The organism is Streptomyces sp. NPDC050448 (assembly GCF_040655295.1).
In the GTDB taxonomy this organism is placed as follows: Bacteria; Actinomycetota; Actinomycetes; order Streptomycetales; family Streptomycetaceae; genus Streptomyces.
This window is the reverse complement of the sequence record NZ_JBFAJR010000003.1, coordinates 1-57,671: the sequence shown is the minus strand read 5'-3', so window position 1 is coordinate 57,671 and position 57,671 is coordinate 1. Positions and strand designations below refer to the sequence as shown.

Sequence of the window (57,671 nt, the reverse complement as noted above, 5' to 3'; positions counted from 1 at the left end):
GAGTCCGAGCCGGCGGTCATGTCGACCACGACGTACTCGTCCGGGCCGTCGACCAGGTGGTTGAGGCAGAGCTCGACCGCCCCGACCTTGGAGTGGTAGCAGGCGACGCCGAGGTCCGACTCGGTGAACGGCCCGGTGGCCATCAGCCGTACGGGCTCCCCGTCGAGCAGGAGCGTGCGCGCGCAGGCCTCGTACACCGGGTTGTCCTCGGTGACCCGCAGCAGGCGCGATCCGGCGCCGGGCGGGGTGGTCTTGATCATCGTGTCGGCGGAGGCGATGCGCGGGTTGGAGCCCCGCAGGTACTCCTTGATCAGGGGCAGGTGCGCGCCCAGGGCGGGCAGCGCGGCGGCCTCGTCCTCGCCGAGTCCGAGCGCGGCGCCCAGATGCTGGTTGATGTCGGCGTCCACCGCGACGACAGGGGCTTCATTGGCTGCGAGGTGGCGGATGAAGAGGGAGGACAGGGTCGTCTTGCCGCTGCCGCCCTTTCCCACGAAAGCGATCTTCATGTTCACCAAGGGTAGCCGGTCGGTCGCTGTGTGTGGTGTCGCTGAGTGAAGAACACCACTCCAAGGAGGGGTCGGTGCCGAGGGCGTGCAGTGCGTAGGCTCCTTACTTATGAGTAGCGCTTCTGACCCGCTGGCCGCCCTGGGTTCGCTCCCGGGCGTCGCCGAATCCGTGGATTCCGTACGCAAGGCCGTGGACCGCGTCTACGGGCACCGGGTGATGCGACGGCGCAGCGCGGAGATCACCTCGGAGGCCGCGCTGCGCGGGGCCCGGGGGAGCGCGGCGCTGTCCGGGGCCGACTGGGCGCTGGAGGAGGTCCGCCGCCGGACCGACTTCGGGGCAGAGGCGGAGGCGCGCACGGTGGGCGCCGCGCTGCGCCTGACGGCCGAGGCCGGGCAGCTGCTGAGCATCTGGCGCCAGTCGCCGCTGCGGGTGCTGGCGCGCCTGCACCTAGTGGCGTCGGGGTCGACGGCCGACGGTGACGTGGTGGGCCGCCCGCGCCTGGCGGGCGAGTCGGTGGACGAACCCCTGATCACCCTTCCGCTCCCGAGCGCGGAGGAGGTGGCGGGCCGGCTGGACGGCCTGTCCCGGCTGATCATCGCGGGCGGCTCGGCCCCGGCGCTGGTCACGTCGGCGGTGGTGCACGGAGAACTGCTGGCGCTGCGTCCGTTCGGCTCGTACAACGGCCTGGTCGCGCGGACGGCGGAGCGGATCGTGCTGATCAACAGCGGTCTGGACCCGAAGGCGATCTGCCCGGCGGAGGTCGGCCACGCGGAACAGGGGCGGGACGCCTACCTGGCGGCTTTCGAGGGCTACGTCTCCGGGACCGCGGAGGGAATGGCGGCCTGGATCGCGCACTGCGGACGCGCGATCGAGCTCGGCGTCCGCGAGTCGACGGCGGTCTGCGAGGCCCTGCAGCGCGGCGCGGCCTGACCTGCCCGGACCTGGCCTGCCCGAACCTGACCCGCCCGGACACAGGGTTGCGGCGACACCGTCTTGCTCTGGTGTCGCCGCTGGCATTTACGCCCAGTTACCAAGCGTCCTCGATAGTTGCCCATCAGGCCGGGAACTTTGCCCGTCACCTGGTGCGGCTGGCCCGTAATCGACGGGTCGACGTCGCGTGGGTGCTCGGCGTTCATGCTTCGGTCCGTGGGCCTTACTGCGTTTTAAAGATGATCCTCTCGGATGTTCTTTGGTCTCGCGGGCCGTTGACTCCTTTGTACTCCGCTTCGGTGACAAGCGGAACCCCTACCCACGTTTTTTACTTTCCGGGACGCCTCGGGATGAACCGGACACCCCTCATTCGCGCAGCTCAGCAGGGTGAGCCGAATGGTCTGGACGCCCTGCCGGGAAACCCTGCGGGGTGGTTCCAGCCCGGCGGCACCGCCCGCCCGCGCCTGGCGGATCCGGCCGCGCCGACCGCCCGGAAACCGGGCGGCGGCGCCGAAACCCCGGTCAGGCAGACGCCGCAGCGGCCAGCGCGCTCGCCCGCCGCCGACTGGCGTACCAGACCAGCCCAGCGGTGGCCGCAGCCGCGCCCACGGCCGCCGCGGCGACCAGCGCCGGCCGCGCCGGCATCGACAGCCCGGGCAGCCGCTGCTTCAGCCGCACCGGCCGGTTGAACACCAGCACCGGCCACTCACGCGCCACCGCCTCGCGGCGCAGCGCCCGGTCGGGATTGACGGCGTGCGGGTGCCCGACCGCCTCCAGCATCGGGATGTCCGTCACCGAGTCGCTGTACGCGTAGCACCGCGAGAGGTCGTACCCCTCGGACTCGGCGAGTTCCCGCACGGCCTCGGCCTTGGTGGGCCCGTACGCGTAGTACTCGATCTCGCCGGTGAAGCAGCCGTCCTCGCCGATGACCATGCGCGTGGCGACGACCCGGTCCGCGCCGAGCATCTCGCCGATCGGCTCGACGACTTCCGCTCCGGAGGTCGACACGATCACCACGTCGCGGCCCGCGGTGTGGTGGGCCTCGATCAGGGAGGCGGCCTCGTCGTAGATCAGCGGGTCGATGAGGTCGTGCAGGGTTTCGGCGACGATCTCCCGCACCTGCTGGACGTTCCATCCCTTGCAGAGGGAGGACAGGTACTCGCGCATCCGCTCCATCTGATCGTGGTCGGCGCCGCCGGCCAGGTAGATGAACTGGGTATACGCAGTGCGCAGCACGGCTCGGCGGTTGATCAGGCCGCCCTGGTAGAAGGACTTGCTGAACGTCAGAGTGCTTGACTTCGCAATGACCGTCTTGTCCAGGTCGAAGAAGGCTGCGGTCCGGGGCGACGAGTGCGGCAAGGGCTGGATTTCCACGCCCCGAGCATATGCGCCCACCATTCGGCGTAAGGTGTGGCGCGTGGGTTTGCCTGAGAAGGCTCTCGGGTACACCATGGAAGTCACGGATCGTTCGCGACCGTGCTAACCCGGTCTGGCTCCTCCCCCCCCGAGTCGGACCGTGGGGACGACCCCCGCTCTCCCCCCCGGCGGGGGTCGTCGCATGTCCGGACGCGGTTCGCGTCCCTGCCTTCGGCCCCAAGTGACCATTCCTGCAGCCCTCCTCTCTCGGCGGGCCCTGCGTGGCGAAGGCCCTCACCTCTCCAGACTCGTAACGGTGCGTAGTTGTTCCGCCGCGCTCCGGAACTCACCGGTTGGGGTGATGGAGTTATTCACAGGGCGCCTGTTGTCCACAGTTTTCGAGCAAGATCCACTTCTTTTTCCGGATCGCTGCACCGTGATTCCAGCCGCGAAGTCCGCGGTGCTGGGATTTGCAGTGACAAGGGGGCGAAGAGCGTGGCTGGATCGAAGTCGTGTGAAGTGCCGGAGCGCGTGGAAGCAGGCGGAATCAGGCCATTGGGCGCTCCGGGAGGGGCCGTGCCCGCCGGTGGGCGGCCGCTGATCATCACCGAGGACCCGCTGCTGCTCGACGATCTGCTGCGGCTGTGCGCGGCCGCAGGCGCCGAGCCGCATGTGCACCATGCGGTGCCCGAGCAAAGCGGAGGCGATGGCGGCGGAAGCGGCGGGAGGGGTGAAAGCGGTTCCGGGGCCGCCGTGGAGGCGCGCGGGAGCGCCGGATGGGAGTCCGCGCCGCTCGTGCTCGTCGGGGACGATGCCGCGCGCCGGGTGCGCGGTGCTCCGCGCCGGGACGGGGTGCTGCTCGTCGGCAGGGACCTGGACGATCCCCTCGTTTATCCGGGCAGTGGTACAGCGTCTCGGTGTCGCACGGACCGTGTTTGGTCCGCTACGGTCCGGCACCCATGGAGGTCTTTTTCACGAAGCGGGATCTGCTCCAGGAGTCAGGCCCGGGTTCGGACTTAGTGGCGGTGTTGGACCGGGAGCCGGTACGAGAAGGGATGCCGTTCATCCTTGGGCCGGACGGCTCGTACGACGTGCATCTGAATCGGTTCTTCCGAGCCCTGCCCACGATGGGCTGCCGCTCGGCGAAGAGCTGGGAGGGGTACGCCCGCGACCTGGCGGTGTGGGGGCGGTTCCTGGGGGAGTTCCGGGGCCGGTCGGTATGGAACGCCGTCCGCGAGGACTTCGACGCGTTCTACGCGGCTCGGCGGCTGTCCTCGCCCCCCTTTCGGGTGACGGCGAAGACGTGGAACCGGTCGGCGGCGGCGCTCGACAAGTTCTACCGGTGGGCGATGGACGAGCGCCTGGTGGCGTTGGCGCCGTTCGGCTACCGGGCGGTAGCCGTTGCGGGGCAGCCGGCGGGGCGGCTGGTCGCCGAGGCGAAGGAGAGGGGGGCCGGGGGCGCCGCCGTGAAATTCCTGTCCCTGGAGCGCTACCGGTTCTTCCGGGACGTGGGGCTGCGGGGGCGGCGCCTGGACGGCTCGGAGAGGCCGGGCCGAGGGATTCGCTGCGGGGCGAGGAACGCGTCGTTCTCGGACCTGCTGGTGACCACGGGGGTGCGGCTGGAGGAGGGCGGCAGTCTGCTGGAGCCGGAGCTGGCCCGGCTGCGGCCGTTGCCGGAGGAGCGTTCTGCGCGGCTGGACCTGGCGGTGCTGACGACCAAGGGCGACCGCGGCCGGCCGGTCTGGGTGCCGGTGCGGGTGCTGCGGCGGGTGACGGAGTACGCCGAGGTGGAGCGGGCGGTGACGCTCGCTCGCGCCGCCGATCGGGGAGGTTGGCCGGGGCAGCGGTGGATCGAGGTCCGTGACGCGGGCCCGCTAGGCGGCTCGGTGCGGGCGACGTCCGGGCGGTGGATCTCGGTCCGATGGTCGGACCTGTCGCCGGATGAGCGGATGCGGCTGGTCGGGGTCGACGCGGGCGGCACCCGGCTGGGGCCATTGGCGTTGTGGTTGAGCGAGCGGGGCACCCCGATGGCGCTCAACTCGTGGGAGTACGCGTTCACCCGGGCCGGCGAGCGCACTGTGGCGGCCGGGATGCCGGTGGAGGCCTCGCCCCACACCTGCCGGCACACGTTCGCCGTTCACATGCTCACCCAGCTGGTACGTGAGCAGATCGCCGCCATGCGGTCGGGCTCCTCCGACCTGCGGATGGGCGCCTACGAGCGGGTCATGGGCGACCCCTTGCGGATCTTGCAGCGCTTGTTGGGGCACAGCCACATCAGCTCGACCTACATCTACCTGGACTCCCTGGCGGAGGCCCAGGAGCTCATCGACGAGGCGGTCGCGGAGATGGCGGGACGGATGACGGAGGACAGTATCGACGACCTGTCGGCCCTGGCGGGTGCTTGGTGAACGGGCTGAGGCGCCCGCGCCGGGCGAACTTCGCGCTGCCGATGGAGGAGGCCGCGCAGGCGGGCGAGGACATCTCTCCACTGGCCTTCCGGATTCTGCTTCCCGACCGGCCGTCCACCCTCGTGGACCTCACGGATGCCAAGTGCCTACTTCTCGCCCGTGAGTTGGCGGAGACGATCCGCTCGATGGCGCGGGTCGGCCGCCGGATCGCCTCGCCCGGAACTGTGCAGGCATACGTCCAAGTTGCCCGGCGCCTCGACGCGTTCTTTGCTGACCGGGTCGAAGACGCCGCGACCTGGACGACCGGGGAGATCACGCCGGCAGACCTCAATGACTTCGAGACGTGGCTCTACGAGTCGATGCCGACGCCTCGGACGGGTTACGCGATGCTGACGCAGGCGATGACGTTGCTGCGGGAGATCCGCGACGCCCGGCCGGAGTCCCTGAGCCCGGCTCTGCACGACCGGCTGATGTTCGTCGGGCTCCGGCCCCGGCCGCAGTTCGGGAACAAGGTGGACGCCTATAAACCGCAGGTCGCCGAGGCCCTGCGGGAAGCCTGCCGCAGCCATATCCGTGAAGCGGTACGGCGGCTGGCTACCGAGGCGGACGCCTCGGTAGCAGCGGGCGAGGACCCGCTGACCGGCGGCTGGGGCCGGTGGGAGAACCTGCTGTGGTACTTGGACCGCCACGGCCCCATCAGCGGCCGGGAGTTGATGACTCATCGCACTCGTCAGGTGAGGATGGGCCCCCAGCCCTGGGAGGGCAAGCAGCAGGAGTTGCATGCTGCGGTGTTCCCCTCCTCGGAGGACCTGGCATCCCTCTATCTGCTGCTGATCCTGTCCACCGGACTGGAGCCGGAGAGTGCGAGGGAACTCTCGGTGGACTGCCTGAAGAACCCGACCCGCGGCTATGTCGAGATCGAGTACATCAAGCGGCGCCGGCACGGCACAGAGGTCAACCGGATGCGGGTCCGTGACGGTGGTGCGGGGACACCGGGCGGTCTGATCCGCCTCGCCCTGCGACTGACCCGCCGGGCACGGGCCCACGCCTGGAACGAGTCGAAGACAGCGTTGTGGATCTACTGGCACCCCAACGCCGCCAAGATCCGCGGCGGAGTGCGGCACTTCCGGCCCAGGTCCGCGGCGATCGCGTTCTGCGAGCGATACGACCTGCGCGACGAGCACGGTGAACGGCTGACGGTCCACCTCAGAAGACTCCGCAAGACCTACAAGGCGGAGTTCTACCGGGTCACCAAGGGGCAGCTGCCGCTGTTGGCCCGCGGCCACTCGAAGGAGGTCGCGGCCGCCCATTACGCGGATATCCCGGCGCTTCGGCCACTGCACGAGGCCGCGGTCGCCGATGGTCTGTCGCACGCCCTTGAGGAGGCGGTCCAGCTGCGGGTGATCCCGCCGCAGCGGGAGGCCGAGCTGAAGCAGGACACCTCGGCCGCCGCGAAGGAGCTCGACGTCGATCCGGGTGACGCGAGGAAGCTGCTGGACGGCGAGATGGACCTGTGGCTGTCGTCCTGCCGGGACTTCTTCGACTCGCCCTTCGGCGCCACCGGGCAAGCCTGCCCGGTCCCCTTCTGGAGCTGCCTGGACTGCTCGAACGCGGTGATCACCTCGCGGAAACTGCCCGCCGTCCTGGCATACCTGGACCACCTCGAAGACCAGCGGCAGGCGATGCCCGCCGAGGCGTTCGCCCTCGTCCACGGCCGCACCCGGCAGCGGATCTTGACGCAGATCCTGCCCGCGTTCCCCGAACCGGTCCTCGCCGAGGCCCGCGCGATCGCCGAAGCCACCCACCCGCTGGAAAATCTGCCGCCCCTGCTGGGCGGGATCGGAAGCCGCCAATGACCGCCGACCTGACCACCGCCCTGGCCGCAGAGCCGCTGATCTCCGCACACGTGAGTGCGGAAACCCTGGTCCTGACCGGGCGCCCGCTGCGGGAAGAAGCCGGGCCAGGCCCGCGGTTCGGTGAAGACGTCTGGAACATGGCCGCGGCCTACCACCTGCCCAACCACCACCGGGGGCAGAGCACCATCATCTTCACCACGATCGAGGACCCGATCTGGCGGCTGACCGCGAAGGAGTACGCCTACAGCCGCCTGACCAAGATCACCGAGGGGTGCACGCGGCTGCCGTCGGTGGTCACCGTCTCCCGCGAGTTCCGAGAGCTCCGCAAGCTGTTCGTCTTCCTCGCCAGCCGCTACCCAGGGCTACGGCTGCGGGACTTGACCGATGACACCGTGCTGGACGCCTTCCTGGACCACCGAGTCGAGGGCGGGAGAATCAAGCCTGAGATCCAGGCACAGGAACGCGGGCGGGTGAAGTGGTTCCTGACCCTGCTCTTCCGGACCCGGGAGTCGATCACCTACGACCGGCTGGAGCGGCTGCCCTGGGACGGCCGGGCATCGAAGCACGTCGCGGGCCGCCGGCCGCAGGAGAACAGCACTCAGCGCATTCCGCCGCAGGTCCTGGCGCCCTATCTACGAGGCGCCCTGTTCTACATCCGCGTCGCCTCGAAGGACATCCTCGCCGCCCTGGCCGAACAGGAACGGATCAACGAGCCCGTCGGCGCCGCCAACAAGTCGTACAAGGGCGCCGGGCGTGCCCGGCTGGAGGAGTACATCGAACGGCGCCGGCGGGAAGGCCGCGGACTGCCCAAGAGGCCCTCGGACATCAATCTGCCGCACAAGTACAACAGGGCGAGCGACGGCGGGGTGAACCGCAAGCTCATCGCCCGGCTCGCGCGGATCGGCGAGAACACGGTGGATCACCCGGCCCTCGTCGAGCTGCTGCGGCAAGCCGTCGCAGAGCTCGGCCTGGAGGAGGGCGGCATGGACACCGAGATCAGCATCGACGAGGAGACCGGCCGCCCCTGGCGGCCGCGATTCCACTCGAAATCCCTGCTGATCGAGACTCGAATGCTGCTGGCCGCCTGCTACGTGATCACGGCCTACCTCTCGGGAATGCGGGACTCAGAGGCCCAGTCCCTCAAGCCCGGCTGCCACTTCACCGCAGCGTCCCAGGACGGCATCATCGAGCGGCACAAGGTTCGCGGCAAGGTCTTCAAGGGCCGCCAGCCCGTCGGCGACGAAGACACCTGGGTGGTCATCGAGCCGGTCGCCCAGGCCGTCGCCGTGATGGAGACCCTGACGGACTGCGACCGGCTCTTCTACCGCCACGGCTACCGCGGCACCAACGACGGCATCGGCAACACCATCAACCATCTGCTGAACGTCTTCGCCGACCGGCTCGCCGAGGTCCGCCCGCACGATCCCATCCCGGTGATCGACGAGAAGAAGTGGCGTTTCACCACACGGCAGTTCCGCCGAACCGTCGCCTGGCACATCGCCTTCCAGCCGTTCGGGGTCGTCGCGGGCAAGATTCAGTACAAGCACGTCAAGGTCGCGATGTTCGAGGGCTACGCGGGCAACTCGGCCTCCGGCTTCCCCAGCGAGGTCGAGAGTGAACAGCAGCTGGCCCGCACGGAGCACTTCCTCGACCAGTACGAGGACTTCAAGGCCGGAGTGCGAGTGCCACCCCGCCTCTTCGAGGAGTTCACCCGCGTCCGTGACGAGCTCGGCGACTTCCCCGGCCGGGTGGTCGACACCGCCCGGCTGCGGGCGATGCTGTCCAACCCGGCCCGCACCTACTACCCGGGCATCCTGAACGACTGCTACTTCGAGGCGTCCACCGCGCTCTGCCTCTCGCGTCGTCCGTCCGCCGAGGCGGAGGCGGCACCGGTGATGAATCACTGCCAGCCGGCGAAGTGCCCGAACTCCTGCGTGCTTCCCCAGCACCGCCCGGCGATCGACAACGTCATCGGCGAGGCCCGGGATCTGCTGACCATCCGCCCCCTGACCAGCCTCCAGAAGACCGCGCTGCATCAGCAGATTGAACAGATGCGGCGCATGCGCGACCAGGCCGAGGAGCCCGCCCGATGAGCGTCACACCCCAGGTTCACGCCGCTTTGATCGAGGCCATGGAGCGCCTCCTGGACGTCGATCCGCAGCACAGTGACGGTAGCCTCTCCGTCGCCTCCTTGGCCCGCGAGGCGGGCATCTCGCGGGCGACCGCCTACCGGGCCAACGACGTCCTGGAGCTCTTCCGGCAGCGCGTCTACGAACGCTCCAGCGGCCCCGACGTTCCGGCGACCCTGCGCGAGCGCATCCAGGAACTCCAGGGCCAGCTCCGCGAGGCCCGTCGTGCCCGACACGAGGAGATCACCGACCTTCGCCAGTCCGTCGACACACTCGCCCAACAGGTCCAAGCCCTCACCCTCGACAACGAACTGCTGCGGGCCGAACTCGTGCGGCAGGGCGCCCTTTCCGTCCTGCCGCCAACCAAGTCCCCGCAACCGAACTCGTGACCAAAGCGGCCTGAGAGCTATGCACGTTCGGGAGTACGCGGACAGCTCCGACTGACAGCGGCTACCGCAGCGGACGTTCAACGGCCTTGCGGTCACCCACAGGAACCGGCCGGCCGACGAGATCGCGGAACTGCTGACCGCTGCCGCCAAGCGTTGTCAACTGATCTTCACCGAGGAGGCCCTCAGCCAGCAGGCCCTCACCATTCGCGAGCGCAGGCCCGCTCGCTTCCGGGTAGATCCTGAACTCCTGACGCCGGAGGGATTCCCCGCTCCGGCCGAATCGGACCTCGCTCCGTCTCCTGGCGGCGCTGACACGTACGGGCACGCTCCGTGCCCTTGCGGATGCGTGAGCCCCTGGCGGAAGCCCGGTTGGCGCCGTTCCGATCCGGCATCAGGTAATTGGCTCCGCGGCACGGACATGGTGCTCTAGCCTCGCGGCCATGAGTGGACACCTGGAACCCCGCCCGACCGGTGAGATCGAGTCTGATCCGAGCGAAACAGCTCTCCAAGGGCTGGAGTCCTTCGAGACTTTGGTCCTCGACATCCTTGCGGATTCAGGACTCCCGACGGAGGGCATCCTGGTCGGTCTCCAAGAGCGACACGTGCTCATGAAGAGTACGAGCTTCGCGCTCACGCGGTTGCCTATTGAGAAGCGAGGGCAGGCCAGTTATATCTCCAAGATGATCATCGCTGGGTCTGTCGGCCTCTTCGACGCAGCCCTGAACTACCTCTGGGACGAGACCGTCCTTGAGCTTCGCAAGCGTGTCGTGAACTTCGACCTCCAGTATTTCTACGAGGTCGCCGAGAAGTCCGACAACAAGCGCAAGGAGCTCAACGACGAGAGCGACCTGCCCAAGCTCGACGATCAGAAGCTCCTCAGTGGCTGCCGCGAGATCGGTCTGATCAGCGACATCGGCTTCCAGGAACTCGACCTCATCCGCTACATGCGGAACTGGGCGAGTGCGGCTCATCCCAACCAGGCCGAGCTGGATGGTCTCCAGCTGGCTAGCTGGCTGGGGACCTGCATCAAGCACGCGATCACGCTGCCCTACGACAAGATCACTGCCCAGGTCAAGAAGCTCCTCGTGAAGGTCAAGGAGAAGCAGCTCGACGACAGCACGATCAAGGACATCACCTCCTTCTTCGTTAACCTCCCGCCCGTTCAAGCCGACCCCCTCGCCTCCGGGTTTTTCGGCCGCTACACCGCTCTCACCACCGGGCCGGAGACCCTGGACAACATCCGCCGCCTCTGGCCAGAACTTTGGAAGCAGGTCTCCGACGAAACGCGATACAACTTCGGATTCCGGCTGGGTAGGTTCCGCGCCAACGGTGATCAGGAACAGGCCGACCTTGCTCGTCAGCTCATCGATCTGGCCGAGGGTGCGACCTACCTGCCGTCCGAGGAGCGTGCCTGGGAGATCGACGGTGCCCTGGACGAGCTGATCGACGCGCACAACGGGTGGAGCAACTTCTACACCGAGCCGCCGATCGCCCGCCGGCTGCAGGAACTCGTCGGCCAGCATGGCGACATTCCGGAGGGCCTGAGCCGAAAGTACGTGCTTGGGGTAATCGAGGTCTTCCTGAGCAACGGCAACGGCATCGCCATCAACGCCGACCCGATCTATCGAGATCTGATCACCAGGTTCAATCCGCAGCAAGCCTCGCTCGCCCTGCGATCGTTCACGGACACCACGATCGCCAGCAAGCTGCAGCAGCAGTTGCCCCGCGAGCAGTGGAGCGAACTTCTCGGACTGATCGAGAAAAAGCTGACCGGCCGCAGCGATCGTGAACTCTTCGAAGCCGTGCGGGGCTTTGCCGGGAAGCCTCATCAGCTGGCGAAGCACCCCGAGATCAAGCTCCACCTCAAGCGCTTTGAGGGTTAAGCGGTGACCAACCGCCAGTCGAGTTGGCTTGCGTCACGGCCACCGTTGTGACGCAAATGCCTGGGTGATCAGATCGGTGAGGTCCGGAAATTCCTGCTCTGGCTCCAGGAGGCCCATAAGCCCGCTCGACGCCAGCGTCTGGGCGCCCTGCGGCCTGGGTCCGTGAACACCGTCACCGGGAAGCGATACGCGGGCAGGGTTTGCCTCTCTGAACTACGGATGCAGATGACATCGACAGGCACGGCAGCGGACGAGCCGGCGCGATCACGGCTTTAGGGCATGACTGATTGGTCCGGGCATTTACTGATGCCCCCGAAGAGATCATCAGCGTTGCAGCGAGGGAGGGCAGGGGGCATCAGCGGCTACCGGGATGCGCTCGGCGGTTGCACGCTGAGTTACCAAGCGCTCACATAATCACGCGAAGGTTTCCAAGTTGCCAGCCTTCTGCTACCTGCTAGCGTCATGATAAGACCTTTGCGCATGACGCTCCCCGGAGCGGGCATAAAGCCGAGATCGGCACGGTTCCACCTGCGCAAGGAGGTAATACGCATGGCTACCAAGCATGTGCCTGTCGAGCTGGATCGCTTCGGGCTCCCCAGCTCGAGCCTCCCTCATGATGATTTCCTGATCCAACAGGTCAAGGAGATCATCGAGCTGCTGCAGACGAAGCTGTACGACGACGGCGTCCGCCAGTGGATCACGGGTCCGAACTCAAGACTGAGTGGATCGACACCCCGGGATGTGCTCAGACACGACAAAGATGTCGATGCTGTGAGGGCAGCCGCCGAGGCTTTTGTGCAGGGGGACTACACCTAAGGCTATCCGAGCTGAGGTGAGACCGTGCCTGTCAGCATTCGTGGTGAGCTGGGCCCGGGACGGGACGTCGACGCGATCGTGGAGCTCCAGTCCCACAGCGGAATCTACTGGCGTTTCTGTGATTCGGCCTATCCCGTAGAGAGCGCACCCCCGAAGGCTCCTCGCGATGGGCGCTACCACCGGCAGGGAGACGACGGCCGTTGGTATGGGTCATCGTGCCCTATCGCCTCCTGGGCAGAACTGATGCGCGCTTCTCCCAACGTCAGCGTTAGCCAGTGGAAGGGCGACGCTTGGTCCTTTGGTTACATTCAGGTGCAGGATCTCTCGATCCTGGACCTGACGGATTTCAGCACTCTTGACCAACTCAATCTGACCTGGGAAGAGTTGCGCTCCAACCTCTGGGACCTGACACAAAGACTGGCAGGGATGGTGTGGGCGGAGGATGAGGTGGAGGGGATACTGGCGCCGGGCGCCCCTTTAGACGGTCACCTGATTCTGGTCCTCCGCCCTAACGTCATGACGGGCAGTCACTTCGTTGGCAAGCAAGAGATGGCAGGACAGTCGCCTCCTAGGTACTTGGAATTTCTGAGCGGGTCAATCAGGCGCGTTATAGCGAAGCCATGACCTGCAGGTGCCCGCTGTTGCTGGCACGTCTTTACGCCTTCTCGCAACCCCAGATAACCCCGTCTGATCCAGGGCCCGGGTCAGTGTTCGAGGCGCTCGGGATGCTGTCGTAGGCAGCGGCGAGCCGTTGGATCTCGGCGTGTGCTGCGGCGCACTTCTCCTCAAGTTCCCTGATGCGGAGTCGTAGTTCCGCCGTCTCGTCCCGGTGTTTGGCCCGTTCTTCGGACAGGCGTGCGCGAAGGACTGCGATCGGCGTGGGCTCATCATGGCCCGCGGGTTGCTGGGGGATCTTGTTCGTACTTGCGGATTGGGCTGCGCGAAGGAGCTTGATGCGGTCGGCCAGGTCGGGCTGGCGGTGGAGATAGTGCTGGGAGACTTTGGCGGCTCGTGCGACCGCGGCGAAGGTCACCGGCCCGCCGGACTTGATGACCCGTCTCAGGCCCTCCTCGGCGGCCTGTCGGGTTCGGCGGGCCTTGTCCGAAGCGGCCTTGCGAAGGGCAGCGGCCTGACGCTGGCGGCTCGGGTTCACCCATGCGCCTGTCGGGCGTCGTGCGGCTGGGTGCGGCTGGAGGCGTCGGCGGGGCAGACTATGCCGAGCGGCCCTGGGCGGCCCGGCGTCCGAGCGGCCAGCCTGGTCACCGTGTGGATGACCGGGCCGGAGTCCGCCGTGACACGCTGAACGGCCGCCACGACGTCCTCACGCCCTGCGGAAGGCGACGACGTTGTCCGCTGGGGTTGCATCGACCCGCGCTTGCCGGGCCAGGGCCCGCACCACCGTGGGAGCCGGCCGTTGCCCGACCACCACCTGCTCCATCAAGTCCGCCGCCCAGCCACCGGACAACGAGGAGAACAACGACGCTGACGGAACTTGCTCCATGCCCCGCTCAGCCATCACAGCCAGTAGCCGCGGCCGCTCGGGCTGCCACTCTGCCCAGCCCGGCTCTTGAACCTTCCATGTCACTCCGGTATTTGGGTCCCGCCGCGCGGACAACTGCTTGAACAACCCCTCAGCGCGACGCCGCTCTAGCAGTCCATTCGCCGAACCGTGCATGATCAGCGCGGCCAGCGACATCCGCCAGCGCTGCTTGAGCGGCATAAGCGTGCTCAGCGTGACCGCCTCTGGCCACTCCAGCGCCAGCATCCGGGACGGCAGCAGGAACTCGTTGGCGAAGCGGTTGGCCTCATCCTCCGCATCCCCCTCCGCGAGCCCTCGGTGCAGAACCAAATGCCCCAGCTCATGTGCCACCGACCAACGGGTGCGCTCCCAGGAGTTCACCGGGCGGGCCACTACCATCGGCTGTTCCTGGAACTCGCCGACCCAGACCGAGAAGGCGTCGTGCTTCGCATCCGGCATCCCCACATCCGCGACTACCACCGGGATCCCCCCGCGTTCCGCCGCGTGGATCACATGTGCAATCGGCTCGTCTTCCGGCAGATCCAATACCGCCCGGGTGAGCCGCGCCGCCTCCTCCGGCGTCGTATCCGGCCGCACGCGCGGAAGCCGAACCGGCGGCTGAGTCGCGTGCTTCCCCAAAGCCGCCAGCAGCTCATACGCCATCTCCGCGAACGCCGTCAGCGCTTCGACCTCCGCGACCTTGATGGTCTTCTTCGCCCGCAGCAGCAGCGAACCACGGTGGATCGGCAGCCCCGGCGCCGACTGGAAGAACTCGGCGGGGAACCGCAGCGCGGTAGCCAAGACGCGCAGTTGTAGCCGAGGCAGCTGCGTGGTCGTGGACCGCTCCAGCGCGGTCCACGATGAGGGAGCCAAACCGAGCGTCTGGGCCAGAGGTTTGATCGGACTCTGCCGGATCGTCCGCGCCTGTCTCACGCGGTGCCCGTAGACGGTGGTCGTGTCAGCCACGGTTGCGCATCTCCCTCATCCACTCACAGCCAGGGACTACGTACCCGAAATGGGACCCCCCAGTGCCTCGGCGTCGTCCTCCCGCGCCTTGCGCGGCTGGACCATACTGCCGAAGTCGTCTCCCGGTGCCGACGGCGCGGGCACGTTCGTGGTCAGGACCCCTTCCAGCAGGGGAATCTCCACCGAGGCGCAGACCGCCAACGGCTTCCTGCCCAACGACTTCTCCCCATCGAGAATCACGGCCCGGAACTCGCCCAGCAGGTCGTCCCTGTTGATCGACCACACCAACACCGGCAGCAGTCCCTGGGCGAGGAAGCCGCCAGGAGCCTCGAACATGCCGTCCTGGACCGGATAGGCACCCGTCGGCAGGTCGGTCATGACGACCTTCTCCGCCGGAGAGATCTTTCGGACGGCGATCTCCCGCCCTGTCGCCTTCTCGATCAGTCGCACCGCGCGATTCGCGCGGGGCTTCAACTCGAAGTTCCCTGACTCGAAAAGTGGGTTGTCGGCACTCAGCAAGATCAGATCGCGAACATTCGTTGCGACCACCGCCCCCTCGACCTTCCGGGGATGGGGGCGCCTCCTGCGCTCTGTCTCCATGGCCGTGGCGAGGCTCAGTTCGGCATAGCCACGCACCCGGGCGAGGTCCTTCAGGTTCCGCCGCACGAAGGCGTCGAGCCAGGACTGTGGGTTCATGCTTGAAATTTTCAAGCAAAACCCACATCCGTCAACCCGCTTTCAAGATTTAAGTCCCGTGTTCTCTAACGTTGTTGGCATTGTATCGACGTCCTGAACTGCGAGTTAGGCGCCTAAAGAATCTTGCTTCACTTAGCTCTACTCGTATGGCTCTTCGCAAGGTTGATGGCCTGGCCTCCGACCTCGATCGAGTGAATCTGTTCGCGGCTTCCGGGGCTCGGAAGCGCAGGTGAGACAGGGTTCTGCCCGGATAACGGTGTGTGGCAGCGGGCGGTGGAGATCGGCGCCGAGGAGGTGCTCCGGCTCCCCGACGCGGAGAGCCGGCTCGTCGACCGCATCGCCGATGTGGTGGAGGGGGCCGGGAAACCCGCCCTCGCCGTCGGGGTGATCGGCGGCAGCGGCGGCGCCGGAGCCTCCACCCTCGCGTGTGCACTCGCCCTCCGTGCCGCCCGCGCCGGGGAGCGGACCATCCTCGTCGACGGGGACCCCCTCGGCGGCGGCATGGATGTGCTGCTCGGCGGCGAAAGCGCCGAAGGGCTGCGATGGCCGGACTTCGCCGGCTCACGGGGCCGGGTGGGCGCCGGCGCGCTGGAGGAGTCCCTGCCGGAGCTGCATGCGCTCCGGGTGCTCAGCTGGGACCGCGGGGACCGGGTGGTGGTGCCGCCCGCGGCGATGCGCTCGGTGCTGGCGGCCGCGCGCCGCCGGGGCGGGGTCGTGGTGGTCGACCTGCCCCGGCGGGTGGACGAGGCCGTGGCCGAGGCGCTGGCGCAGCTGGACCTGGTGCTGATGGTGGTGCCCGGCGAGTTGCGGGCCGTGGCCGCCGCGGGCCGGGTCGCGGCCGGGGTGCGGATGGTGGCCCGGGACGTCCGCGTGGTCGTACGGGGCCGCTGCCCGGGCGGGCTGGACGCCGAGGCGGTGGCCGGGCTGCTGGGGATTCCGCTGGCCGGCGAAGTGCCGGTCGAGGTGGGGCTGCCGGGGCGGGTGGCCGAGGGGGAACCGCCGGGTGGGCAGGGGCGGGGCGCGCTGGCCCGGTTCTGCGACGGCTTCTGGCGGCGGGCGCTCGGCCCCTCCCAGGGGGTGGCGGCATGAGCGCCGTGCTCCTGGACGCGGTGCGGCAGCGGCTCGCCGAGAGCGGGGCGGAGCCGACCCCGGCCCGGGTGGCGGCGGCTCTGCGGGCTCAGGGCCGGCTGCTGGGGGATGCGGAAGTGCTGGGCGTGGCGGCCGAGTTGCGGTCCGAACTGGTCGGAGCCGGCCCGCTGGAAGCGCTGCTCGCCGATCCGGAGGTCACCGATGTCCTGGTGGCCGCCCCGGACCGGGTGTGGGTGGACCGCGGCGGCGGGCTGGAGCTGACCGGAGTGACCTTCGCCGACGCCGATGCCGTGCGCAGGCTCGCCCAGCGGCTGGCCGCCGTCGCGGGCCGGCGCCTGGACGACGCCCGGCCCTGGGTGGACGCCCGGATGCCGGACGGCACCCGGCTGCATGCCGTACTGCCGCCGGTGGCGGTCGGCTCGGCCTGCCTGTCGCTCCGGGTGGTGCGGCCGCGGGCGTTCACGCTGGAGGAGCTGGTGGAAGCGGGCACGCTGCCGCCCGGCGGTCAGCGGCTGCTCCAGGACATGGTCGAGGCCCGGCTGTCGTTCCTCGTCTCCGGTGGCACCGGCACCGGCAAGACCACCCTGCTCAGCGCCCTGTTGGGGCTGGTCGGCCCCGGCGAGCGGATCGTCCTGGCCGAGGATTCGGCCGAGCTGCGCCCCGACCATCCGCATGTGGTCCGGCTCGAGACCCGGCCGGCCAATCAGGAGGGGGCGGGCCTGGTCACCCTGGCGGATCTGGTCCGGCAGGCGCTGCGGATGAGGCCGGACCGGCTTGTCGTCGGCGAGGTCCGGGGCGCCGAAGTGGCCGATCTCCTGGCGGCTTTGAACACGGGCCACGAGGGCGCGCGACTGCGCAAACCGTACACGTATGCCTGGCTACGGAGAAGGCCCCGCCCATGCGCCACGGGGGACAGCGCACGGACGGAGCCGATTGGGGTTAGCGTCAGCGACGCTTCCGGCCGTCCGGCGCTTTGTCGTACTTGAGAAGCCCGGCAGCCTGCTCGGTGAGTCCGGCAGCGTCGCCTACCTCCCCCCAGGTAGCCCCCGCCCGGTGTGCTGCTCGCGCTGCCGCTCTCAGGTCCGTGTCTAACTGCTGCTCCGCCTCCCGCTTCATGCGGGCGACCGTGCGGACCCTCTGAAGTGCCGCCGGAATCGGGGGAAGGGCGGTCAAGGATCTCCGATCCATCTGCTCAGGCAAGCCCCGTCCGTGCCGCACGGGGGAGAGACGCACGGACGGGGCGGTACAGAGCTGGTCAGCCCCGCACGGGTACCGGGTTGGTGGGGGTGTCCAGCCAGACCGCCGCCTGACCGGCGGGGGTCACAGTCAGGCCAAACCGGTCGAACCCGGGACGGCCGTGCTGGTCCCACCAAAGCCACGCAGCGGCGATCTCGTCCCACAGTCGGCGGGGTCCGGACTGCACAACCTCGAAGTCAGTCCGATCGGGCTCCCAGTCGACGGTTGCCCACGACGTGATCGCCGTGTCATGGAGCCACAGCGTGTAGGACCCATCCGCGTAACGCTCGACCAGCGGGAACGCCTCGGGTACCTGCACGCCGATTGCGAACATGTCGAGCCATCCGCCGATCTCGTCCGGCGAAAGGTCGGTCGTGCCGCGCTCTCCATTGGCAGGCCACGGCCCGGACAGGTAGGTGAGGCTCTTCGGCCGGTCGATGCGCTGCTGGCGTAGTCGCATGAAGGCGGATGACCCCACGAACGGGCCACTCGCCGTGCCGTCCTCGCTGACCGTGAGCCGGACCAGAGCCTCTCCGCCGTACTCCGGCCCCCACGGTGCGAGGATCACCCCGCCGGGCCGGGTCTGTTCCACCCAGGTATGCGGAATCTCCCGGACGGAACACGTTGCGATAATCCGGTCATACGGCGCGCCCTTGGCGTAGCCCGCTGCGCCGTCGCCGACGATCGGCAGCGGAGAGTACCCAGCCCGTGCAAGACGTCGTTGCGCTTCTGCTGCGCTGCTCGCGTCCACTTCCACCGTGACGACGTTGCCCGACCCGAGCCGGTGAGACAGCAGAGCAGCGTTCCACCCGGTACCGGTGCCGACCTCCAACACCCTTTCCCCATCGCCGACTTCAAGCGATTTCAGCATGGAGAACACCATGGTTGGCATGGAGTTGGACGACGTGGGCACAGTGCCCCGGTTCACGCCCAGGTGGTCACCGTCGTCCCACTGTGTCGTCAGCGGGATATCCGAATAGACGGCGTTCCACCAGGCGTCCGGGTCAGTCTTCCGGCTGACCGCCTCACCTTGCCGCACCCCATCGGCCATGCCGGGCCAGATGGTGTCAGGCACGAACAGATGGCGCGGTACCGCGCTATACGCCTCCAGCCAGTCGGAGGATAGCGACTCGTTGTCGATGAGCGCGGAGGCCAGCCGCGTACGACCGGCCTCCGCTACGTGCTTGTCGCTCATCGGCTACTTGCCGTCCGCCGGGCCCTGGCCGTCGGAGGTGTTGCCGCCCTCCGAGCTGCCTCCGCCACCGTGCTTGTTGCCGCTGTTGCTGTCGTCCTGCTGGCCGCCACCCGTGCCGGAACCGGTGCCGCCGCCGTGCTTGCCGTCGTTGTAGAGAATCCACGCAGGCATGGTTCTGTCCCTCCGAATCGTCGTCGGCCCAGGGTGCTCCGTCGGACCGTCGTGCACTTGCAGGACCCGCCCCGACCGCTCGACCTGTCCGAGGGTGCGGACTGCCGGCGCGGGAGTCTGTAATGGCGCTGAGAGGTAGCTACCGCCGGGGGCGCGTGTTGGCAGTCCGCACGTCTCGCAGCAGCCTGGCGCGCCGGACGAACTGCTCCGGGTCCAGGGGGCCGGGCGCGTGCTCCTCGGGCGCCAGCGGGGCGTGTACGGCTTCCGGGCTCTCGTCATCCAACGCGCGCCGTGGGAGATCAGGAATCGGCCTGCTCATGCGCTCAACTCCCTTGGTACGACGTAGATTCCATCGCTCGGCAGGGCGGGCTTCAGGCCGAGATCAGCGAGCACGCTCGCCATCAGGATGTGAGACCTTCCGTCGATCAGTCGGCCGGTGAGCCGGGCGTACTCCGTGAGCACGTCGGCAAGAGCGCTGGCCGTACGGGCGTGGCAGCCGCCGAGCGAGACGTGAGGACCCTCGCGCATCCCGCGTCCGCTCACGACGGGCATAACGTCGATGCCAGACGGTAGCCCCGCGAGCTGCCAGGCGGTCTCCACGGCGTCGGCTGCCGCTTCCGCCTCAGCGCGGTACCGTCTCAATCGCTCCGTCTCGTGCTCCAACTCCGACACGGACGCTCCTTCCGCCGCCTGCTCCACCGATGCTGAAGACGTTACGGACGGCGAGGCGTCGGGCTCTACAAACTTGCATGAGCTTGCATGCCAATCGGCATGACCGGCAGCGGTATTGACGCTCTATCTGCTGTTCAGTGAAGCTTGTGCAAGCCCGAGCAAGCACCTAGACCAGGGAGCCAGCCATGGCCGTAGAGTTCGTTGGTATCGACCCCAACACCGACCGGGATCACTGCCCCACCGTGTGGGCGGACCCGGAGGCTCAGGAGATCTTGTTGCAGGGGTGGAAGCCGAGCCCCGAGACTCAGGCGGAGTGCGAGGGGAGCAGCCCCGCGAACGGTCCGGTACCCGACAGTGAAGCCATCGTCAGGATTCCGGCCCGGATGGTACCCATGATCAGGGAGGCATGTGATGCCATCGAGCGTGCCCAGCTTCGCTGAGCTGCTTGGGCGGTGCGAGCGGTCCGCCGTCCATCTGGAGTTGCGGGACTCTTACGCCCCGACAGAGCGGTTCGAGGCATGGCAGCGTGGTGAGCGGATCAACTGGGAGGACCGTGAGTCCTGGTGGCACCCCTATGACCAGTTGATCATGGACACTGTGGCTCGGGGTGTAGTGATCCGTCGAGGTCGGGTCGTCTCCGAGCCCGTGTCCGAGTACATCCGGTGGGAGCACTACGTCACCCACGCCAACGTCACAGCGGGTGAGGAGGTCCGCTGGCTGCCCCGGCGACGGGCCACGAGTATCCCCCTGCCGGGGAATGACTTCTGGTTGTTCGATGGTGCGCTGCTTCGGGTGCACCACTTTTCCGGTGACGGCGCGGTGGTTGAAGACGAGATCACGGAGGACCCGGAGACCGTAAAGCTGTGCTCTACTGCGTTCGAAGCGGTCTGGGAGCGAGCGATCCCGCACCACCTGTACGAAATCTGACGAAGGCCAGCTCCATGCCCGCGCATCCCTCTTCTAGCGTTCAGAAGGCCCGCGAAGTCCTTGCCGGTCGGCTGAGTGAGATCCGGAAGGACGCAGGGATCAGCGGGCGGGAGCTGGCCACCAGGTGCGGTTGGTCGGAGTCGAAGTCATCCCGGATCGAGAACGCCAAGACACCTCCCTCTGATCCAGACATCAGGGCGTGGTGCCGAGCCTGTGGCGCCGACGATCAAACCCCTGACTTGATCGCCGCTAACAGGCTGTCTGCCGACGCTCATGTGCAGTGGAGACGACTCCAGCGGAGTGGGCTCCGTCGCCTGCAAGAGTCCACGGGGGACCTGTACCGGCAGACCAAGGTGTTCCGGGTCTACGTCTCCGACGTGATCCCTGGGTTCCTCCAAACGCCTAGGTACGCCGCCGCCCTGCTGTCGTCCATCGCAGACTTCCGGGGAACCCCGAACGACGTGAGTGATGCCGTGGCGGCGCGTATCAGGCGCAACACGGTGCTGAGCAACGGCGCACGCCGGTTCTCGTTCGTACTGGAGGAGTCTGTGTTGCGGTACCGCGTGTGCAGCGCCGAGACCATGGCGGCACAGCTTGGCCACCTGCTCGGAGTTATGGATCTTCCAAATGTCGCCCTGGGCATCGTCCCGTTCGCGGCGCAACGGACCGTGTGGCCCATGCCAACCTTCACGATCTTCGACGACAGCAGGGTCCACGCGGACACGCTGGATGCCGCCTCCACGCTCACGCAGCCCAGTCAGGTCGATCTGTACGCCCGAGCCTTTGAACGGCTTTCACAGGGGGCAGTCCGGGGCGCAGCGGCGCGCTCACTTGTGGCGGGTGCCTTGGCATCCCTGGATTGATACCAGGGAACGCCGGAAGCCCCGCACCCATCCCAGCCGCTCAGGGCTAGGAAGGTACGGGGCGCGGGTCAGAAGTGGCACGGGCACAGCAGGCAGGCGTACAGGTCGGTCGGGAGCGGAGCACGGCCGATCTCCGCCGTGAACAGCGCCGCGAACAGGTCCCACAGGAGATGCGTCGGCGGGTCGGTATCGTCCGCCAATCGGCAAGCCATCGCGGCGAGTTCGGAACTCGCCGGGTGTTCAGCGGGCATCAGAAGTTCTCCGCGTCGTAGTCGGTGAGCGCCTGGCGGGCAAGGCGCTGCATCTGCTCAAGCGGGCTCACGTCGGTGTCGGGACCGGTGCCGTTCTCAAGGTCGCGCATCGCGGAGTGAAGTGCCGTGAAGTACCTGAGCGCCGGATGGGCGACGGGAAGCCCGCTCGCGCCGATGACCATGAAGCCGTCAGCGGCTATCTGGCGGATCAGCGCATCCCAGAGCGCCCGTACGTCGCCGAAGCGCTCGGGCGCGTTGTCAGAGGCGTTCAGGGGCTTCACGAGGGCAAGCCCGCCGCTCTGCGCCGTCGCCTTCCGGGCGCGTGAAGCGGCGACCCTGCACCGACTGTCGCAGTAGCGCTGCCGCGCGTCGGCATCCTTGCCGAACAGCTTTCCGCACGGCTTGTGTTGGCACGTGAGCACCTTCAAGAGGTGACCCCCTTTCTGAGGGTTGCGGATGACGAACAACGCCGGGCGGCCTGTTCGTTACGGACGAGATTTTTGAGCTGGGGCCGGGATCGCCAGCGGCCAACGCTGCGAACTTCTGTCGTGCCCTGCTCTGCCAGAGCGGCAGAGGATCAGAGACAGACGATCGCCGCAGGCTCAGCCGGTCTCGCAGACCGGGCTATCGCAGCGCCCTGGAGCACTGGCAGCCCATCGGCGCGGCCCGTCGTCAGCCAGCAGCCCCGGCAGGACGTGTGGACGTTGCTGCGGTCGCGCCTGCCGCCTTCGCGAACGGGCGTGATCCAGGCCAGTACCACCGCCTCAACCGGACCGTTTCCGTCGCAGCGCATGCACCGGACGCCGACGCCACGCCGTGCCATGGCCGCGAGCCGGTCGGCAGTCTCGACCAGCAGCGGTTCCCGCTCGGGCTTCCGACACGTCAGCCGGCCGAAGCGCACCCCCCACCTTCCGGCAGCCGGAAGACCCGAACCCGGCCCCCTACCCATCCGCGACCCCCCGCCATGTGATCGCTTCCACGCAGTCCCGGCACACGGGCACCAGGCCGGTATCCCTGACGTTCCGCTCGAACCGCACCCGGTAGGCCGAAGCGCGTTCAGCGAGGATCAGGGAGACTGCCGCCTTCTCGTGCATCACAGAGGCCACGTCGTCCGGGGTGGTGCTGCACCATCGCGCGAAGCACGGCCACCGCCCGGCGAAGCCTCGCGCGGCCGACCACTCGTCCAGGGCCGCTGTGGCGGTGGCTTCCCTCTGCTCGCGCTGCTGGCGGTCGTAGGTCCGGCACTCACCGCAGCGCCGGTCCGGGTGGCACAGGTGGGATGGCTGCCGGATCGGGGCCGTCATGAGCCGACCTTGAGAATCTGGACACGGCCAGCGTCGGCCAGCACTACCGAGGAAATCCGGCAGCGACCGGCGATGAAAACGCGGTCAACCTTGAAAGCCTCCGGTGCACTCTCCGTCTTGAGGATTTCAAGGTTCTTGCGGATTGCGACGGATACCGAAGACAGGTCCGCAATGATGACCGTCCCGGCCGGGATACCTACCGTGCCGTCGGCCAGATCAGGAATGCTGATTAGCTCGGGCAGGCTGCTCAGCTTGTTGCCATCCACCTGCTTGCGAATCGCGGCGATCTCGCCAGGGCGGGCAATGATTGCTTCGGCTGTTCCGCCGGAGTCCTCAACGCGCGCGACCCCGTCGGCCAACTGGTCGAACCCGATCGCGCCGACCGTAGTGGTCTTCCCGTCGGCAATCATGCCGGTTACCGTCACGTCCCCATCGGTACCGCCCTGAATCAGCACGTGATCGAGACGGGCTCCAATGGCGGCAGCAAGCGCCGTGTTCAGCGCGCTCTCGGTGGGCGGAATATCGGTCAGCGTGTCCTTGTCCACACTCACCAGGGCCGAGACCTTGACCGCTTCGAACAGCGGTGCCGTAACGGCGTTGGCCATGAAAGCGGCGGCCTCGTTGCGGGGCTGGAGAACTGCGGTCATCTTCGGGGCGATCGGGACGAACCCGCGCTGCCGGCCGAACGGGAAAGCAGTCACTCGCTGGATCAGCCGTGAGCCCTTTCCCGCAGCAGACAGGGTGACTGGCGCGTACTCGGAGGCCACCGCATCGAACCAGTCTCCGTCACGCGTCTGACTCAGCGCCGTACCGAAGACCTCAGCCGAGCCCCGATCGCGCTTAGCGTACTCATCCGTCGCGCGTGCCCAGAAAGCACCGCTGGCCTGCTGGGACTCCTGCGTCACGGCATCGTCGACAACCGCCCGCATCGTTCCATCGGCGCGCCTGATCTCGGCCAGGAGTTCCGCCTCACGGGCCTTGTCGGCAGTCGAGCGGACTCCCTTTGATGTGAGCTTTCCCAGCTCCTTGAGAGCCTTCTCCCGGTCAGCGAGAGACACAGACATTTCGTTAACGCGAAGAACCATGGATTCACCAGCTCCAGAACACAGAAGAGCCCGGACCCCTGTGCGCCGTGGCAGCGGCGATCGGACAGGAATCCGGGCTCAAGATCTGGGAAGGCTGCACTGCCATGCACCTAGTGAGAGGGGCCGTCCGGCGCCGGACGCTACTGCGACGCCGAACAGCTCTCTCATGGGCAACTAGAGCGCAACGACTTCCCACTCCCGCTGCCTCACCGTGGCGGTTTGGCGATTTGCGGGGCTGCTCGGTTTACCTCGTGACTTTCGGAGGGGGATTGAGATTTTGAAGCAAAACGCCAAAACACCATCTCAGCTGGGCAGAGCTCACCTCGCTGGACCGGTCACCAAGCCAGCAAGGGGGCGTGGCGCCTCCGTACGGGGCTGAGCGGGCACGAGAAAGCCCCGCCGGACCCTGGCAGGCTCGACGGGGCTACGGAGGCCGCTACAGGGCGGCTAGGGCCGTCTCGTTCATCCTAGAAATCCACTCTCCACGAGATCGATTGCTGTTAGCTCTGACTCTGCCGGGTCAACGTCACGCACCCACGCAGGGCCCTCGAAGCTAATCGACACTCGCGCCGGGTTGAATCGCTTAGGGCTCGACGGCGCAGGAGGAGAGATCACCACCCGAGCGCCCAGGTCGGCGAGCATGGCTCGTCGTTCCTCTTCGCCCCGCCGGTTCCACTCGTCCGCCACGCTGCCGCCAGCAGCAACCCAGCGCCCTTCGGCGTGATCAGCCTCGGCACGCAGCTCGGCTTCTCGGCGCTCAAGTGCGTTCAGTTGTGTGATGGCGATCCGTGCGGCCGCGCCGTTGGGGTCAAGGCGCATCAGGTTTCCGGCCAATCGCTCAATCTGGGTCGTCACCTCGGCGAGTTGAAGCACCGCGCTGCCATCGGGCTCGGCCCAGCGCATGAGGTTGAACCGGCCGAACCGCTTCAAGTACTCGTCAGTCACCATGGTTTCGACCGGCCCGGCCACGATGACGTTGGGCCTGTGGATGCCCTGCTTGCCGACACCAGCGCGGCACACGTACGTGCTGTAGTCCTTCCCAGCGACCTCGCGGCGCTGGCGGTACATCGGTCCATCACACTCTGAGCAGCGCGCAACGTGAAGCAAGAGCGCCTTACCGCTGCGCTCCGCACCACGTCCCTTGGCCTTGCCGTCGATGACCGCGCGCACGGCGGACCACGTCTCAGCGTCCAGGATTGCGGGCCCAGTTGACAGGGGGCGGCCTTCGGCGTCGAGAACTGGCTGATTCGTCAGGGCGCTCCGCTTGGTCCCTGGCACGGCCTGTACGAGCCAGCCGCGAACCGCAGGGGTGTACAGCGCGTCCCGCAGCGTTGTCGAATGCCAGCGACCGCCCCGCACCTTGCGGCCGTCTCGCTGCCGTGCGTGGTCTGCTGGGGGCAGTACTCCGCGTTCGTTCAGTTCGCGGGCAAGGCCAGTCAACGATGCCCCGTGGTTGATGAGTCGGTCGGCGCACTCGCGGGCGATGGCGGCAGCGGGCTCGTCGATGGCCCAACGCTTGTTGTTCACTGGTCCATCGACCGCGTACCCGTACGGTGCGAGACCGCCCAGGTGGTTGCCGCGAGCCCGGAAGTGATTCTTTGAGTCCTGGATACGGGACGTGATCATGTCTCGCTCGTACTCGGCGAACGCAGCGAGCACGTTGATGATGATCGAGGAGTTTTCTGGCGAAACCACACCATCAGCAGTGACGACGGTCGTTCGGGTGGACTCCGCTGCCTTCAGCAAGCGCTGAAACTCCAAGACGCTTCGGGCGTACCTGTCCAGTTTTGCCGCAAGCACGTAGTCAGCTCGCGGTAGCCAGGCAAGTATCTCGCGCATGCCGGGGCGGTCCTCCAGCTTCGTGGCACCGGAGATGTTGGTGTCACTGGCAACGTGGATCACTTCCCAACCACGCTGCGCCGCGTACGTCTTGCACGCGGTGATGCGGTGGTCAGGTGCCTCGTCAGCGAACAGCCGGGACAAGCGGTCGTAGATGATCACGGTTGGCATGGGGCCCCCTCTCTCGTTCCCCCTAGCGCGCATCGACTTCATGCACGGTTAGGGCGGTCACGCGGGAGGCTGTGGCACGGTCCATGCGAATGCCGCCGTGCATGTGCCCGCCCGGCTGGAGGCGCTCGGGACGGCCGCCGGGCTCGACCGGGCCGCCCTGCACAGCCAGTTGGCGGCCGCGCTGACCCTGGTGGTCCATCTGGTCCGGGACCGGACCGGGCGGCGCCGGGTGGCCGAGGTGCATGTACTGGAGCGGGACGCCGCCGGGCTGGTGGTCACCGTACCGGCGCTGCGCTGGTCCGCCCGGGGGTTCGCGCGGGAGCAGGGGTGGGAGCGGCTGCGTCCGCTGCTGCGGGGTGCGCGGTGAACGGCCTGGTCGCGGTGCCGCTGCCGCTGTTCGCCGGGGTGCTGTGCGCCGGGACGGCCGCCTGGGCCCTGGCCGGGGGAGGCCGGGTGTCCCGGCGGGCCCGGGTGGTACTGGCCGGGATCGGGCCCGTGGTGCCCCTTGGTCCGCTGCGCCGCGAGCGGTTGGTGATCGCGGTACGGGTGCGGGCCGCGCGGTGGCGGGAGTGGTCCTGCCTCGGGGCCGGGCTCGTGGTCGCACTGCTGGGCAGGTCGGTGATCCCGCTGGTGGTGGGCGCTGCGGCGGTGCCGCTGGTGCGGCGGTGGCTGCGGATCCGGCAGCGGGAGCGGGAGCGGAGTGCACGGGCCGCCGAGGTGATCGCGCTGTGCGGAGCGGCTGTGGGCGAGCTGCGGGCGGGGGCCCAGCCCGGGCAGGCGCTGACGGCGGCGATGCGGCGGACGGCCGCGGGCCCCGGCGGTCCGGGTGCGGCGGAGGCGGCGGTGCTGGCCGCGGCGGCGTTCGGCGGGGACGTTCCCGTGGCGTTGCGGCAGGCGGCACGGGAGCCCGGCGCGGAAGGGCTGGCCGGGATGGCCGCCTGCTGGCGGATCTCGGTGGACGGAGGCGCCGGACTCGCCGCCGGACTGGACCGGCTGGAGGGGGCGTTGCGTGCCGAGCGGGACCGGCAGGAGTCGCTGCGCGCCCAGTTGGCGGGGGCCAGATCGACGACGGCGGTGCTCGCCCTGCTGCCACTGGTCGGCCTGCTCATCGGCACCGGGCTCGGGGCGGATCCGCTCCGCGTGCTGCTGCACACCCCGGTCGGGTGGGGCTGCCTGCTGGCGGGAGGGGTGCTGGAGGCGCTGGGGCTGCTGTGGTGCCGGCGGATCGTACGGGCGGGGGAGCGGTGATGGGCGGGTTCGTGATCCACAGGCTGGGGACGGCGCTGTGCGTCGCGGTGGCGGTGCTGTGCACGGCTTCGGCGGTGGCGGCGCAGGTCCGGGTGCGAGCGGCCCGGCGCAGGGTCGCCGCGCTGCTGTCGGCGGAACCGGAGCGGCGGGCGCCGATGTTCGGGTCCGGGGTGCGGGCGGTGGTGGCCGCGTGGGCCGGCCCGGCCGGGGCGCTGTTGGCGGGCTGGGTGCTCGTCGGCGGGGTGCTGGGGGTGCTGGCCGGCTGCGGGGCGGCGATCGGGGTGTGGCGCTGGCTGCGGCGGGCGAGGCCGCCGGCCGGGATGGATCCGCAGGAGGCGGAGCGTCAGCTCCCGTTCGCGGCCGATCTGTTGGCCGCGTGCCTGGCGGCCGGTGCGGCGCCGGTGGAGGCCGCCGAGGTGGTGGGCGAGTCGCTGGGCGGCCCGGTGGGCGAGCGGCTGGCGCTGGCCGGAGCGGAGCTGCGGCTCGGCGGCGAACCGGGGGATGCGTGGGGGAGGTTGGCGGAGATACCGGGCGCCCGGGCGCTCGCGGAATGCCTGGAGCGGTCCGCCCGGACGGGGGCTCCGGCCGCGGAGCCGGTCTCCCGCCTGGCGACGGCCCTCCGGGAGAACCGGGCCCGGCAGGCCGGAGCCCGGGCGCAGCGGGCGGCAGTGCTCGTCACCGCTCCGGTGGGGCTGTGTTTCCTCCCCGCGTTTCTCGCGGTCGGAGTGGCCCCGGTGGTGATCGGAATGGCTTCCGGTCTCCTCGCGGGCACCTGAAGTCACGGCATGAACTCGGACCTCAAGTCCGGGCCTGAAATCACAACTGAGATCACGTCAAGAACGAAAATCAACGGGAGGTCGTCATGAGGATCATCTGGGTGCGCGTGCGGTCGGCGCTGAGCGGGCGTGCGAACGATGCGGGCATGTCCACTTCCGAATACGCCATGGGCACGATCGCGGCGTGTGCATTCGCGGCCGTTCTGTACAAGGTGGTGACGAGTGATGTGGTCTCCACGGCACTTCAGTCGACCATCGGGAAGGCACTCGATGTGCCGTTCTGAGGAAAAGCCCCGGCGAATGGGCGACCGGGGATATGTGACGGCGGAGGCCGCCCTGGTGATCCCCGCGCTGGTGCTGTTCGCGACGCTGCTGGTGTGGGCGCTGATGGCGGCGGCCGCGCAGATCCGGTGTGTGGACGCGGCCCGGGCCGGAGCCCGGGCGGCGGCCCGGTCGGAGCCGGCGGGCGTGGCGGTGGCGGCGGCCCGGGCGGCCGCCCCGCCGGGGGCGGAGGTGGCGGTGGAGCGCGAGGGGGACCTGTGGCGTGTCCGGGTGGCGGCGCCGGCGCCGGGCCCGGGCGGGTTGCCGGTGCGGCTCGGGGCGCAGGCGGTGGCTCTGGCCGAGGACAGTGTGGGGCCGCCGCCATGAGCCGGGACCGGGGTTCGGCGACGGTGTGGGCGGCGCTGGTGGCGACGGTGCTGGGGGCGGTGTTCGGCGGTGTGCTGCTGCTCGGCCAGGCCGTCGTCGCCCGCCACCGCGCGGCGGCGGCGGCCGACCTGGCGGCCCTCGCGGCGGCGGCGACCTGGACCCACGGCCCGGAGGCCGCCTGCACCGCGGCCCGCCGGGTCGCCCGGGCCCAGAGCGCGGCCGTGACCGCGTGCGCCGTCCAGGGCGAGGTGGCCGAGGTGGCGGCCCGCCCCGCAAGGGGCCCGTTCGCCCCGACGATCAGCGCCCGGGCGGGACCGCCCCTGCCCGCCGCCGACTGAGGACCGTCTCTCGTACCACCCCGGCGGCCCCCCGGGCCTGTCGTGGGAAGGGGCGCATGCAGGGCTGGCAGGGCTGCCGGAGCCCGGGGCCGCCGGGCCGGGGCCGCCGGGCCGGGGCCTGCGTACCCGGTCCGGTACGCCGGCCCGGGGGCCGGGCAGGAGGGCCGGGCCCAGGGGTACCGGAGCCCGGGTAGGCCGTACCGGGGCCACCGGAGCCCGGGTAGCCGTACCGGGACCACGGGAGCCGGGTAGCCGTAACGGGGCCACTGGAGCCCGGGTAGCCGTACAGGGGCCCGCATACCCGGTCCGGTGTGCCGGCCCCGGAGGCGGGCAGGAGGGCGGGCCCAGGGGTGCCGGAGCCCGGGGCCTGCGTACCTGTCGGCGTACCCGGTCCGGTACGCCGGCCGGGGCCGGACAGGAGGGCCGGTCCGGTACGCCGGACAGGGGGCCGGGCTGGGCAGGGAGGGTGGCCGGGGCCGGCGGGGTTCAGGCGGGCGGGGCCTGTGCGAGGAGGCGGGTGAGCAGCCGGATCGCGCCGCGTTTGTGGAGGGGGTCGTTGCCGTTGCCGCACTTGGGGGACTGGATGCAGGAGGGGCAGCCCGCCTCGCATTCGCAGGCGGCGATCGCGTCGCGGGTCGCCGTCAGCCAGGCGCGGGCCGTGTGGAAGGCGCGCTCCGCGAAGCCGGCGCCGCCGGGGTGGCCGTCGTAGACGAACACGGTCGGGAGGAGGGTGTCGGGATGCAGCGGGACGGAGACGCCGCCGATGTCCCAGCGGTCGCAGGTGGCGAACAGCGGCAGCAGGCCGATGGAGGCGTGCTCGGCGGCGTGCAGGGCGCCGCCGAGGATCTCCGGGTTGATCCGGGCCTCGTCCAGCTGGTCCTCGGTCACGGTCCACCACACGGCCCGGGTGCGCAGCGTGCGGGGCGGCAGGTCCAGCTTGGCCTCGCCGAGCACCTCGCCGGTGATCAGTTTGCGGCGCAGGTACGAGACGACCTGGTTGGTCACCTCGACCGAGCCGAAGCAGAGCCGGGCCGGGCCCCAGGGGATCTCGGTCTCGGTCTCCAGGACGGAGACGGAGGTGGTGTCCCGGGCGGTGGTCGAGAAGGGCGGGCTGGACTCCTCGACCAGCGCGACCGAATCCTCCAGGTCCAGCCGCTTCACCAGATACGTCCGGCCCTGGTGGAGGTGGACGGCCCCGTCGTGGACGGCGGTGTGGGCCGCCGACTCGTCGACCGTGCCCAGCAGGCGCCCGGTGGCCGCCTCGACGATCTGCACCGGGCGGCCGCCCCCGCCGCGGATGTCGGTCAGGTCCGAGGCCCGCTCCCGGCGGGTCCAGTGCCAGGCCGTGGCCCGCCGGCGCAGCAGCTTCGCCGCCTCCAGCTGCGGGATCAGCTCCCTGGCGGCCGGGCCGAACAGGGCGAGGTCCGCCTCCGTCAGCGGGAGCTCGGCGGCTGCCGCGCACAGGTGCGGGGCCAGGACGTACGGGTTGTCCGGGTCGAGGACCGTCGCCTCCACCGGTTGGCGGAACAGGGCCTCCGGATGGTGGACCAGATACGTGTCCAGAGGGTCGTCCCGGGCGATCAGCACGGCCAGGGCGCCCTGGCCCGAGCGCCCGGCCCGGCCCGCCTGCTGCCACAGGGAGGCCCGGGTGCCCGGGTACCCGGTGATCAGGACGGCGTCCAGGCCCGAGACGTCCACGCCCAGCTCCAGGGCCGTGGTGGCGGCCAGACCGAGCAGCTCGCCGGAGTGCAGGGCCCGCTCCAGGGCCCGGCGCTCCTCGGGCAGGTAGCCGCCCCGGTAGGCCGCGACCCGCCCGGGCAGGGACCGGTCCACCTCGGCGAGCCGCTCCTGGGCGATCACCGAGATCAGCTCCGCCCCGCGCCGGGAGCGGACGAAGGCGACCGTACGGACCCCCTGGACGACCAGGTCGGTCAGCAGGTCGGCCGTCTCGGCCGTGGCGGTGCGGCGTACCGGGGCGCCCTTCTCGCCCCGCAGATCGGTCAGCGGCGGCTCCCACAGGGCGAAGACCACCTCGCCGCGCGGGGAGGCGTCGTCGGCGACCTCGATGACCGGGACGCCGGTCAGCCGGGAGGCCGCGGCCGCCGGGTCGCTCGCGGTGGCGGAGGCCAGCAGGAAGACGGGATCGGCGCCGTAGCGGGCGCACAGCCGCCGCAGCCGGCGCAGCACCTGGGCCACGTGGGAGCCGAATACGCCCCGGTAGGTGTGGCACTCGTCGATGACCACGTAGCGCAGGGCGCGCAGGAAGGAGGACCAGCGGGGATGGGCGGGCAGGATCCCCCGGTGCAGCATGTCGGGGTTGGTGAGGACGTAGTTCGCGTACTGGCGCACCCATTCGCGTTCCTCGACCGGCGTGTCGCCGTCGTAGACCGCGGGCCGGACCGCGTTGCCGAGGGGTGCGGCAAGCGCTCGTACGGCGCGCCGCTGGTCGGCCGCCAGAGCCTTGGTCGGGGCCAGGTAGAGGGCGGTCGCGCCCCGCCCGTTCGGGGCTTCCGCCCCGTCCGCGAGGGCGGAGAGCACGGGCGCGAGGTAGGCCAGGGACTTGCCCGAGGCGGTGCCGGTGGCGACGACCACCGACGCGCCGTCCAGGGCGTGCTCGGCGGCCGCGGCCTGGTGTTCCCACGGATGGCCGATCCCCGAGGCCTGAATTGCGGCTACGACATCCGTTCGGATGCGGTCGGGCCAGACTGCATGACGACCCTCCCGAGGGGGCAAGTGCTCCGTATGGGTGATGCGCGCAGCTCGAGAAGGCCCCCGTGAGAGCCGGTCCAGAACCGTGCCAGGGGCGGGTCGTGGGTCCTCGGGTGCCGTGGGCCGACCGGGACGGTGAGTATTGGCCATTGGAAGCGAGTGTGTCACCGGCGTGCGGGACAATGGTCCGAAGGCGTCGTGCGCGCCTGCCGGTAAGTGATTGAATGCCATCGCGGCAGCCAATCCCTCCCCTGCCTACGGGTGGGGAGGCCCCTGGGGGGCGCCGCTCGATAGCAAGGTGCTGGAGGATCCGTGGACCTGTCCCTGTCGACTCGCACTGTCGGCGACCGCACGGTCGTGGAGGTCGGTGGCGAGATTGATGTGTATACCGCGCCCAAGCTGCGCGAGCAGTTGGTCGAGTTGGTGAACGACGGCAGCTACCACCTGGTTGTCGACATGGAGCGAGTGGACTTCCTCGACTCCACCGGGCTTGGTGTGCTCGTGGGAGGTCTCAAGCGCGTCCGTGCGCACGAGGGCTCGCTGCGTCTGGTGTGCAACCAGGAGCGCATCCTGAAGATCTTCCGCATCACTGGTCTGACCAAGGTGTTCCCGATCCACACGACGGTGGAAGACGCCGTCGCCGCCACCGACTGACGGCTGCACCCCCCGAGGCGCCGCAAGGCGCCGAAGGGGGGAGTCGAAGAGGAGCGGGGGCGCGGGCCGAAGGCGGTCCGGGCCCCTGTAAGGCACGCCCGTAGTCCGAGGGGGACGCGCATGGCCATCGTTGAACTGCGCTTCAGCGCCCAGCCCGAACACGTCCGGACGGCCCGCCTGGTCGCGGCCGCCGTGGCGCGGCGGGCCGGCGTGGACGAAGCCGTGCTCGACGAGGTCCGCCTCGCCGTGGGCGAGGCCTGCTCGCGCGCCGTCGGTCTGCATCTCAGCAACGGGCTGACCGCGCCCGTCCGGGTGATCCTGACCGAGGAGGAGAAGCTGTTCTCCATCGAGGTCGGCGACGAGGTGCCCGGACCGGCCGGCGGCCCGACGGGCGCCGTGTCCGGCCTCGACGCCGCTCTGGACCCGGATACCGACACCGAGGACGAGATGGGCCTCGCGGTGATCAGCGGGCTCGTCGACGACGTCGAGGTGACGAGCGGGGAGTCCGGCGGGACCATCCGGATGAGCTGGCCCGTGTCCGGCGCGTCCGATCTCCCGTAGTCCGAAGTCGGCAGTCCCGTAGTTCCGTGCTCCGGAGATTTTTCCGATCTTAATCAAGGCCCTGCTGAGCAGGGCCTTTTTTCATACCCCCACGGCATTTCCTAGATCAATGACCGGGCGTCAATGCCTTTGTCCCATTACCCCTTTCGGGGGTAATGGGACGGCGCGATCTATTGCTGAGGAGCAAGAGCAGGCCAATTCCGTTTCCCGCGCACTGTTTTGATCGGGAAGAGCTCCCTACAATCCGTCCACATCTTGAGCTCATCACGTCAAGGAGGACGAATGACGGGGCTCTTCACCCCCAACGCGCCGGTCGGCAACTCCGATCTGGCAGCCGCAGTACTCACCGATGACAATCGGCTCATCGTGATGGTGATCGCGGCCGTGGCACTTGCCGCGCTCGTCGTCGCGCAGATCCTGGTCCGCCAGGTCCTCGCCGCGGACGAGGGAACCGACAGCATGAAGAAAATCGCCGCAGCCGTCCAGGAAGGCGCCAACGCCTATCTCGGCCGGCAGCTGCGCACCCTCGGGATCTTCGCCGTCGTCGTGTTCTTCCTGCTCTTCCTGCTGCCCGCCGACGACTGGACCCAGCGGGCGGGACGTTCCGCCTTCTTCCTCGTGGGCGCCCTCTTCTCGGCGGCCACCGGCTACATCGGCATGCGGCTCGCGGTCCGCGCCAACGTCCGCGTCGCCGCCGCCGCACGCGAGGCCACCCCCGCCGAGGGCGAGCCCGCCAAGGACCTCACCGACGTCGCGCACAAGGCCATGCGGATCGCCTTCCGCACCGGCGGCGTCGTCGGCATGTTCACCGTCGGCCTCGGCCTCCTCGGCGCCTCCTGCGTCGTCCTGGTCTACGCCGCCGATGCCCCGAAGGTCCTGGAGGGCTTCGGCCTCGGCGCCGCCCTGATCGCGATGTTCATGCGCGTCGGCGGCGGCATCTTCACCAAGGCCGCCGACGTCGGCGCCGACCTGGTCGGCAAGGTCGAGCAGGGCATTCCGGAGGACGACCCGCGCAATGCCGCGACCATCGCCGACAATGTGGGCGACAACGTCGGCGACTGCGCCGGTATGGCGGCCGACCTCTTCGAGTCGTACGCGGTCACGCTCGTGGCCGCACTCATCCTCGGCAAGGCCGCCTTCGGCGACCTGGGCCTCGCCTTCCCGCTGATCGTCCCCGCCATCGGCGTCATCACCGCCATGATCGGCATCTTCGCGGTCTCCCCGCGCCGCTCCGACCGCAGCGGAATGTCCGCCATCAACCGCGGCTTCTTCATCTCCGCCGTGATCTCGCTGGTGCTGGTCGCCGTCGCCGTCTTCACGTACCTGCCGGCCAGCTACCAAGACCTCGTCGGCGTCGAGAACCCCACGATCACCAACCACTCCGGCGACCCGCGCGTCCTGGCGCTCGTCGCCGTCGCCATCGGCATCGTGCTCGCGGCCCTGATCCAGCAGCTGACCGGGTACTTCACCGAGACCAACCGCCGTCCCGTCCGGGACATCGGCAAGTCCTCCCTGACCGGCGCGGCCACCGTCGTCCTCGCCGGCATCTCCGTCGGCCTGGAGTCCGCCGTCTACACGGCGCTGCTCATCGGCCTCGGCGTGTACGGGGCGTTCCTGCTCGGCGGTACGTCGATCATGCTGGCGCTCTTCGCGGTGGCCCTGGCCGGCACCGGCCTGCTCACCACCGTCGGCGTCATCGTCGCCATGGACACCTTCGGACCCGTCTCCGACAACGCCCAGGGCATCGCCGAGATGTCCGGCGACGTCGAGGGCGCCGGTGCACAGGTCCTGACCGACCTGGACGCCGTCGGCAACACCACCAAGGCCATCACCAAGGGCATCGCGATCGCCACCGCCGTGCTCGCCGCGGCCGCGCTGTTCGGCTCGTACAACGACGCCATCGCCAATGCGGTCAAGCAGGTCGGCGCCAAGGCCGGGGAGATGAACCTCAGCCTGGACATCGCCCAGCCCAACAACCTGGTCGGCCTGATCCTGGGCGCGGCGGTCGTGTTCCTGTTCTCCGGCCTCGCCATCAACGCCGTCTCCCGCTCCGCGGGCGCCGTCGTCTACGAGGTGCGCCGCCAGTTCCGCGAGCACCCCGGGATCATGGACTACACCGAGAAGCCCGAGTACGGGCGCGTCGTGGACATCTGCACCAAGGACGCGCTGCGCGAGCTCGCCACGCCCGGCCTGCTCGCCGTCCTCACGCCGATCGCCGTCGGGTTCTCGCTCGGCGTCGGCGCGCTCGGCTCGTTCCTCGCGGGCGCCATCGGCACGGGCACCCTGATGGCGGTCTTCCTCGCCAACTCGGGTGGCGCGTGGGACAACGCCAAGAAGCTCGTCGAGGACGGCCACCACGGCGGCAAGGGCAGCGAGGCCCACGCCGCGACCGTCATCGGCGACACCGTCGGCGACCCGTTCAAGGACACCGCAGGGCCCGCGATCAACCCCCTGCTCAAGGTCATGAACCTGGTGGCGCTGCTGATCGCCCCGGCGGTCGTGCAGTTCAGCTACGGAGCCGACACGAGCGCGACCGTGCGCGCGATCGTCGCGGCCCTCGCCATCGCCGTCATCACCGGCGCCGTGTACGTCTCCAAGCGCCGTGGCATCGCCGTCGGCGACGAGGGCGACGGCGACGGCTCGGAGTCCGCAGAGCGGGTGGCCCAGCAGCCCGATCCCGCGGCGGTCTCCTGACCCGACGGGTGCCCCGAGGCGTGACCCGCGGGTGACCCGAGGAGGGATCCGAGGAGATCCGAGGAGGGACCGAAGGGCCGGCCGGCCCGAGGACTCGAAGATACGCCCGAAAGGCGGACAGGCGGCGCGGACTGACGCGTCGTCTGTCCGCCTTTCTGCGTCCCCGGATGGCTGGCGTGTATCTTCCGGGCCGAGACCTTCGAAGGGACCAATCCGGTGAACAAGAAGTTTGCGGCCGCGGTGTCCGGCGGTGCGGTACTGATGCTGGTGCTGTCCGGCTGCGGCGGCGACGACGGGGACGACAAGGCCGCCTCCTGGGCCAAGAAGGTCTGCGACAAGTGGCAGCCAGAGCTGAAGAAGATCGAGACCGCCAACGTCGACCTCAAGCGCGTGGCGACCGAGAACAGCAAGCCCGAAGAGGTGCAGACGACCGACTCGGCGGCGTTCGGGACGCTGTCCGAGTCGTACAAGACGATGGCGGCCGCCCTGCAGGGGGCGGGAGTTCCCCCGGTCAAGGACGGCCAGACGACCCAGGCCGCGGCGGTCCAGGGCTTCGAGGCGACGTCCAAGGGCTACGCCGACCTGAAGACCAAGACGGAAGGCCTGGACGCGAAGGACCAGACGAAGTTCGCCGCGGGCCTCAAGGAGGTCGCCCAGGGACTCGAGGGGACCACCAAGGGCAGCAAGGACGCGTACGACACGCTCAAGACGGGTGGCCTGAACAAGGCGATGAACGGCCAGAAGGGCTGCCAGGTCACGACGCCGTCGCCGGCGAAGTGAGGTAGCCGGCGGCCGGGGTTGACGGCGGCCGCAGCGGTACGCGGACCAGGGCGGCCGGGGTTCGAGGACCCGGCCGCCCTGCTGCATGCCGGGCCACCGGCCGCGCGGCGCACGCATCTGCGGTGGCAGCCGACACAATGGACCGGTGAGTACCACCAGCCTTCCCTCGCCCGACCGCGCCGCCGAGCTCCGCACGGCCCTGCTCGCCGCCGGCTTCACCGCCGACGGCCTGCTCGACCTGCTCGGTGCCCCCGCCTACGCCGCGCTGGCCCGCAGCGAGACGGTCCCCGCCCTGCGCGCCACCCGCGGCCACGGGCCCGGCCCGCTCGCGAGCCTGGTCCGGCTGTTCCTCCTCCAGCAGCCGGAGCCGTACGCGCAGGCCGCGCAGGCGCTGCCCGTCGAAGCCGCGCTGGCCGACGGCTGGCTGCGCCGGGAGGAGGCCGCCGACGGCGAGGACACGGTGCGCGCCACCGTCGACGTGCGCCCGTACGGCGGCCCCGACGGCGAGGACTGGTTCATCGTCTCCGACCTCGGCTGCGCCGTCGGCGGGGCCGGCGGGATCGGCAGCCGGGAGGAGGGTGTGGTGCTCGGCGTCGGCGGGGCCTCCACCACCCTGGCCGGGATCACCGTCCGCACCCCGGTCGCCACCGCCCTCGACCTCGGCACCGGATCCGGCATCCAGGCCCTGCACGCCGCCCAGCACGCCACCCGGGTCACCGCGACCGACGTCAACCCCCGGGCCCTGGAATTCACCCGGCTGACCCTGGCGCTGTCCGGCGCCCAGGAGGCCGAGCTGCTCCTCGGGTCGCTGTTCGCCCCGGTCGGCGAGGCCACGTACGACCTGATCGTGTCGAATCCGCCGTTCGTGATCTCTCCCGGTGCCCGGCTGACGTACCGCGACGGCGGGATGGGCGGCGACGACCTGTGCCGGACCCTCGTCCAGGAGGCCGGGGCGCACCTCAACCCGGGCGGGTACGCGCAGTTCCTCGGCAACTGGCAGCACGTGGAGGGCGAGGACTGGCACGACCGGGTCCGCGCCTGGGTGCCGCGCGGCTGCGACGCGTGGGTCGTGCAGCGTGATGTGCAGGACGTGACGCAGTACGCGGAGCTGTGGCTGCGCGACGCGGGCGACCACCGCACCGACCCCGCCGAGTACACGCGCCGGTACGAGGACTGGCTGGACGAGTTCGAGGCGCGCAAGACCAAGGCCGTCGGCTTCGGCTGGATCACGCTGCGGCGCAGCGACGCGGCGGAGCCGTCGATCGTGGTCGAGGAGTGGCCGCACTCGGTGGAACAGCCGCTCGGCGACGCCGTGGTGGCTCACTTCGCCCGGCAGGACTACCTGCGGGACCACGACGACGCGGCCCTGCTGGAGGCCCGCTTCGTGCTGGCGGAGGAGATCGTCCAGGAGCAGGTCGGCGCGCCCGGCGCGGAGGACCCGGAGCACGTGGTGCTGCGGCAGAACCGCGGGATGCGGCGTGCGACGAAGGTCGACACGGTCGGGGCGGGCTTCGCCGGAGTGTGCGACGGCTCACTCACGGCGGGCCGGATCCTGGACGCGATCGCACACCTGGTGCAGGAGGATCCCGTCGTCCTGCGGGACCGGACTCCGGAGTCCATCCGGATGCTGGTCGAGCAGGGATTCCTGGAGCCGGCCGACGGCTGACCGGCCCCTTCGGCGGCGCAGCCGGGGCCCGGTCGGCGGCGGCCTGGCCATGGCCGGATCCGTGATGTAACCCGGGGTTCGCGTGCCGTTCTCCTTCCCCTGGCAGGCTCCCGTGCAGGGGGCGGCCAGGGGCCGGCCGGGGGGATCCGGGGGGATCCGTACGGGCCCCCGAGAGCGGCCCGAGGGTAAGGGGGGAACGGCATGGAAGGCGGTCCGGCGATCTTCGCGGCAACCGTGTTCCTGCTGTTCGGGGCCGCTCTGCTGGGCTGGACGGCGGCGCGCGCCCTGCACCGCGCGCCGGTGGCCGAGGGCGTGCGCCCCGTCGTCGCCGTACCGCTGGCGCTGCTCGCCTCCGGAGTGTCCCTGGCGCTCGGCGTCTGGTGCCTTGCGCGGCTCTGATCACGGGCGCGCCGACCGGCGCGGATCTTCATCGGAAACAGGACGTCAGACGGGGTGCGAGGGCGGGGCCAGACGGCCCCCTGGCCACTCGGCCCGGTGATCGCGACGGGTCCGCCGCGGTATCCGGGCGGCAGAAATGGCACTTGTCGGGTTACCGTTCGAGTGGCCGTTGCGGGCTTCTGCCGTTTGACACGGGGGCGGGTTGTACCGTCACACTCCGCAGCGTCGCCGTACCGCGACCGAGTGCCGACCGGAGAGAAGAGCCAAGTTGTCCCCGACTAGCGAGACCGCAAAGGGCGGCCGCCGACTCGTCATCGTCGAGTCCCCTGCCAAGGCGAAGACGATCAAGGGCTACCTCGGCCCGGGATACGTCGTCGAGGCGAGCGTCGGGCACATTCGCGACCTGCCGAACGGCGCCGCCGAGGTCCCCGACAAGTACACGGGCGAGGTCCGCCGCCTCGGCGTGGACGTCGAGCATGATTTCCAGCCGATCTACGTCGTGAATGCGGACAAGAAGGCGCAGGTCCGCAAGCTCAAGGAGCTGCTGGCCGAGTCCGACGAGCTCTTCCTCGCCACCGATGAGGACCGCGAGGGCGAAGCCATCGCGTGGCACCTGCAGGAAGTCCTCAAGCCCAAGGTCCCCGTCCACCGGATGGTCTTCCACGAGATCACCAAGGACGCGATCCGCGACGCCGTCGCCAACCCGCGCGAGCTCAACCAGCGCATGGTCGACGCCCAGGAGACCCGCCGCATCCTCGACCGCCTCTACGGCTACGAGGTCTCGCCGGTCCTGTGGAAGAAGGTCATGCCGCGGCTGTCGGCCGGCCGCGTCCAGTCGGTGGCCACGCGTCTCGTCGTCGAGCGGGAGCGCGAGCGCATCGCCTTCCGCTCCGCCGAGTACTGGGACCTGACCGGGACCTTCTCCACCGGCCGCGCCGGTGACGCCTCCGACCCGTCGATCCTGGTCGCCCGCCTGAACACGGTGGACGGCAAGCGGATCGCGCAGGGCCGCGACTTCGGCTCGAACGGGCGGCTCAAGAGCGAGGTCCTGCACCTCGACGAGGCGGGCGCCCGGGCGCTGGCCGCCGCGCTGGCGGACACCTCGTTCGCCGTCCGCTCGGTCGAGTCCAAGCCGTACCGCCGCTCCCCGTACGCCCCGTTCCGCACGACGACGCTCCAGCAGGAGGCCTCGCGCAAGCTCGGTTTCGGCGCGAAGGCGACGATGCAGGTGGCGCAGAAGCTGTACGAGAACGGCTTCATCACCTACATGCGTACGGACTCCACCACGCTCTCCGACACCGCGGTGTCGGCGGCGCGGGCGCAGGTCACGCAGCTCTACGGGGCCGACTACCTGCCGGAGAAGCCGCGCGTCTACGCCGGCAAGGTCAAGAACGCGCAGGAGGCGCACGAGGCGATCCGCCCTTCGGGTGATCGTTTCCGCACCCCGGCCGAGACGGGCCTGACCGGCGACCAGTTCCGCCTGTACGAGCTCATCTGGAAGCGGACCGTCGCCTCCCAGATGAAGGACGCGGTCGGCAACTCCGTCACCGTCAAGATCGGCGGCCGGGCGTCGGACGGCCGGGACGCCGAGTTCACCGCGTCCGGCAAGACGATCACCTTCCACGGGTTCATGAAGGCGTACGTCGAGGGCGCGGACGACCCGAACGCCGAGCTCGACGACCGCGAGAAGAGGCTTCCGCAGGTCGCGGAGGGCGACGCGCTGTCGGCCGAGGAGATCACGGCGGACGGCCACTCGACCAAGCCGCCGGCCCGCTACACCGAGGCCTCGCTCGTCAAGGAGCTCGAGGAGCGGGAGATCGGCCGCCCCTCGACGTACGCGTCGATCATCGGCACGATCCTTGACCGCGGGTACGTCTTCAAGAAGGGCACGGCGCTCGTGCCGTCCTTCCTGTCGTTCGCCGTGGTGAACCTGCTGGAGACGCACTTCGGGCGGCTCGTCGACTACGACTTCACGGCCAAGATGGAGGACGACCTCGACCGCATCGCGCGGGGCGAGGCCCAGTCCGTGCCGTGGCTGAAGCGGTTCTACTTCGGCTCCGAGGACGCGTCGGAGGTCGTACCGGCCGACGGCGACCACCTCGGCGGCCTGAAGGAGCTGGTCACGGACCTCGGCGCGATCGACGCCCGGGAGATCTCCTCCTTCCCGGTCGGCGAGGGCATCGTGCTGCGCGTCGGCCGCTACGGGCCGTACGTCGAGCGCGGCGAGAAGGACGCGGAGGGCCACCAGCGGGCCGACGTGCCGGACGACCTGGCGCCCGACGAGCTGACGGTCGAGTACGCGGAGGAGCTCTTCGCGAAGCCGAGCGGCGAGTTCGAGCTGGGCAAGGACCCGGTGAGCGGGAACGAGATCGTCGCGAAGGACGGCCGCTACGGGCCGTACGTGACGGAGATCCTTCCCGAGGGCACCCCGAAGACCGGCAAGAACGCGGTGAAGCCGCGGACGGCGTCGCTGTTCAACTCGATGTCGCTCGACACGGTCACCCTGGACGACGCGCTGAAGCTGATGTCCCTGCCCCGGGTCGTGGGCGCGGACGCGGAGGGCGTGGAGATTACGGCCCAGAACGGCCGCTACGGCCCGTACCTGAAGAAGGGCACGGACTCGCGGTCGCTGGAGACCGAGGACCAGCTGTTCACGATCACGCTGGACGAGGCCCTCGCCATCTACGCGCAGCCGAAGCAGCGCGGGCGGGCCGCGGCCAAGCCGCCGCTGAAGGAGCTGGGCACCGACCCGGTCAGCGAGAAGCCGGTCGTCGTCAAGGACGGCCGCTTCGGCCCGTACGTGACGGACGGCGAGACGAACGCGACGCTGCGGCGGGACGACGACGTCGAGACGATCACGCCGGAGCGGGGCTACGAGCTGCTCGCGGAGAAGCGGGCGAAGGGCCCGGCCAAGAAGACGGCGAAGAAGGCCCCGGCCAAGAAGGCGCCCGCGAAGAAGGCCCCGGCGAAGAAGGCGACGGCGACGAAGACGGCTGCCGCCAAGACCGCTGCCGCCAAGAAGACGACGACGGCGGCGAAGAAGACCGCCGCCAAGAAGACGGTCGCGAAGAAGGCGTCCGCCGCCCCTGCCGCGGACGACTAGCCTCCGGCTGCCGGCTCCGGCCGGCCCCGAAGCCAGGCAGCTTCCGGCCGGCGGCCATCGGCGGGCCCCGCGCAGCGTGCGCGGGGCCCTTCCGCATGCCCGCGCCGCAGGTACCCGCCGCACGCGGGCCGGGGTCCGGGGCCGGGCCCCGAGATGGGTGCGGGGTCACATCCGGGGTTGTCCACAGGGCTCCGCAGCGGCCAGGCGCAGCGGATAGGCTGGGCGGATGACGCGAGCCGAGCAGCCAACGGTCGTGACCGCCCCCGCGAACCCCACCTACGACGAAGCCCTCGCCGCGGATTCCCGCGAGCGAGCGGTGCGCGCACTGCTGCGCACCCCCAGGCTGCGCCGGCTGTGGAGCGCCCAGCTGGTGAGCGGCATCGGCGATGCCCTCGCCCTGCTGGTGCTGGTGCTGCTGGCGTTTCAGACGGCCGTCTCCGAGGAGACCTTCGGCAGCGGCTACCAGGGCTGGGCCCTCACCGTCGCCGCCGTCTTCGGGGTCCGGATCCTCGCCACCCTGCTCTTCGGCGCCGTACTGCTCGGGCCGCTGGCCAAGTTCCTCGCCCCGAGGGAGGCCGGCGGCAAGCTCGACCGCCGCTGGACGATGGTCGGCGCCGACGGGGTCCGGCTCGGCCTGTTCGTCGTCGCCCCGCTCTGGCTCGACTGGATCCCGGCGCATGCGCTGACCGCGCTGCTGGCCACCGTCTTCGTCTCCGGTGCCGCCGAGCGGCTGTGGACCCTGGCCAAGGACAGCGCGGCTCCCGCCCTGCTGCCCTCGCCGCCGCCGGAGGGGGCGACCGTACGCCCGCTGCCGGACCACCTCGACGCGCTGCGCCGGCTGACCCTGCGGACGTCCTTCGCCGCCCTGCCCGTCGCCGCCGCCGTGCTGCTCGCCGCGACCCTGGTCGGCAAGGCCCTCGGCCTCGGCGTGGGCTGGTTCGCCGAGAACCAGGCCGCCCTCGGCTCGTACGTGGCCTCCGGCCTCTTCGCGGCGTCCGTTTCGCTGCTGCTCCCGCTGGTGCTGCCCGCGGCGAAGACGCCGCGCCCGCGGTCCCCGCTGGAGGGCCTGCGGACCCCCAAGGCGGGGGACCGCCCGGAGAAGGGCCGTACGGGGGCCGTCCCGCTGCTCGTCCTGGCCTGCGCCGCCGTCGCCGGAGCCGTGTCCAGCGCGGCCGCCGTGGCCGTCCTGCACGCTTTCGACCTGGGCGGCGGCCCCGCCACCTTCGCCCTGCTCGTCCTGGCCCTGCTCGGCGGCACCGCCGCCGGCATCCGCGCCACCCAGGCCGGCAAGGTGCTGCCCGCGCTCTCCCGGCGCCGCCTGCTGGCCCTGGCCATCGCGGTGGCCGGGCTCGCCCTGCTGCTGACCGGGCTGGTCCCGGACACGGCGACCGTGCTGTTCCTGTCGCTGCTCGCCGGCACCGCCGCGGGCGTGGCGGCCAACACCGGGCACACCCTGCTGGACCAGGAGACCGAGGAGTTCCGCCGGGCCCGGGTCACCGAGCACCTCCAGGCCGTCGTACGGGTGGCCGTGGGCGTCGGCGCCGTCCTCGCCCCGGTCCTGGCCGCGGGGATCGGCCCGCACCGGCTGGCCGCCGGGGACGTCGTCTTCGCGCACGGCGGGGCCGCCTTCACCCTGATGCTGGTCGGCGCCCTGCTGCTGCCCGTCGCCGTGGTGGTGCTCGCCAAGGCCGACGACCGCAGCGGCGTACCGCTGCGCCGCGACCTGCGCGAGGCGCTGCGCGGCGGGGAGCCGGTGCAGGCTGCGTCCGACGCCGGGTTCTTCATCGCCCTGGAGGGCGGCGACGGCGCCGGCAAGTCCACCCAGGTCGAGGCGCTGGCCGACTGGATACGGAGCAAGGGCCACGAGGTCGTCGTGACCCGCGAGCCGGGGGCCACCCCGGTCGGCAAGCGGCTCCGCTCGATCCTGCTCGACGTTTCCTCGGCGGGGCTGTCGAACCGCGCCGAGGCGCTGCTGTACGCCGCCGACCGGGCGGAGCACGTGGACACCGTCGTCCGGCCCGCCCTGGAGCGCGGCGCGGTCGTCATCTCCGACCGCTACATCGACTCCTCGGTGGCCTACCAGGGCGCCGGCCGCGACCTGTCCCCGACCGAGATCGCCCGGATCTCGCGCTGGGCCACCGACGGGCTCGTTCCGAACCTGACCGTGCTGCTCGACGTGTCGCCGGAGGCGGCGCGCGAGCGGTTCACCGAAGCCCCGGACCGGCTGGAGTCGGAGCCGGCCGAGTTCCACCAGCGGGTGCGGGCCGGATTCCTGACGCTGGCCGCGGCCGACCCCGGCCGCTACCTGGTGGTCGACGCGGGCCAGGACCCGGAGTCCGTGTCCACCGTCGTACGCCACCGCCTGGACCGGATGCTTCCGCTCTCGGAGGCCGAGGTGGCCGCCCAGGCCGAGGCCCGGCGCAAGGCCGAGGAGGAGGCCCGGCGCAGGGCTGAGGAAGAGGCGGCGCGCAAGGCCGAGGAGGAGCGGCTCAAGGCCGAGGAGGAAGCCCGGCTGAAGGCCGAGGCCGAAGCCGCCCGGATCAAGGCCCAGGCCGAGGCCGCCCGCAGGGCGGATGAGGAGCGGCTGCGCGCCGAGGAGGAGGCCCGCGCCCGGGCCGAGGCCGAGCGACTGCGCGCGGAGGCCGAGGAGAGGGCCCGCGCGGCGGAGCACGAGCGGCTGCGCAAGCAGGCGGAGGAAGAGGCCCGGCTGCGTGCCGAGGCCGAGGAGCGGCGGCTGGAGAAGCAGCGGCGGGCCGAGGAGGCCCTGCTGAGGGCGGAGGAGGCGCGGCGGCTGGCGGAGGCCTCGGCGGCCGCGGCGGCTGCCCGGTCCGCGGCGGCGGCTTCGGCCACTGCGGCGGCTTCGGCCCCTGCCGTGGCGCCCGCGCCGGCTCCGGCACCCGCGCCCGCCCCCGCGCCGGCTCCGGCTGCTCCCGCTCCCGAGGCGCCCGCCCCCAAGGTGGCGATGACCAAGGAGCCGCTCCCGGACGACGCCGTGACGGTGGAGACCCCGCTGGCCAAGCGGGTCGTCCAGCCGGACGACGTGACCCAGACGGTCCCCGTGCCGAAGATCGATCCGGCCGCGGAGACCTCGGTGCTGCCGGCCGTCCCGGCGGCCGGCCCGGCCGACGAGACGGCGGTCCTGCCGCCCGTACGCCCGTCCCGTACGAGCCCTCCGGCCGGCCGGGCCCCGTCCGGTCAGGCCCGCTCCGCCGTGCGGCCGACGGCCCGGCGTCCGGAGGAGAGCCCGGCAGACCGGGTGCCGCCGGGCATCTTCCGGGACCCCGGAAACGACGCGACCCGCGAGCTCCCGGTCCTCGGCGACGACGGCCGCGCGAGCGGGCAGGGTCAGGAGAGCCGGCCGAGCCGGCCGGCCCGGCCGCGGCCCGCCTGGGCCGAGGAGACCCCGCTGGACGATCTGCCGACCCTGGCGGACGAGCTGCTCGGCCTGCGCCGGGACGACGAGGACGACGAGGGCGGTCCGCGCCGCCGCTGACGGGGATTGTCAGTGGCGCACGCCACACTGGGGGCGGACGCGAGCAGGACGAGACGAGCGGCACGGACGGCCGAGGGACGACGGCCGGTGAAAGGCGGTGGGCGGGATGCCCGTATGGGACGACCTGGTGGGACAGGAGCGGGTGCAGGCGCAGCTGGCCGCCGCCGCCCGTGACGCCGATGCCCTGGTCACCGCCGTCGAGGCCGGGACGCCGCCGCCCGCCGCGTCCAAGATGACCCACGCCTGGCTGTTCACCGGCCCGCCCGGCTCCGGGCGGGCCGCCGCCGCCCGGGCCTTCGCGGCCGCCCTGCAGTGCACGAGCCCCGACCGCGCCCTCGGGGGCGAGCCGGGCTGCGGGTTCTGCGACGGCTGCCACACCACCGTGATCGGCACGCACGCCGATGTGGAGATCGTCCGTACCGACCTGCTGTCCATCGGCGTGAAGGAGACCCGCGCCCTGGTCCGCCGGGCGCAGCTCTCCCCGGCCGTGGGCCGCTGGCAGGTCATCGTCCTGGAGGACGCGGACCGGCTGACCGAGGGCGCGGGCAACGTGCTCCTCAAGGCCGTGGAGGAGCCCGCTCCGCGGACCGTGTGGCTGCTGTGCGCGCCCTCCCTGGAGGACGTGCTGCCCACCATCCGCTCCCGCTGCCGCCATCTGACCCTGCGCACCCCGCCCGTCTCCGCCGTCGCCGATGTGCTGGTCCGGCGCGACGGCATCGAGCCCGCCGTCGCCGCGGCCGCCGCGCGCGCGACCCAGGGCCACATCGGCCGCGCCCGCCGACTCGCGCAGGACGAGGATGCCCGGACCCGCCGGGCCGCCGTGCTGAAGCTCCCGCTCCGGATCGACGACGTGGGCGGCTGCCTCAAGGCCGCCCAGGAGCTGGTCGACGCCGCCGCTGAGGACGCCAAGCAGGTCGCGGAGGAGGTCGACGCCAAGGAGACCGAGGACCTGCGGGCCGCGCTCGGCGCCGGGGCCGGCACCGGCGGCCGGATGCCGCGCGGCACGGCGGGTGTGATGAAGGAGCTCGAGGACCGGCAGAAGCGCCGCCGCACCCGTACCCAGCGCGACACCCTCGACCTGGCGCTGACCGACCTCACCGGCTTCTACCGGGACGTGCTGGCCCTCCAGCTCGGCTCTTCGCTGGCGATCGCGAACGAGGAGATACGGCCCGACCTGGACCGGATCGCCCGCGCGTCCGGACCGGAGCGCACCCTGCGCCGGATCGAGGCGATCATCGCCTGCCGCGAGGCCCTGGACCGCAACGTGGCCCCGCTCCTCGCGGTCGAGGCGATGACGATGTCCCTCCGCGCGGGCTGATCACCCTTTGCTCCCCGCACCCTTCAACTGCCGTTGACCGCTTCACCCGTATGAGCGATCCGCCGAGGTCGGGCCGGGTACTGCGGGGTCCGGGCGGGGTGCGGCGCGCCCTCGGGCGGCGGACGGCCGGTCGGCCCGGCCGCCTCCGGGACGGGGTGCCCGGCAGGACGTAGGCTCCGAGGATGGACACCAGTCGCCTGCTGCGCACCACCGGAACCGTGATCGCAGCTGCCGGGCTGCTGCTCTCCGGGTGCACCTCGACCGGGTCGGGGGGACCGCGGGCCGTCGCGTCCTCGGCCGGGGGCACCGCGCCGTCGGCCGCCCCGACCGCGGTCCCGGCCGCGCTGCGCCCGTACTACGAGCAGAAGCTGAGCTGGCGCGACTGCGGTGTCCCCGGGTTCCAGTGCGCCACGATGAAGGCCCCGCTGGACTACGCGCACCCCGAGTCCGGCCAGGACGTGGACATCGCCGTGGCGCGCCGCCAGGCCACCGGCCCGGGCAAGCGGCTGGGCTCGCTCGTGGTCAACCCGGGCGGCCCGGGCGGCTCCGGTATCGGGTACCTCCAGGCGTACGCGGGCGTCGGCTACCCGGCGGCCGTCCGTGCCCAGTACGACATGGTGTCGTTCGACCCGCGCGGGGTGGACCGCAGCAGCCCGGTGCAGTGCCTGACCGGGCCGGAGATGGACAGGTTCACGCAGGTGGACCAGACGCCGGACAACGCGGCGGAGCGGGCCGAGCTGGTGACCTCGTTCAAGGAGTTCGCAGCCGGCTGCCAGACCCGCTCGCAGCGGGTCCTGCCGCACGTCTCCACTGTCGAGGCCGCCCGCGACATGGACATGCTCCGTGCGGTGCTGGGCGACGAGAAGCTGACGTACGTCGGTGCCTCGTACGGCACCTTCCTCGGGGCGACGTACGCGGAGCTCTTCCCCGGCCGGGTCGGCCGGCTCGTCCTGGACGGCGCGATGGACCCCTCCCGGCCGGCGCTCGAAATGAACCGGGACCAGACCGGGGGCTTCGAGACGGCCCTGCGCTCCTTCACCAAGGACTGCGCGAAGCAGCCCGACTGCCCGCTCGGCAAGGGCAGCCCGGAGGCGATGGCCGAGCACCTCCGGGCGTTCTTCCGCAAGGTCGACGCCCAGCCCGTGCCCAGCGGCGATCCGGACCGCCCGCTCGGTGAGTCCCTCGCCACGACCGGGGTGATCGCGGCGCTGTACGACGAGAGTGCGTGGCCGCAGCTGCGCGAGGCGTTGACGGCGGCGATGAACGGCGACGGGTCGGGCCTGCTCGGCCTCGCCGACAGCTATTACGAGCGGGAGCCGGACGGAAAGTACGCGAACCTGATGTTCGCGAACGCCGCCGTCAACTGTCTGGACCAGCCGCCGGCCTTCTCCGGGCCGGAAGCGGTCGACGCGGCCCTGCCCTCCTTCGAGAAGGCCTCCCCGGTGTTCGGCGCGGGCCTCGCCTGGGCCTCGCTGAACTGCGCGTACTGGCCGGTCAAGGCCACCGGCGCGGCCCGCCCGCTGACCGCGAAGGGCGCCCCGCCGATCGTGGTGGTCGGCACGGTCCGGGACCCGGCGACCCCGTACAAGTGGGCCCAGTCGCTGGCGCAGCAGCTCGACTCGGGCGTCCTGCTCACGTACGACGGCGACGGGCACACGGCGTACGGGCGCGGCAGCTCCTGCATCGACACGGCGATCAACACGTACCTGCTGGCGGGGACTCCGCCGAAGGACGGCAAGAAGTGCAGCTGATGCCCTGAGCCGGTGGCCCTGAAGCTCCCGGCTCCCGCGTGCCGAGGGGCCTCGCTGGGACCACATAACGGTGCATGTCGCACATAAGACGTTGATCCCAATATGTGACACATGTCCCACCCCCGCGCAACCCGGTTCAGGGCACCCCCTTTGAGCCTGTAGACTTGGCGCCGCTGCTGATGAGAGCTCCTCTCCGAGGGAATACTTGTCTGACCAGCGGTGCCGCCTTAGCTCAGTTGGCCAGAGCAACGCACTCGTAATGCGTAGGTCTCGGGTTCGAATCCCGAAGGCGGCTCGGATTAACCCCAGGACTCACTCGCCGTGACCTGGGGTTTTTTCATGCCCTTTACCCATGCGGGCATGCGGCGGCCGAGGTCCGGAATCCCGTGCGTGAGCGCTGCGTGAGCGGAGCGGCCGTCAGCCCTTGCGCGCGGCCTTCTTGGCCTTGCCCTTCTTCTTCCCCTTGCCCTTCGCCTTCTCGGCTCGCTTGGCCTTCTCGGCGGCCTTACGGGCCTTGTTCTCCTCGGACTTGCGCTGGAGGGGGACCAGCTTGGCCGTGGCCTCGGCGGCGCTCTTGCCGACGTGGGGGAGCACGCTCTGGTAGATGTCGCGCGTGATCCGGGTGTCGCTGTGCCCGAGGGTGTCGGACACGATCTTGATGTCGATGTCGGCGGCCAGCATGAGGGTGGCCGCTCCGTGCCGGAGGTCGTGCAGCCGGATCGGCGGCAGCCCGGAGGCCGCGACGAGCCGCTCGAAGAGATCGGTCACCTTGCCCGGGTGCAGCCAGGAGCCGTCCTCTTGTGTGAAGACGAGCCCGGTGTTCACCCAGGCCGAGCCCCACTCCGCGCGGTCGGCCTCTTGCTGCTTGCGGTGCCGCTCCAGGACGCCGACGGTGTCGTCGTCGAGCGCGACCACACGGAAGCCGCTGTCGGTCTTCGGCTCGGACGCCTCGACCTCCCAGCCATCCTGGACGAGCTGCCCCGTCACGGTGAGGGAGTGCCGGTCGAGGTTGGTCTCCGACCAGGGCTGCCCGCACGCCTCACCACGCCGCAGGCCGCGGAAGGCGATCAGGTGCCACATCGCGTACAGCCGGTCCGCGGCGACGAAGTCGAGGAAGGCGCCGGTCTGTTCCGGCGTCCAGACCATCACCGGAGAGGGCTTCTCCCCGGTCTGCTCCCACTTGGCGACCCGCTCGTCCGTCCATACGAGCGCCTTCGGCTTGCGCACCGGATCGATCTCGACGTGGGCCGCCGGGTTGAAGGTGATGATCTGCTGCCCGATCGCGTCGTTCAGGGACGCTCGGAGCGTGGCCTTCACGTGCTGGCGCGTGGCGGGGCCGGTCACCCGACGGAAGGCCGGCATCGCGTCGATCGCCTCCTTCAGCGCCTTCCGACGAGCGCGGTTCTCGACCCCCTTCCACGGGATGGTCGCCAACTCCTCTACGGCCGTTCGCCGCTGGGCATTCTGCTCCAGGACTTCGGCGTTGCCGTCGGCGATGGCCGTGAACATCTCGCTCAGGTGGCTCACGCGCAGCCGGTCGAGGCGCTGCTGCCCGATGTGCGGCTTGAGGTGCACGCGGATGTCGGTCTCGTACCGGCTGATGCCGGACTTCCGGATCCGCTTGCCCGCCAGCCACCGGTCCAGCCACTCGGCGACGGTCAGGCTGCCGACGAGATCCTGGCCGGCCTTGAGCCGCCGCCGGGTCTCCTCCACGTCGGGTAGGGGTAGCTTTTCGCCGCTGACCTCGGCCAGCATCTCGGCGACCAGCTGGGTGCCTTCAGGGTCGTCGGCCTCCACGAGCCCCAGGAGGGCGCGGACGTGGTCGAGGTCAGCCTGCGCCGCCTTGGCGTTGGTGTAGCCACCACGAGCGAAGGATCGGCGACTGCCGTCCTCGTGGGGCGGCAGCTCCTGGCGTATGGAGTACGTGCAGTGGTTCCTGCTGTTGCGCTTGGGGCAGGAAGTGCCGAGTTCTTTGCCGGTCTTGGGGTCGCGGCAGGAGCAACGGCGGTAGGTGGAGCCCTTCAAATGTTGTCCTCTTCGTCGGTGTCGTCATCGGGTGGGTCGATGGCGGCGAGTGCGGGTGGCAGGTCTGGTGGGGTGCCGTCTTCGTCGCGGATGCTCTCGCGCACCCAAAGGAGTTGTCGGGTGTCTCCTTCGGCCCGCTTGGCGTAGTCGGCCTTCCGGCGTTCCGCTTCCTCGCGATCGGCGGGCGTGGCCGCCGTCTTGGCCGCGAAGTCGGCTCTTTCCGCCTCGTAAAGGGCGGCCTCGATGGTGCGGACCAGGCTGGCGTGCCGGTTGAAGTCTGGGATCAGCCCGGGGTCGGAGTCGTAGCCCGGCTCCTCACCGGTGAACTTCCGCATGGCGTCCCAGGTCGGGACGAGGTGTTGGAAGGGAAGTTCCTGGGTCTGTTCGACGTAGCCGACGGGGAAGATCAGGCAGATCGGGGACGTGTGCAGGGCTGCGGCCAGGACCATGACGTCGACCAGGGGCAGGTTGGCCCTGCGGCCGGATTCCAGGTTGGCGATGACGTTGCGTGGGATCGGGTGGCCGAGTTCCTCGCATCGTTCTGCCAGTCGTTGGGCGCTCCACCTCATCTCCTTCCGCCGCCGCCGGACCTCGCTGGCCACGTTGTTCTTGATCCGGTCGACCCATTCGGGGAAGTCGTCCTCGTCTTCATCATCGAAACGGCGTTGTGTCATGGAGACACAATAACTTCCCTACGGTTGTTCTTGTGGGCCTGGAGCCGGACGCGATCGCCGTGTTCGCTGAGGGCTGTGACGAGAGGTGCGCTGCGTGCGCGAAAACCCGATGGAAACCGGCTCGAAGGGGATGGGTCGGGATGAGTTGCTGGCGCTTCCGGTAGCCGTTGACCTGGATACCGGCAACCGGGCGCTGGGTCTCGGGCGGAGCAAGGGCTACGAGCTGGCCAAGCGGGGCGAGTACCCGTGCAAGGTCCTGCGGCTGGGCAAGGCGTACCGCGTGGTGACCGCGGACCTGCTGGACCTTCTGGGTCTGGCCACGTGAGGGCGAGGGAAGGTATCAGACCGTTCTGCGCTGAGCTGACACAGAATCGCTGGACTGTGACGGGGGTCGTACGTACTGTTCGTCGTCGCCCCGCGTGGCCAAGTGCCCGCGAGAGGCGAGCAAGTCTCCGGCGTGCCGACGCCGGAGGCCCCAGCGACATCCCCACCCGCGACCACATGGTCAACCCCGGCCGTCTGCACGCCCGCAGCCACCGGAGAAGGAGCTGCCCCTTGAAGCCTGCGACACCCGACACCGAGTCGACCTCCGCCACTTGGCCGCCGACCGCGATCCCCGGCCAGCCGGGCGCCCACCTCCAGGGTCCACAGCCTGCAGGTGCCGAAGCACCCGTAAACCTTGTGGCGGAGGCCCAGTCCGCCAAGGAGGACGCCGCTCTCGTCGGCCCTCTCACCGAGGGTGCGCAGGTCCTGTACGACCTGCGCGTGGAGATTAGCCGCTATGTCGTACTGCCGAGCGATGAGGCCCTCACGGCGGTGACGCTGTGGGTGGCGGCCAGCCACCTGCAGACCGCGTGGCAGCACGCCCCGCGCCTGGCGGTGCTGGGCCCGGCCAGGCGGTGTGGCAAGTCGCGGCTGCTGGACGTCATCACCGAGGTCGTCCACAACCCGCTGATCACGGTGAACGCCTCCGCTGCCGCGATCTTCCGGTCGATCACGGACGTCCCACCGACGTTGCTCGTGGACGAGGTCGACACGATCTTCGGCTCCGTGAAGGTGGCAGAGAAGAACGAGGAGATGCGAGGCCTGCTCAACGCGGGCCACCAGCGCAACCGTCCCACCCTGCGAGTGTCCGGGCCCAACCACGAAGTGGTCCAGTTCCCCACCTTCGCGATGGCCGCCCTCGCCGGCATCGGGAACCTGCCCGACACGGTCATGGACCGGTCCATCGTCCTGCGCATGCGTCGTCGCGGGGGCGACGAGAGCGTCGAGGAGTTCCGCGTCCCCCGGGACGTTGCCAAGCTTCACGATCTGCGTGACCGCCTTAAGGCATGGCTGCACCCACGTCACGCGGAGGCATTGGACCTTGTGCCGCCCATGCCGGTGAGAGACCGGGCAGCCGACACCTGGCAGCCTCTGATCGTCGTAGCCGATCTCGCCGGTGGCCAGTGGCCCGCCCTGGCACGCACCGCGTGCGCGCGTATGGTCGCCGCTGAAACCGAGGCCGAGGAGGAACACCCCGGCGGAGCACGGATCCTCGCCGACGTCCGGCGCGTCTTCGCAGCCCAGCGCGAGGTCGACAGCCTCACCACCGAGGAACTTCTGCACCACCTGTGCCAGGACCCGGAGGGCCCGTGGGCGGAGTGGGGTCGAGGTGGGCTGAAGTCTCGTGACCTCGGCGCGATGCTGCGCGAGTTCGGCATCAGATCCGGCAATGTCCGGCTCGCCGACGGAACGCAGCGCAAGGGCTACATGCGTCACAAGTTCCTCGACCCCTGGCGGCGATACTGCCCTACCGTCCACCCCGTAGGCCCCACCGGTCCGCCCAGCGAGAGCTGACACCCGAGCCGCGCCCCGGTTGCCGTCCTTGCCGTCCCTGCCGTGACACCGCAGGTCAACAGGCATGCGGCCAAGACGGCAACCGAGCCCAAGACGGAACCCACCCAGGACGGCACCCGCATCCGTCTTGCCCCGTCCCTGACGTCTTGGCCGTGTCACCGCAGTTCACAGCGCTGCCGCCCGAGACGGCAGACAGCAGGGCCCCGTCGCCCCGGGCGAGTGCACTGGCACCCGAAATCGGCAGGCGGACTCCGCCCTCGGATGGCACGAAGACGCCGAGATGGCCTGCCAAGACGGAAGGCCAGCATGCCCCCGTACCGGCCCTGACCTGGGATTTCAACGGCCAAGACGCCTAAGACGCCTCACCCACCCCCGAAGCCACGCAGGAGCATCCCCATACCCATGACCACCCTTGCCACTCGCACCACCACGAACCGCGAGCCCAGACTTGACGGACCTCCGTCCGGCGACAGGCACCAAGCGGCTGCCGCCCGGACCGCCGAGCGGTACACGCTCGCAGCCGCCGGGATCGTCATCGTCGCCCTCACCGCCGGAGCGTTCTGGCTCTCGTATGCGCACCTCGCCGAGGTCGCCGGACGCCACGGGCTGGGCGCCTACCCCGTCCGCCAGTGGGCCTGGCCCGCGACCCTGGACGCGTTCATCGTCGCCGGCGAGCTCCTGATGCTCCGCGCCGGATTGCGCCGCGTCACCGACTGGTGGGCGATCGCCCTCACCACCACCGGCTCCCTCGGCTCCATCGCCCTCAACGTTGCCGGCGTCGGCGGCACCCGGGGCCCCACCGCAGTCCCCCTGCTGGACTACGTGGTCGCCGCCGTGCCCCCAGCTGCTGCCCTCCTGGCCTTCGGCGTCCTCATGCGCCAGATCCACGAGCATGTCGTCGAACCCGGCACCCCATGCCGCTCGGATGACCGCAGCAGCCCGACGGCAGTCTCCGTCCTGCCCCCGAAGGATGATGCGAGCGCTCTCGACCGCCGCCCCGAACCCGTAGGCGAGGAGCCGGAGAGGCCAGGGGGTACCGGCGTCGAGACCGCCTTGGAGCCGGAGCTGGACGATGGCCCCCACAACGCTGCCCCGCCCGCCGTCCCCTCCCGGAAGGTCGGCCGACCGACAACCGGTGACGTTGACGAGTTCCTCCTGATTGTGGAGAAGCTGGAGGGGAAGCCGACGCTGAAGCAGATGCGGGAGGCCATCGAGGGCGAGGGCCACACGATCAGCAACGAGCGTCTGGGGACGGTGAAGAAGGAGCTTGGTGACCTCCGCAGGCAGCAAGTCCTGACCGGAACCACGCCCGGACACTGACCGATATTCACCGCAGGTCAACGGCGGTGAGGCCGGACGGGGACCGTGGCTGCCTGACGGCCACGGTCCCCGTCGATCACCACGCGATCCCCGTCCCCTCACCACCGGCCCGGTCCCCAGCCCGGGAGCTGTGCTCCACGGTCCCGTGCACTGTGGCAGCCATCCGTCGCATTCCGGGGACCGCTGGCCTTCCGGTCAGCTCCTCGCTGCCGCGCGCCGCAACTCGTGCCAACACCGTGGGTGCCCGCCTGCCGACCCCGTTTATCCCGCGCACTGTCAGCACATCCCGTATCGGAGAAGTACCCTGTGACGCTCGACCCGAACGACCCCGACTCCACGCCCTCGCCAGTCCCGAAGAAGCTTGGCCGGACCACCCGTTGGCGGCGCGCGTTCGGGATGACGGCCCCTGGCGGAGCCAGTAGTACCCCGAGTCCGACTCAAGGCCGGTCTTCGGGGATCTCCGCCCCGGGGGTGGCGGAGACGGCCCAGCGCCAGGGGGCGCCGGACCGTGAGGTCGGGTCCGAGGGCGGCCCTGACCAGGACATGCTCCACGCCGTCCAGCGCGAGATCCTCCACGCCGAACGCAGCGCCCAGCCCGCCGCCGGCGAGCCGACGGTGAAGACCGTCCAGCCCACGATCCGCCGCTTCACCGGCAACAAGCGCGGGGACCGCGTCGGCCCGCTGCGCTTCACCGACGACGAACACCCCCGCCTCCAGGAGGCCGCCGCCGAGCACGGCTACAAGGGCATATCCGGCTTCGCCGCCGACATCGTCCTCGCCTTCATCAACGGACGGTTCACCGCCAACCTGCCCCTGTCAGAGGACCGCCGCCGCACGCACGTCTTCCGCGCCCAGGTCCTGCGCCAGTGCAACCGCATCGGCGTCAACATCAACCAGATCGCCCGCGCCCTCAACAGCGACCTCACCCCGCCCGACATACGCCAACGCCTCGACGAACTCCACGACCTACTCACCCTGATCGCCGAGACCCTGCGCGAGCCCGCCAACCCGCAGGAGGTCCGGCAGTCGTGATCGCAGCCATCAAGCCCTCCGGCGCCAACACCCGCGGACTGCTCGCCTACCTCTACGGCCCCGGCCGCCACGACGAGCACACCGACCCGCACATCGTGGCCGGCTTCGCCATGCTCGCCATGCCCGACCCAGGCCGCGACGAGAACACGACCCTCACCCAGCTCGCCCGCTACCTGGACGAGCCCGTCTGCCTCCGCAACAGCGAGTTCGGCAAGAAGATCACCGACCACGTCTGGCACTGCCCCGTCCGCGCCGCCCCCGAGGACCGCCACCTCTCCGACGCCGAGTGGGGCGAGATCGCCCAGCGCATCGTCGCCGCGGCCGGCATCGCCCCCGAAGGTGACGACCTGGCCTGCCGCTGGATCGCCGTACGCCACGCCGACGACCACATCCACATCCTCGCCACCACCGTCCGCGAGGACGGCCGCCGACCCAAACTCCACGACAGCGGCATCCGCGTCGGCGACGCCTGCCGCCAGATCGAGAAGGACTACGGCCTGCGCCGCCTGAAGAAGGGCGACCGCACCGGCACCCGCGCTCCCACCCAGGCCGAGATGCACAAGGCCCAACGCCTCGGCTGGGAACAGACCAGCCGCGAATGGCTCCAAGACCGAATCCGTGCCGCCATCCCCCACGCCCGCACCGCTGAGGAACTCCTCGCCTACCTCGAAGCCGACGGCATCGCGGTCAAGGCCCGCCGCGGCCCCTCCGGAGACCTCCTCGGCTACGCCGCCGGGCGTCCCGGCGACCTCAACAAGGACGGCGAACAGGTCTTCCACCCCGGCGGGAAGATCGCTCCCGACCTCACCCTCCCCAAACTCCAGGCCCGCCTCGAAACCGGCCAGCCCGAGGAACACCCCACCGCCCGCCGCAACCGCCCGGCCACCCCTTGGCACCAGGCCACCGAAGTCCTCGACAGCTTCCGCACCGACCTCGCCGACGACAGCCACGCCCAGGGCCACATCGCCGCTCTCGGTGAACTCCTCGAAGCCACCGCCCAGAAGGCCCCCACCCACCTCCGCACCGAACTCCAGGCCGCATCGAAGGCGTTCGCTCGCGCCCAGCGCTCCCAGATCCGGGCCGAAGACCGCGCCGCTCACGCAATCCGCAACGCGGCCCGCGACGTCATCCACACCGCCACGGGCCCCGACGGCAGCGCCCTCGCCGCCCTCATCGCAGCCCTCTTGTGGGCCGGGATCATCACCAACCGCTGGCACGAGGCCAAGGGCCATGCCCACCAAGCCGACGCCGCCCGCCAGGCCCTCCACCACCTGCAGGCAGCTGCCGACCGAGCTCTCACTCCTACCCTCGTCGCACTCGAGGAGCGTCAGCCGAGGGAGGGGACCCGCCGCACCCTCGCCCACGACGTACGCGCAGCCGTCCCCGACCAGGCCGACCGCATCCTCACCGACCCCAGCTGGCCCGCCCTCGCCGCCCTCCTGGCCGACGCGGAAGCCCGTGGCCACCTACCCCACCAGCTCCTGAAGGAGGCCGCAGCCCAGCGCGAACTGGCCACAGCCCGCCAGCCGGCCCGCGTCCTGATCACCCGTCTCCAGCACACCAGCCGGGTCCCCGCCCCCAACCGCAGCGCCGACGCAGCCCGTCGACGCTCGACCTCCATGGGCGCCCAGGCTCCCACTCACACGGCCAGTGGCCGTCAGCCCGCAGTGCCTACGCCTCCTGCGAGCCAGCAACACCAACACCGCCGATAGCCGCAGTCGCGGCCGCCGGGAGCGGCTTCACAGTGCGCCCCGGCGGTTCGCGGAGGCAGAGCCGATCAGAGGGAGCACCCGATCGGCTTTGCCCGAAACCCAGTAGTCGACCGACCCAACGCGCTCAAGTCGTGTCATTAGGCGAAAGGCAACACTCTCTTCCCCTGTTATCCGATCCTCGCCGGTTACGGTGCCGCCCATGCGCGAGGTTGAATACAAGAGCCACGGCGTCCCACTGGAGGACTACCAGCTCACGCGACGCGACCACCGATGGCAGAGGGAGCTGGAGGGGATCTGTGACCTTGCCAGACGGCAGGTCGATGAACACCTTGCCGAGATCCGGGCGAAACCCGAGATGGCGGAGCGCCAGCGGGAGAACCTGGAGGAGGTCTGCAAGCTGATGCTGTCGTTCAAGACACCGGAACACATGATCATGCGGTGGAGGGTTCGGCTCTACTGCGGGCACATCGTCGAGACCTCTCGTCACTGAGGTTCCCCCGTTGCGCGGGAGGTGTTGACTAGCTGGTCGGGGCGGGTTGACGTGGTTTCAGGTTCACTGGTTCGGTCGCTGCCTGGTTGGCGTAGTGCTTCTCCTCGAATTCGATTGGGCTGAGGTAGCCGAGGCGTTTCTGGATGCGGCGGGGGTTGTAGAAGCCGTCGAGGTACTCGAAGA

49 protein-coding genes, 1 tRNA gene and 3 pseudogenes (1 of these 53 running past the window's edge) are annotated in these 57,671 nt (G+C 70.2%); 37 read left to right on the top strand and 16 right to left on the bottom strand.

All coding sequences use genetic code 11. The features are described from left to right. On the bottom strand, positions 1-506 hold the start of the coding sequence (locus AB0I68_RS05105; RefSeq protein ID WP_363175805.1) for an ATP-binding protein. 535 nt of this gene lie to the left of the window's left edge; 506 of the gene's 1,041 nt are visible here — the first part of the coding sequence; it begins with the start codon at positions 504-506; its stop codon lies off the left edge, out of view. 109 nt (positions 507-615) lie between these two features. Here AB0I68_RS05105 and AB0I68_RS05100 point away from each other — a divergent pair, with 109 nt between their 5' ends. Beyond that, positions 616-1,437, top strand: a complete 822-nt coding sequence (locus AB0I68_RS05100; protein ID WP_363175804.1) for an oxidoreductase — start codon at positions 616-618, stop codon at positions 1,435-1,437. 522 nt (positions 1,438-1,959) lie between these two features. Here AB0I68_RS05100 and AB0I68_RS05095 read toward each other — a convergent pair. Beyond that, the gene (locus AB0I68_RS05095) at positions 1,960-2,796 is read right to left on the bottom strand and encodes an HAD-IB family hydrolase (protein ID WP_363176106.1); all 837 of its coding nucleotides are present in this window, start codon (positions 2,794-2,796) and stop codon (positions 1,960-1,962) included. Between the two features lie 543 nt (positions 2,797-3,339). On the opposite strand from AB0I68_RS05095, the pseudogene AB0I68_RS05090 reads away from it, so the two are divergent. From AB0I68_RS05090 to AB0I68_RS05055, 8 genes and pseudogenes are all read left to right on the top strand, one after another. Next, positions 3,340-3,687: pseudogene (locus AB0I68_RS05090) on the top strand (hypothetical protein); the annotation flags it as partial. Between the two features lie 161 nt (positions 3,688-3,848). Beyond that, the gene (locus AB0I68_RS05085; protein ID WP_363175803.1) at positions 3,849-5,201 is read left to right on the top strand and encodes a site-specific integrase; all 1,353 of its coding nucleotides are present in this window, start codon (positions 3,849-3,851) and stop codon (positions 5,199-5,201) included. Next, positions 5,198-7,057, top strand: coding sequence for a hypothetical protein (locus tag AB0I68_RS05080; protein ID WP_363175802.1), 1,860 nt, complete (start codon positions 5,198-5,200; stop codon positions 7,055-7,057). The genes AB0I68_RS05085 and AB0I68_RS05080 overlap by 4 nt, the downstream gene beginning before the upstream one ends. Further along, positions 7,054-9,150 (top strand): hypothetical protein, encoded by a 2,097-nt coding sequence (locus AB0I68_RS05075; protein ID WP_363175801.1) that lies wholly within the window; start codon positions 7,054-7,056, stop codon positions 9,148-9,150. Before AB0I68_RS05080 ends, AB0I68_RS05075 begins: the two co-directional genes overlap by 4 nt. Beyond that, a complete protein-coding gene (locus AB0I68_RS05070) occupies positions 9,147-9,575 on the top strand; it encodes a hypothetical protein (protein ID WP_363175800.1) in 429 nt (142 codons plus the stop codon). Before AB0I68_RS05075 ends, AB0I68_RS05070 begins: the two co-directional genes overlap by 4 nt. Positions 9,576-10,015: 440 nt before the next feature. Further along, the gene (locus AB0I68_RS05065) at positions 10,016-11,458 is read left to right on the top strand and encodes a hypothetical protein (RefSeq protein WP_363175799.1); all 1,443 of its coding nucleotides are present in this window, start codon (positions 10,016-10,018) and stop codon (positions 11,456-11,458) included. A 549-nt stretch (positions 11,459-12,007) separates the two neighbouring features. Continuing rightward, positions 12,008-12,274 carry a hypothetical protein gene (locus AB0I68_RS05060; RefSeq protein ID WP_363175798.1) on the top strand — a complete coding sequence of 89 codons (267 nt, stop codon included), beginning with the start codon at positions 12,008-12,010 and terminating at the stop codon, positions 12,272-12,274. 24 nt (positions 12,275-12,298) lie between these two features. Beyond that, entirely contained in the window at positions 12,299-12,898 is a 600-nt protein-coding gene (locus tag AB0I68_RS05055; protein WP_363175797.1) for a hypothetical protein, read from the top strand. A gap of 31 nt (positions 12,899-12,929) precedes the next feature. Here AB0I68_RS05055 and AB0I68_RS05050 read toward each other — a convergent pair whose 3' ends face one another. From AB0I68_RS05050 to AB0I68_RS05040, 3 genes are all read right to left on the bottom strand, one after another. Then, the gene (locus AB0I68_RS05050) at positions 12,930-13,427 is read right to left on the bottom strand and encodes a hypothetical protein (protein ID WP_363175796.1); all 498 of its coding nucleotides are present in this window, start codon (positions 13,425-13,427) and stop codon (positions 12,930-12,932) included. Positions 13,428-13,595: 168 nt separating this feature from the next. Then, positions 13,596-14,759, bottom strand: coding sequence for an ImmA/IrrE family metallo-endopeptidase (locus AB0I68_RS05045; protein ID WP_363175795.1), 1,164 nt, complete (start codon positions 14,757-14,759; stop codon positions 13,596-13,598). A gap of 36 nt (positions 14,760-14,795) precedes the next feature. Then, on the bottom strand, positions 14,796-15,455 hold the full coding sequence (locus AB0I68_RS05040) for a hypothetical protein (RefSeq protein ID WP_363175794.1): 660 nt from the start codon (positions 15,453-15,455) through the stop codon (positions 14,796-14,798). Between the two features lie 249 nt (positions 15,456-15,704). On the opposite strand from AB0I68_RS05040, the pseudogene ssd reads away from it, so the two are divergent. Further along, positions 15,705-16,544, top strand: a pseudogene (gene ssd, locus AB0I68_RS05035) (septum site-determining protein Ssd); the annotation flags it as partial. Then, positions 16,541-17,530, top strand: coding sequence for a TadA family conjugal transfer-associated ATPase (locus AB0I68_RS05030; RefSeq protein ID WP_363175793.1), 990 nt, complete (start codon positions 16,541-16,543; stop codon positions 17,528-17,530). The pseudogene ssd and the gene AB0I68_RS05030, both read left to right, overlap by 4 nt. Positions 17,531-17,799: 269 nt before the next feature. On the opposite strand, the gene AB0I68_RS05025 is transcribed toward AB0I68_RS05030, so the two are convergent. From AB0I68_RS05025 to AB0I68_RS05015, 3 genes are all read right to left on the bottom strand, one after another. Further along, positions 17,800-18,975: a methyltransferase domain-containing protein gene (locus AB0I68_RS05025; RefSeq protein ID WP_363175792.1), complete on the bottom strand. Its 1,176-nt coding sequence runs from the start codon at positions 18,973-18,975 to the stop codon at positions 17,800-17,802. A gap of 3 nt (positions 18,976-18,978) precedes the next feature. Next, complete coding sequence (locus AB0I68_RS05020) at positions 18,979-19,146, bottom strand: hypothetical protein (protein WP_363175791.1); 168 nt, start codon at positions 19,144-19,146, stop codon at positions 18,979-18,981. A gap of 315 nt (positions 19,147-19,461) precedes the next feature. Beyond that, entirely contained in the window at positions 19,462-19,818 is a 357-nt protein-coding gene (locus AB0I68_RS05015) for a hypothetical protein (RefSeq protein WP_363175790.1), read from the bottom strand. Positions 19,819-20,003: 185 nt separating this feature from the next. Here AB0I68_RS05015 and AB0I68_RS05010 point away from each other — a divergent pair, with 185 nt between their 5' ends. Genes AB0I68_RS05010 through AB0I68_RS05000 form a run of 3 tightly spaced genes read left to right on the top strand, consistent with a single transcriptional unit; the run spans position 20,004 to position 21,608 of the window. After that, a complete protein-coding gene (locus AB0I68_RS05010; RefSeq protein WP_363175788.1) occupies positions 20,004-20,258 on the top strand; it encodes a hypothetical protein in 255 nt (84 codons plus the stop codon). Next, positions 20,230-20,745 carry a DUF6879 family protein gene (locus AB0I68_RS05005; RefSeq protein WP_363175787.1) on the top strand — a complete coding sequence of 172 codons (516 nt, stop codon included), beginning with the start codon at positions 20,230-20,232 and terminating at the stop codon, positions 20,743-20,745. The genes AB0I68_RS05010 and AB0I68_RS05005 overlap by 29 nt, the downstream gene beginning before the upstream one ends. Before the next feature lie 14 nt (positions 20,746-20,759). After that, positions 20,760-21,608, top strand: coding sequence for a helix-turn-helix transcriptional regulator (locus AB0I68_RS05000; protein ID WP_363175786.1), 849 nt, complete (start codon positions 20,760-20,762; stop codon positions 21,606-21,608). Positions 21,609-21,676: 68 nt separating this feature from the next. Here AB0I68_RS05000 and AB0I68_RS04995 read toward each other — a convergent pair whose 3' ends face one another. The 4 genes from AB0I68_RS04995 to AB0I68_RS04980 form a co-directional block, all read right to left on the bottom strand. Then, positions 21,677-21,859 (bottom strand): hypothetical protein, encoded by a 183-nt coding sequence (locus AB0I68_RS04995; protein WP_363175785.1) that lies wholly within the window; start codon positions 21,857-21,859, stop codon positions 21,677-21,679. Next, positions 21,859-22,287 (bottom strand): hypothetical protein, encoded by a 429-nt coding sequence (locus AB0I68_RS04990; protein WP_363175784.1) that lies wholly within the window; start codon positions 22,285-22,287, stop codon positions 21,859-21,861. The genes AB0I68_RS04995 and AB0I68_RS04990 overlap by 1 nt, the downstream gene beginning before the upstream one ends. Positions 22,288-23,159: 872 nt before the next feature. Continuing rightward, positions 23,160-24,221 (bottom strand): phage major capsid protein, encoded by a 1,062-nt coding sequence (locus AB0I68_RS04985; protein ID WP_363175783.1) that lies wholly within the window; start codon positions 24,219-24,221, stop codon positions 23,160-23,162. A gap of 489 nt (positions 24,222-24,710) precedes the next feature. Next, complete coding sequence (locus AB0I68_RS04980; protein WP_363175782.1) at positions 24,711-26,249, bottom strand: recombinase family protein; 1,539 nt, start codon at positions 26,247-26,249, stop codon at positions 24,711-24,713. A 64-nt stretch (positions 26,250-26,313) separates the two neighbouring features. On the opposite strand from AB0I68_RS04980, the pseudogene AB0I68_RS04975 reads away from it, so the two are divergent. The 6 genes and pseudogenes from AB0I68_RS04975 to AB0I68_RS04950 form a co-directional block, all read left to right on the top strand. Continuing rightward, positions 26,314-26,625, top strand: a pseudogene (locus AB0I68_RS04975) (ATPase, T2SS/T4P/T4SS family); the annotation flags it as partial. Then, on the top strand, positions 26,622-27,506 hold the full coding sequence (locus AB0I68_RS04970; protein ID WP_363175781.1) for a type II secretion system F family protein: 885 nt from the start codon (positions 26,622-26,624) through the stop codon (positions 27,504-27,506). The pseudogene AB0I68_RS04975 and the gene AB0I68_RS04970, both read left to right, overlap by 4 nt. Then, on the top strand, positions 27,506-28,282 hold the full coding sequence (locus AB0I68_RS04965; RefSeq protein ID WP_363175780.1) for a type II secretion system F family protein: 777 nt from the start codon (positions 27,506-27,508) through the stop codon (positions 28,280-28,282). The genes AB0I68_RS04970 and AB0I68_RS04965 overlap by 1 nt, the downstream gene beginning before the upstream one ends. A gap of 86 nt (positions 28,283-28,368) precedes the next feature. Then, positions 28,369-28,566: a DUF4244 domain-containing protein gene (locus AB0I68_RS04960; RefSeq protein ID WP_363175779.1), complete on the top strand. Its 198-nt coding sequence runs from the start codon at positions 28,369-28,371 to the stop codon at positions 28,564-28,566. Next, the gene (locus AB0I68_RS04955; protein ID WP_363175778.1) at positions 28,553-28,930 is read left to right on the top strand and encodes a TadE family type IV pilus minor pilin; all 378 of its coding nucleotides are present in this window, start codon (positions 28,553-28,555) and stop codon (positions 28,928-28,930) included. Before AB0I68_RS04960 ends, AB0I68_RS04955 begins: the two co-directional genes overlap by 14 nt. Further along, positions 28,927-29,268 (top strand): Rv3654c family TadE-like protein, encoded by a 342-nt coding sequence (locus tag AB0I68_RS04950; RefSeq protein WP_363175777.1) that lies wholly within the window; start codon positions 28,927-28,929, stop codon positions 29,266-29,268. Before AB0I68_RS04955 ends, AB0I68_RS04950 begins: the two co-directional genes overlap by 4 nt. A 486-nt stretch (positions 29,269-29,754) precedes the next feature. Here AB0I68_RS04950 and AB0I68_RS04945 read toward each other — a convergent pair whose 3' ends face one another. Then, complete coding sequence (locus AB0I68_RS04945) at positions 29,755-32,208, bottom strand: DEAD/DEAH box helicase (protein WP_363175776.1); 2,454 nt, start codon at positions 32,206-32,208, stop codon at positions 29,755-29,757. Between the two features lie 81 nt (positions 32,209-32,289). Here AB0I68_RS04945 and bldG point away from each other — a divergent pair, with 81 nt between their 5' ends. The 11 genes from bldG (at position 32,290) to AB0I68_RS04890 (ending at position 48,691) form a co-directional block, all read left to right on the top strand. Continuing rightward, a complete protein-coding gene (gene bldG, locus AB0I68_RS04940) occupies positions 32,290-32,631 on the top strand; it encodes an anti-sigma factor antagonist BldG (RefSeq protein ID WP_030152678.1) in 342 nt (113 codons plus the stop codon). 120 nt (positions 32,632-32,751) lie between these two features. Continuing rightward, a complete protein-coding gene (locus AB0I68_RS04935; RefSeq protein WP_363175775.1) occupies positions 32,752-33,192 on the top strand; it encodes an ATP-binding protein in 441 nt (146 codons plus the stop codon). Positions 33,193-33,474: 282 nt separating this feature from the next. Beyond that, complete coding sequence (locus AB0I68_RS04930; RefSeq protein WP_363175774.1) at positions 33,475-35,886, top strand: sodium-translocating pyrophosphatase; 2,412 nt, start codon at positions 33,475-33,477, stop codon at positions 35,884-35,886. A 216-nt stretch (positions 35,887-36,102) separates the two neighbouring features. Next, a complete protein-coding gene (locus AB0I68_RS04925) occupies positions 36,103-36,666 on the top strand; it encodes a small secreted protein (protein ID WP_363175773.1) in 564 nt (187 codons plus the stop codon). 145 nt (positions 36,667-36,811) lie between these two features. After that, positions 36,812-38,332 carry a class I SAM-dependent methyltransferase gene (locus AB0I68_RS04920; protein ID WP_363175772.1) on the top strand — a complete coding sequence of 507 codons (1,521 nt, stop codon included), beginning with the start codon at positions 36,812-36,814 and terminating at the stop codon, positions 38,330-38,332. A 201-nt stretch (positions 38,333-38,533) separates the two neighbouring features. Further along, on the top strand, positions 38,534-38,731 hold the full coding sequence (locus AB0I68_RS04915; RefSeq protein ID WP_363175771.1) for a hypothetical protein: 198 nt from the start codon (positions 38,534-38,536) through the stop codon (positions 38,729-38,731). A gap of 268 nt (positions 38,732-38,999) precedes the next feature. Further along, positions 39,000-41,834 (top strand): type I DNA topoisomerase, encoded by a 2,835-nt coding sequence (gene topA / locus AB0I68_RS04910; RefSeq protein WP_363175770.1) that lies wholly within the window; start codon positions 39,000-39,002, stop codon positions 41,832-41,834. 226 nt (positions 41,835-42,060) lie between these two features. After that, the gene (tmk, locus tag AB0I68_RS04905) at positions 42,061-45,327 is read left to right on the top strand and encodes a dTMP kinase (protein ID WP_363175769.1); all 3,267 of its coding nucleotides are present in this window, start codon (positions 42,061-42,063) and stop codon (positions 45,325-45,327) included. A 106-nt stretch (positions 45,328-45,433) separates the two neighbouring features. After that, positions 45,434-46,645 carry a DNA polymerase III subunit delta' gene (locus AB0I68_RS04900; RefSeq protein ID WP_363175768.1) on the top strand — a complete coding sequence of 404 codons (1,212 nt, stop codon included), beginning with the start codon at positions 45,434-45,436 and terminating at the stop codon, positions 46,643-46,645. Between the two features lie 182 nt (positions 46,646-46,827). Beyond that, positions 46,828-48,396 (top strand): alpha/beta hydrolase, encoded by a 1,569-nt coding sequence (locus AB0I68_RS04895; protein ID WP_363175767.1) that lies wholly within the window; start codon positions 46,828-46,830, stop codon positions 48,394-48,396. Between the two features lie 221 nt (positions 48,397-48,617). After that, positions 48,618-48,691 (top strand) — tRNA-Thr (locus AB0I68_RS04890). A 122-nt stretch (positions 48,692-48,813) separates the two neighbouring features. Here the strand turns inward: AB0I68_RS04890 and AB0I68_RS04885 are convergent. Together AB0I68_RS04885 and AB0I68_RS04880 are read right to left on the bottom strand one after the other, a co-directional pair. Further along, positions 48,814-50,421, bottom strand: a complete 1,608-nt coding sequence (locus AB0I68_RS04885; protein WP_363175766.1) for a site-specific integrase — start codon at positions 50,419-50,421, stop codon at positions 48,814-48,816. Then, complete coding sequence (locus AB0I68_RS04880; RefSeq protein ID WP_363175764.1) at positions 50,418-51,095, bottom strand: helix-turn-helix transcriptional regulator; 678 nt, start codon at positions 51,093-51,095, stop codon at positions 50,418-50,420. Before AB0I68_RS04880 ends, AB0I68_RS04885 begins: the two co-directional genes overlap by 4 nt. 109 nt (positions 51,096-51,204) lie before the next feature. Here AB0I68_RS04880 and AB0I68_RS04875 point away from each other — a divergent pair, with 109 nt between their 5' ends. From AB0I68_RS04875 to AB0I68_RS04850, 6 genes are all read left to right on the top strand, one after another. Further along, positions 51,205-51,420: a hypothetical protein gene (locus tag AB0I68_RS04875; protein WP_363176105.1), complete on the top strand. Its 216-nt coding sequence runs from the start codon at positions 51,205-51,207 to the stop codon at positions 51,418-51,420. Positions 51,421-51,650: 230 nt separating this feature from the next. Next, on the top strand, positions 51,651-52,934 hold the full coding sequence (locus AB0I68_RS04870) for a DUF3631 domain-containing protein (protein ID WP_363175763.1): 1,284 nt from the start codon (positions 51,651-51,653) through the stop codon (positions 52,932-52,934). Positions 52,935-53,336: 402 nt separating this feature from the next. Then, positions 53,337-54,254, top strand: a complete 918-nt coding sequence (locus AB0I68_RS04865) for a DUF2637 domain-containing protein (RefSeq protein ID WP_363175762.1) — start codon at positions 53,337-53,339, stop codon at positions 54,252-54,254. A gap of 471 nt (positions 54,255-54,725) precedes the next feature. After that, positions 54,726-55,286 (top strand): MobC family plasmid mobilization relaxosome protein, encoded by a 561-nt coding sequence (locus AB0I68_RS04860; protein ID WP_363175761.1) that lies wholly within the window; start codon positions 54,726-54,728, stop codon positions 55,284-55,286. Continuing rightward, positions 55,283-56,998, top strand: coding sequence for a mobilization protein (locus tag AB0I68_RS04855; RefSeq protein ID WP_363175760.1), 1,716 nt, complete (start codon positions 55,283-55,285; stop codon positions 56,996-56,998). The genes AB0I68_RS04860 and AB0I68_RS04855 overlap by 4 nt, the downstream gene beginning before the upstream one ends. A gap of 199 nt (positions 56,999-57,197) precedes the next feature. Beyond that, positions 57,198-57,488 carry a hypothetical protein gene (locus tag AB0I68_RS04850; RefSeq protein WP_363175759.1) on the top strand — a complete coding sequence of 97 codons (291 nt, stop codon included), beginning with the start codon at positions 57,198-57,200 and terminating at the stop codon, positions 57,486-57,488. 28 nt (positions 57,489-57,516) lie between these two features. Here AB0I68_RS04850 and AB0I68_RS04845 read toward each other — a convergent pair. Beyond that, positions 57,517-57,671: IS3 family transposase (locus AB0I68_RS04845; protein ID WP_363176104.1), on the bottom strand; the 155-nt coding region annotated here is incomplete at its 5' end.

Coding starts and splice junctions, on each gene's coding strand:
- AB0I68_RS05100 (WP_363175804.1), top strand. CDS start 616: ATGAGTAGCGCTTCTGACCCGCTGGCCGCCCTGGGTTCGCTCCCGGGC.
- AB0I68_RS05085 (WP_363175803.1), top strand. CDS start 3,849: ATGCCGTTCATCCTTGGGCCGGACGGCTCGTACGACGTGCATCTGAAT.
- AB0I68_RS05075 (WP_363175801.1), top strand. CDS start 7,054: ATGACCGCCGACCTGACCACCGCCCTGGCCGCAGAGCCGCTGATCTCC.
- AB0I68_RS05070 (WP_363175800.1), top strand. CDS start 9,147: ATGAGCGTCACACCCCAGGTTCACGCCGCTTTGATCGAGGCCATGGAG.
- AB0I68_RS05065 (WP_363175799.1), top strand. CDS start 10,016: ATGAGTGGACACCTGGAACCCCGCCCGACCGGTGAGATCGAGTCTGAT.
- AB0I68_RS05060 (WP_363175798.1), top strand. CDS start 12,008: ATGGCTACCAAGCATGTGCCTGTCGAGCTGGATCGCTTCGGGCTCCCC.
- AB0I68_RS05040 (WP_363175794.1), bottom strand. CDS start 15,455: ATGAACCCACAGTCCTGGCTCGACGCCTTCGTGCGGCGGAACCTGAAG.
- AB0I68_RS05030 (WP_363175793.1), top strand. CDS start 16,541: ATGAGCGCCGTGCTCCTGGACGCGGTGCGGCAGCGGCTCGCCGAGAGC.
- AB0I68_RS05025 (WP_363175792.1), bottom strand. CDS start 18,975: ATGAGCGACAAGCACGTAGCGGAGGCCGGTCGTACGCGGCTGGCCTCC.
- AB0I68_RS05020 (WP_363175791.1), bottom strand. CDS start 19,146: ATGCCTGCGTGGATTCTCTACAACGACGGCAAGCACGGCGGCGGCACC.
- AB0I68_RS05010 (WP_363175788.1), top strand. CDS start 20,004: ATGGCCGTAGAGTTCGTTGGTATCGACCCCAACACCGACCGGGATCAC.
- AB0I68_RS05005 (WP_363175787.1), top strand. CDS start 20,230: ATGCCATCGAGCGTGCCCAGCTTCGCTGAGCTGCTTGGGCGGTGCGAG.
- AB0I68_RS05000 (WP_363175786.1), top strand. CDS start 20,760: ATGCCCGCGCATCCCTCTTCTAGCGTTCAGAAGGCCCGCGAAGTCCTT.
- AB0I68_RS04995 (WP_363175785.1), bottom strand. CDS start 21,859: ATGCCCGCTGAACACCCGGCGAGTTCCGAACTCGCCGCGATGGCTTGC.
- AB0I68_RS04965 (WP_363175780.1), top strand. CDS start 27,506: ATGGGCGGGTTCGTGATCCACAGGCTGGGGACGGCGCTGTGCGTCGCG.
- AB0I68_RS04960 (WP_363175779.1), top strand. CDS start 28,369: ATGAGGATCATCTGGGTGCGCGTGCGGTCGGCGCTGAGCGGGCGTGCG.
- AB0I68_RS04955 (WP_363175778.1), top strand. CDS start 28,553: ATGTGCCGTTCTGAGGAAAAGCCCCGGCGAATGGGCGACCGGGGATAT.
- AB0I68_RS04950 (WP_363175777.1), top strand. CDS start 28,927: ATGAGCCGGGACCGGGGTTCGGCGACGGTGTGGGCGGCGCTGGTGGCG.
- AB0I68_RS04945 (WP_363175776.1), bottom strand. CDS start 32,208: ATGGCATTCAATCACTTACCGGCAGGCGCGCACGACGCCTTCGGACCA.
- AB0I68_RS04935 (WP_363175775.1), top strand. CDS start 32,752: ATGGCCATCGTTGAACTGCGCTTCAGCGCCCAGCCCGAACACGTCCGG.
- AB0I68_RS04930 (WP_363175774.1), top strand. CDS start 33,475: ATGACGGGGCTCTTCACCCCCAACGCGCCGGTCGGCAACTCCGATCTG.
- AB0I68_RS04915 (WP_363175771.1), top strand. CDS start 38,534: ATGGAAGGCGGTCCGGCGATCTTCGCGGCAACCGTGTTCCTGCTGTTC.
- tmk (WP_363175769.1), top strand. CDS start 42,061: ATGACGCGAGCCGAGCAGCCAACGGTCGTGACCGCCCCCGCGAACCCC.
- AB0I68_RS04900 (WP_363175768.1), top strand. CDS start 45,434: ATGCCCGTATGGGACGACCTGGTGGGACAGGAGCGGGTGCAGGCGCAG.
- AB0I68_RS04895 (WP_363175767.1), top strand. CDS start 46,828: ATGGACACCAGTCGCCTGCTGCGCACCACCGGAACCGTGATCGCAGCT.
- AB0I68_RS04880 (WP_363175764.1), bottom strand. CDS start 51,095: ATGACACAACGCCGTTTCGATGATGAAGACGAGGACGACTTCCCCGAA.
- AB0I68_RS04875 (WP_363176105.1), top strand. CDS start 51,205: ATGGAAACCGGCTCGAAGGGGATGGGTCGGGATGAGTTGCTGGCGCTT.
- AB0I68_RS04865 (WP_363175762.1), top strand. CDS start 53,337: ATGACCACCCTTGCCACTCGCACCACCACGAACCGCGAGCCCAGACTT.
- AB0I68_RS04850 (WP_363175759.1), top strand. CDS start 57,198: ATGCGCGAGGTTGAATACAAGAGCCACGGCGTCCCACTGGAGGACTAC.